The sequence below is a fragment of the Pseudomonas sp. S2_B07 genome (genome assembly GCF_054668435.1).
This window is the reverse complement of record NZ_CP162769.1, coordinates 4,501,091-4,557,313: the sequence shown is the minus strand read 5'-3', so window position 1 is coordinate 4,557,313 and position 56,223 is coordinate 4,501,091. Positions and strand designations below refer to the sequence as shown.

General features: G+C 60.3%; 54 protein-coding genes and 1 pseudogene (2 of these 55 only partly in view). 27 read left to right on the top strand and 28 right to left on the bottom strand.

All coding sequences use genetic code 11. From position 1 onward, the window contains the following. Together AB4N43_RS20935 and AB4N43_RS20930 are read right to left on the bottom strand one after the other, a co-directional pair. On the bottom strand, positions 1 to 404 hold the 5' portion of the coding sequence (locus AB4N43_RS20935; RefSeq protein WP_027924233.1) for a DJ-1 family glyoxalase III. 148 nt of this gene lie to the left of the window's left edge; only the first 404 of its 552 coding nucleotides appear in the window; it begins with the start codon at positions 402 to 404; its stop codon lies beyond the left edge, outside the window. A gap of 67 nt (positions 405 to 471) precedes the next feature. Further along, a complete protein-coding gene (locus tag AB4N43_RS20930) occupies positions 472 to 930 on the bottom strand; it encodes a DUF4879 domain-containing protein (protein ID WP_027924234.1) in 459 nt (152 codons plus the stop codon). Positions 931 to 1,144: 214 nt separating this feature from the next. Here AB4N43_RS20930 and AB4N43_RS20925 point away from each other — a divergent pair, with 214 nt between their 5' ends. Together AB4N43_RS20925 and trmA are read left to right on the top strand one after the other, a co-directional pair. Next, complete coding sequence (locus AB4N43_RS20925) at positions 1,145 to 2,440, top strand: NCS2 family permease (RefSeq protein ID WP_027924235.1); 1,296 nt, start codon at positions 1,145 to 1,147, stop codon at positions 2,438 to 2,440. Next, a complete protein-coding gene (gene trmA, locus AB4N43_RS20920; protein ID WP_460151909.1) occupies positions 2,437 to 3,516 on the top strand; it encodes a tRNA (uridine(54)-C5)-methyltransferase TrmA in 1,080 nt (359 codons plus the stop codon). Before AB4N43_RS20925 ends, trmA begins: the two co-directional genes overlap by 4 nt. Positions 3,517 to 3,570: 54 nt before the next feature. Here the strand turns inward: trmA and AB4N43_RS20915 are convergent, their stop codons facing one another. Both AB4N43_RS20915 and AB4N43_RS20910 read right to left on the bottom strand, forming a co-directional pair. Continuing rightward, positions 3,571 to 4,017, bottom strand: a complete 447-nt coding sequence (locus AB4N43_RS20915; RefSeq protein ID WP_027924237.1) for a DUF2442 domain-containing protein — start codon at positions 4,015 to 4,017, stop codon at positions 3,571 to 3,573. Continuing rightward, positions 4,014 to 4,442 (bottom strand): hypothetical protein, encoded by a 429-nt coding sequence (locus tag AB4N43_RS20910; protein WP_027924238.1) that lies wholly within the window; start codon positions 4,440 to 4,442, stop codon positions 4,014 to 4,016. The genes AB4N43_RS20915 and AB4N43_RS20910 overlap by 4 nt, the downstream gene beginning before the upstream one ends. Positions 4,443 to 4,709: 267 nt before the next feature. On the opposite strand from AB4N43_RS20910, the gene AB4N43_RS20905 reads away from it, so the two are divergent. From AB4N43_RS20905 to AB4N43_RS20895, 3 genes are all read left to right on the top strand, one after another. Next, positions 4,710 to 5,621: a LysR family transcriptional regulator gene (locus AB4N43_RS20905; RefSeq protein ID WP_027924239.1), complete on the top strand. Its 912-nt coding sequence runs from the start codon at positions 4,710 to 4,712 to the stop codon at positions 5,619 to 5,621. Positions 5,622 to 5,762: 141 nt separating this feature from the next. Continuing rightward, positions 5,763 to 6,203: a type II 3-dehydroquinate dehydratase gene (gene aroQ / locus AB4N43_RS20900; protein ID WP_140669465.1), complete on the top strand. Its 441-nt coding sequence runs from the start codon at positions 5,763 to 5,765 to the stop codon at positions 6,201 to 6,203. Between the two features lie 5 nt (positions 6,204 to 6,208). Beyond that, positions 6,209 to 7,063 (top strand): shikimate dehydrogenase, encoded by an 855-nt coding sequence (locus AB4N43_RS20895; protein WP_059182118.1) that lies wholly within the window; start codon positions 6,209 to 6,211, stop codon positions 7,061 to 7,063. A gap of 49 nt (positions 7,064 to 7,112) precedes the next feature. On the opposite strand, the gene AB4N43_RS20890 is transcribed toward AB4N43_RS20895, so the two are convergent. After that, complete coding sequence (locus AB4N43_RS20890) at positions 7,113 to 7,790, bottom strand: TetR/AcrR family transcriptional regulator (RefSeq protein ID WP_027924242.1); 678 nt, start codon at positions 7,788 to 7,790, stop codon at positions 7,113 to 7,115. A 102-nt stretch (positions 7,791 to 7,892) separates the two neighbouring features. Next, entirely contained in the window at positions 7,893 to 9,794 is a 1,902-nt protein-coding gene (quiC, locus tag AB4N43_RS20885; protein ID WP_059182116.1) for a 3-dehydroshikimate dehydratase QuiC, read from the bottom strand. A 339-nt stretch (positions 9,795 to 10,133) separates the two neighbouring features. Between quiC and AB4N43_RS20880 the strand changes: the two genes are divergently transcribed. After that, on the top strand, positions 10,134 to 11,450 hold the full coding sequence (locus AB4N43_RS20880) for an MFS transporter (protein ID WP_228758936.1): 1,317 nt from the start codon (positions 10,134 to 10,136) through the stop codon (positions 11,448 to 11,450). Between the two features lie 49 nt (positions 11,451 to 11,499). Here AB4N43_RS20880 and AB4N43_RS20875 read toward each other — a convergent pair whose 3' ends face one another. Both AB4N43_RS20875 and AB4N43_RS20870 read right to left on the bottom strand, forming a co-directional pair. Then, a complete protein-coding gene (locus tag AB4N43_RS20875; RefSeq protein WP_027924245.1) occupies positions 11,500 to 12,378 on the bottom strand; it encodes a DMT family transporter in 879 nt (292 codons plus the stop codon). A 119-nt stretch (positions 12,379 to 12,497) separates the two neighbouring features. Further along, complete coding sequence (locus AB4N43_RS20870) at positions 12,498 to 13,274, bottom strand: IclR family transcriptional regulator (RefSeq protein ID WP_027924246.1); 777 nt, start codon at positions 13,272 to 13,274, stop codon at positions 12,498 to 12,500. Between the two features lie 251 nt (positions 13,275 to 13,525). Here AB4N43_RS20870 and ypfJ point away from each other — a divergent pair, with 251 nt between their 5' ends. Continuing rightward, complete coding sequence (ypfJ, locus tag AB4N43_RS20865) at positions 13,526 to 14,419, top strand: KPN_02809 family neutral zinc metallopeptidase (RefSeq protein ID WP_460151908.1); 894 nt, start codon at positions 13,526 to 13,528, stop codon at positions 14,417 to 14,419. Further along, entirely contained in the window at positions 14,420 to 15,379 is a 960-nt protein-coding gene (locus AB4N43_RS20860) for a hypothetical protein (RefSeq protein WP_059182114.1), read from the top strand. A 125-nt stretch (positions 15,380 to 15,504) separates the two neighbouring features. Here AB4N43_RS20860 and AB4N43_RS20855 read toward each other — a convergent pair whose 3' ends face one another. The 3 genes from AB4N43_RS20855 to AB4N43_RS20845 all read right to left on the bottom strand — a co-directional run bounded on the left by AB4N43_RS20855 (position 15,505) and on the right by AB4N43_RS20845 (position 17,643). Beyond that, positions 15,505 to 16,098 carry an HAD family hydrolase gene (locus AB4N43_RS20855; RefSeq protein ID WP_027924249.1) on the bottom strand — a complete coding sequence of 198 codons (594 nt, stop codon included), beginning with the start codon at positions 16,096 to 16,098 and terminating at the stop codon, positions 15,505 to 15,507. Next, the gene (gene tesB, locus AB4N43_RS20850) at positions 16,095 to 16,964 is read right to left on the bottom strand and encodes an acyl-CoA thioesterase II (RefSeq protein WP_027924250.1); all 870 of its coding nucleotides are present in this window, start codon (positions 16,962 to 16,964) and stop codon (positions 16,095 to 16,097) included. The genes AB4N43_RS20855 and tesB overlap by 4 nt, the downstream gene beginning before the upstream one ends. 109 nt (positions 16,965 to 17,073) lie before the next feature. Beyond that, positions 17,074 to 17,643 carry a GNAT family N-acetyltransferase gene (locus tag AB4N43_RS20845; protein WP_027924251.1) on the bottom strand — a complete coding sequence of 190 codons (570 nt, stop codon included), beginning with the start codon at positions 17,641 to 17,643 and terminating at the stop codon, positions 17,074 to 17,076. Positions 17,644 to 17,717: 74 nt separating this feature from the next. On the opposite strand from AB4N43_RS20845, the gene AB4N43_RS20840 reads away from it, so the two are divergent. After that, on the top strand, positions 17,718 to 18,638 hold the full coding sequence (locus AB4N43_RS20840) for a histone deacetylase family protein (RefSeq protein WP_460151907.1): 921 nt from the start codon (positions 17,718 to 17,720) through the stop codon (positions 18,636 to 18,638). A gap of 280 nt (positions 18,639 to 18,918) precedes the next feature. After that, positions 18,919 to 20,166, top strand: a complete 1,248-nt coding sequence (locus AB4N43_RS20835) for a TIGR03862 family flavoprotein (RefSeq protein ID WP_460151906.1) — start codon at positions 18,919 to 18,921, stop codon at positions 20,164 to 20,166. A 62-nt stretch (positions 20,167 to 20,228) separates the two neighbouring features. On the opposite strand, the gene AB4N43_RS20830 is transcribed toward AB4N43_RS20835, so the two are convergent. After that, positions 20,229 to 21,563: a DEAD/DEAH box helicase gene (locus tag AB4N43_RS20830; protein WP_460151905.1), complete on the bottom strand. Its 1,335-nt coding sequence runs from the start codon at positions 21,561 to 21,563 to the stop codon at positions 20,229 to 20,231. A 78-nt stretch (positions 21,564 to 21,641) separates the two neighbouring features. Beyond that, a pseudogene (gene yedA, locus AB4N43_RS20825) lies at positions 21,642 to 22,567 on the bottom strand (drug/metabolite exporter YedA). A gap of 163 nt (positions 22,568 to 22,730) precedes the next feature. Between yedA and AB4N43_RS20820 the strand changes: the two are divergent. After that, entirely contained in the window at positions 22,731 to 23,189 is a 459-nt protein-coding gene (locus AB4N43_RS20820; RefSeq protein WP_027924256.1) for an Lrp/AsnC family transcriptional regulator, read from the top strand. 123 nt (positions 23,190 to 23,312) lie between these two features. Here the strand turns inward: AB4N43_RS20820 and AB4N43_RS20815 are convergent, their stop codons facing one another. The 3 genes from AB4N43_RS20815 to AB4N43_RS20805 all read right to left on the bottom strand — a co-directional run bounded on the left by AB4N43_RS20815 (position 23,313) and on the right by AB4N43_RS20805 (position 25,329). Next, on the bottom strand, positions 23,313 to 23,924 hold the full coding sequence (locus AB4N43_RS20815) for a 3'-5' exonuclease (protein WP_027924257.1): 612 nt from the start codon (positions 23,922 to 23,924) through the stop codon (positions 23,313 to 23,315). Between the two features lie 22 nt (positions 23,925 to 23,946). Next, entirely contained in the window at positions 23,947 to 24,426 is a 480-nt protein-coding gene (locus AB4N43_RS20810; protein WP_007990686.1) for a LabA-like NYN domain-containing protein, read from the bottom strand. Positions 24,427 to 24,564: 138 nt separating this feature from the next. Then, entirely contained in the window at positions 24,565 to 25,329 is a 765-nt protein-coding gene (locus tag AB4N43_RS20805; RefSeq protein ID WP_027924258.1) for a DUF2076 domain-containing protein, read from the bottom strand. Positions 25,330 to 25,508: 179 nt separating this feature from the next. Between AB4N43_RS20805 and AB4N43_RS20800 the strand changes: the two genes are divergently transcribed. Both AB4N43_RS20800 and AB4N43_RS20795 read left to right on the top strand, forming a co-directional pair. Continuing rightward, positions 25,509 to 26,183 carry a YciC family protein gene (locus tag AB4N43_RS20800; RefSeq protein WP_027924259.1) on the top strand — a complete coding sequence of 225 codons (675 nt, stop codon included), beginning with the start codon at positions 25,509 to 25,511 and terminating at the stop codon, positions 26,181 to 26,183. Positions 26,184 to 26,249: 66 nt separating this feature from the next. Then, entirely contained in the window at positions 26,250 to 27,326 is a 1,077-nt protein-coding gene (locus tag AB4N43_RS20795; RefSeq protein WP_460151904.1) for an endonuclease/exonuclease/phosphatase family protein, read from the top strand. A gap of 122 nt (positions 27,327 to 27,448) precedes the next feature. Here AB4N43_RS20795 and AB4N43_RS20790 read toward each other — a convergent pair whose 3' ends face one another. The 5 genes from AB4N43_RS20790 to AB4N43_RS20770 form a co-directional block, all read right to left on the bottom strand. Then, positions 27,449 to 28,285 (bottom strand): ABC transporter ATP-binding protein, encoded by an 837-nt coding sequence (locus AB4N43_RS20790; RefSeq protein ID WP_027924261.1) that lies wholly within the window; start codon positions 28,283 to 28,285, stop codon positions 27,449 to 27,451. Then, entirely contained in the window at positions 28,273 to 29,076 is an 804-nt protein-coding gene (locus AB4N43_RS20785) for an ABC transporter permease (protein ID WP_027924262.1), read from the bottom strand. Before AB4N43_RS20785 ends, AB4N43_RS20790 begins: the two co-directional genes overlap by 13 nt. 9 nt (positions 29,077 to 29,085) lie before the next feature. Then, the gene (locus tag AB4N43_RS20780; protein WP_027924263.1) at positions 29,086 to 30,072 is read right to left on the bottom strand and encodes an ABC transporter substrate-binding protein; all 987 of its coding nucleotides are present in this window, start codon (positions 30,070 to 30,072) and stop codon (positions 29,086 to 29,088) included. A gap of 394 nt (positions 30,073 to 30,466) precedes the next feature. Then, positions 30,467 to 31,837 (bottom strand): aspartate aminotransferase family protein, encoded by a 1,371-nt coding sequence (locus tag AB4N43_RS20775; protein WP_059182109.1) that lies wholly within the window; start codon positions 31,835 to 31,837, stop codon positions 30,467 to 30,469. Positions 31,838 to 31,868: 31 nt separating this feature from the next. Continuing rightward, a complete protein-coding gene (locus AB4N43_RS20770; protein WP_460151903.1) occupies positions 31,869 to 33,362 on the bottom strand; it encodes an aldehyde dehydrogenase in 1,494 nt (497 codons plus the stop codon). A gap of 225 nt (positions 33,363 to 33,587) precedes the next feature. Between AB4N43_RS20770 and AB4N43_RS20765 the strand changes: the two genes are divergently transcribed. Continuing rightward, positions 33,588 to 34,508 (top strand): LysR substrate-binding domain-containing protein, encoded by a 921-nt coding sequence (locus tag AB4N43_RS20765; RefSeq protein WP_027924266.1) that lies wholly within the window; start codon positions 33,588 to 33,590, stop codon positions 34,506 to 34,508. Positions 34,509 to 34,678: 170 nt separating this feature from the next. Here AB4N43_RS20765 and hrpB read toward each other — a convergent pair whose 3' ends face one another. Beyond that, positions 34,679 to 37,195 (bottom strand): ATP-dependent helicase HrpB, encoded by a 2,517-nt coding sequence (gene hrpB / locus AB4N43_RS20760; RefSeq protein WP_460151902.1) that lies wholly within the window; start codon positions 37,193 to 37,195, stop codon positions 34,679 to 34,681. Between the two features lie 361 nt (positions 37,196 to 37,556). Here hrpB and AB4N43_RS20755 point away from each other — a divergent pair, with 361 nt between their 5' ends. Then, a complete protein-coding gene (locus AB4N43_RS20755) occupies positions 37,557 to 37,976 on the top strand; it encodes a hypothetical protein (RefSeq protein ID WP_027924268.1) in 420 nt (139 codons plus the stop codon). A 29-nt stretch (positions 37,977 to 38,005) separates the two neighbouring features. Continuing rightward, positions 38,006 to 38,911, top strand: coding sequence for a cation diffusion facilitator family transporter (locus AB4N43_RS20750; protein ID WP_027924269.1), 906 nt, complete (start codon positions 38,006 to 38,008; stop codon positions 38,909 to 38,911). On the opposite strand, the gene AB4N43_RS20745 is transcribed toward AB4N43_RS20750, so the two are convergent. Continuing rightward, complete coding sequence (locus tag AB4N43_RS20745) at positions 38,896 to 39,960, bottom strand: DUF6515 family protein (RefSeq protein ID WP_027924270.1); 1,065 nt, start codon at positions 39,958 to 39,960, stop codon at positions 38,896 to 38,898. The genes AB4N43_RS20750 and AB4N43_RS20745 overlap by 16 nt on opposite strands. Positions 39,961 to 40,395: 435 nt before the next feature. Here AB4N43_RS20745 and AB4N43_RS20740 point away from each other — a divergent pair, with 435 nt between their 5' ends. Both AB4N43_RS20740 and AB4N43_RS20735 read left to right on the top strand, forming a co-directional pair. Then, positions 40,396 to 40,875, top strand: coding sequence for an Lrp/AsnC family transcriptional regulator (locus AB4N43_RS20740; protein ID WP_007894448.1), 480 nt, complete (start codon positions 40,396 to 40,398; stop codon positions 40,873 to 40,875). A gap of 200 nt (positions 40,876 to 41,075) precedes the next feature. Further along, positions 41,076 to 41,285: a DUF2788 domain-containing protein gene (locus tag AB4N43_RS20735; protein ID WP_027924271.1), complete on the top strand. Its 210-nt coding sequence runs from the start codon at positions 41,076 to 41,078 to the stop codon at positions 41,283 to 41,285. Here AB4N43_RS20735 and AB4N43_RS20730 read toward each other — a convergent pair. From AB4N43_RS20730 to AB4N43_RS20715, 4 genes are all read right to left on the bottom strand, one after another. Further along, complete coding sequence (locus AB4N43_RS20730; protein WP_027924272.1) at positions 41,280 to 41,915, bottom strand: pseudouridine synthase; 636 nt, start codon at positions 41,913 to 41,915, stop codon at positions 41,280 to 41,282. The genes AB4N43_RS20735 and AB4N43_RS20730 overlap by 6 nt on opposite strands. A gap of 68 nt (positions 41,916 to 41,983) precedes the next feature. Then, positions 41,984 to 43,483 (bottom strand): AMP nucleosidase, encoded by a 1,500-nt coding sequence (amn, locus tag AB4N43_RS20725; RefSeq protein ID WP_172825928.1) that lies wholly within the window; start codon positions 43,481 to 43,483, stop codon positions 41,984 to 41,986. A 104-nt stretch (positions 43,484 to 43,587) separates the two neighbouring features. Then, positions 43,588 to 45,237, bottom strand: coding sequence for an acyl-CoA dehydrogenase family protein (locus AB4N43_RS20720; RefSeq protein ID WP_027924274.1), 1,650 nt, complete (start codon positions 45,235 to 45,237; stop codon positions 43,588 to 43,590). A gap of 74 nt (positions 45,238 to 45,311) precedes the next feature. After that, the gene (locus tag AB4N43_RS20715; protein WP_027924275.1) at positions 45,312 to 47,696 is read right to left on the bottom strand and encodes a hybrid sensor histidine kinase/response regulator; all 2,385 of its coding nucleotides are present in this window, start codon (positions 47,694 to 47,696) and stop codon (positions 45,312 to 45,314) included. Positions 47,697 to 48,021: 325 nt separating this feature from the next. Here AB4N43_RS20715 and AB4N43_RS20710 point away from each other — a divergent pair, with 325 nt between their 5' ends. The 4 genes from AB4N43_RS20710 (at position 48,022) to AB4N43_RS20695 (ending at position 51,554) form a co-directional block, all read left to right on the top strand. Continuing rightward, positions 48,022 to 48,819, top strand: a complete 798-nt coding sequence (locus AB4N43_RS20710; protein ID WP_027924276.1) for a hydroxymethylpyrimidine/phosphomethylpyrimidine kinase — start codon at positions 48,022 to 48,024, stop codon at positions 48,817 to 48,819. 32 nt (positions 48,820 to 48,851) lie between these two features. Continuing rightward, positions 48,852 to 49,475 (top strand): thiamine phosphate synthase, encoded by a 624-nt coding sequence (gene thiE, locus AB4N43_RS20705; RefSeq protein WP_027924277.1) that lies wholly within the window; start codon positions 48,852 to 48,854, stop codon positions 49,473 to 49,475. 15 nt (positions 49,476 to 49,490) lie between these two features. Next, positions 49,491 to 50,774: a glutamate-1-semialdehyde 2,1-aminomutase gene (hemL, locus tag AB4N43_RS20700; RefSeq protein ID WP_027924278.1), complete on the top strand. Its 1,284-nt coding sequence runs from the start codon at positions 49,491 to 49,493 to the stop codon at positions 50,772 to 50,774. A 225-nt stretch (positions 50,775 to 50,999) separates the two neighbouring features. Continuing rightward, entirely contained in the window at positions 51,000 to 51,554 is a 555-nt protein-coding gene (locus tag AB4N43_RS20695; protein WP_027924279.1) for a tetratricopeptide repeat protein, read from the top strand. A gap of 64 nt (positions 51,555 to 51,618) precedes the next feature. Here AB4N43_RS20695 and AB4N43_RS20690 read toward each other — a convergent pair whose 3' ends face one another. Beyond that, entirely contained in the window at positions 51,619 to 51,948 is a 330-nt protein-coding gene (locus AB4N43_RS20690) for a DUF1820 family protein (protein ID WP_007894425.1), read from the bottom strand. Positions 51,949 to 52,082: 134 nt separating this feature from the next. Between AB4N43_RS20690 and miaB the strand changes: the two genes are divergently transcribed. From miaB to lnt, 5 genes are all read left to right on the top strand, one after another. Beyond that, a complete protein-coding gene (gene miaB / locus AB4N43_RS20685; protein ID WP_032833561.1) occupies positions 52,083 to 53,411 on the top strand; it encodes a tRNA (N6-isopentenyl adenosine(37)-C2)-methylthiotransferase MiaB in 1,329 nt (442 codons plus the stop codon). A gap of 143 nt (positions 53,412 to 53,554) precedes the next feature. Beyond that, a complete protein-coding gene (locus tag AB4N43_RS20680; RefSeq protein ID WP_027924281.1) occupies positions 53,555 to 54,559 on the top strand; it encodes a PhoH family protein in 1,005 nt (334 codons plus the stop codon). Further along, positions 54,552 to 55,046: an rRNA maturation RNase YbeY gene (ybeY, locus tag AB4N43_RS20675; RefSeq protein ID WP_027924282.1), complete on the top strand. Its 495-nt coding sequence runs from the start codon at positions 54,552 to 54,554 to the stop codon at positions 55,044 to 55,046. The genes AB4N43_RS20680 and ybeY overlap by 8 nt, the downstream gene beginning before the upstream one ends. A 5-nt stretch (positions 55,047 to 55,051) precedes the next feature. Then, the gene (locus tag AB4N43_RS20670) at positions 55,052 to 55,891 is read left to right on the top strand and encodes an HlyC/CorC family transporter (RefSeq protein WP_027924283.1); all 840 of its coding nucleotides are present in this window, start codon (positions 55,052 to 55,054) and stop codon (positions 55,889 to 55,891) included. Between the two features lie 8 nt (positions 55,892 to 55,899). Continuing rightward, positions 55,900 to 56,223, top strand: the start of a protein-coding gene (gene lnt, locus AB4N43_RS20665) for an apolipoprotein N-acyltransferase (protein ID WP_059182105.1). Its footprint extends 1,200 nt past the window's final position; 324 of the gene's 1,524 nt are visible here — the first part of the coding sequence; the start codon lies at positions 55,900 to 55,902; its stop codon lies beyond the right edge, outside the window.

Sequence of the window (56,223 nt, the reverse complement as noted above, 5' to 3'; positions counted from 1 at the left end):
CAACCTGACAACTGATGACTGGCGGAGGGCAGGCAGGTCATGCGTCGCTGACGCAATACGCCGAAGTGCTGCAGCGCGACCGCCGGGGCTTCAGCGATGCCGGCGAACAGGCGCCCGGCGGCGGCCTGATCCTTGATCAGTTGTTGCAGGGGTTGATGGGCCGCCAGGTGTTGCGCGCCCACGGCGCCGCCCGGAAGGGCGATCAGGTCGAACGGCTGGGCCAGCAAGTCCACCAGCATGGCATCGGCCGTCAGCCGGGTTCCACGGGCGCAGGTGAGCATGCGCCGCCCCTCGATGCTGGCCACCACCACTTCAACGTTGGCGCGGCGCAACACATCGATCAGGGTCACTGTTTGCAGGTCGTCGATGCCCTCGGCGAGGGTAATCAAAGCTCTAAAGGTCATGGGGACAGTCCACAGGGTGATCTTTAAAGCGTAGTCAGCTTTCCTGACGCTTGTTCGAGTGCAGCCGTTACTTGATGTAAAGCTGGGTCGACATCTTATCGCTCGGCGCATTAATCGAGGTGTTGCTGAACGTGAAGGTCCCGTCCTGCTTGCCCGCAAGATTGAAGATATACAGATAACCGACCGTTTTTGCCCCGGGTGTGCAATCAGTCAGGTTGCCGGTCTGAAAGGCACATACCGGCGACCGGGTGCCGTCCACTTCAAAACCATCCAGCGCGACATGTGGACTATTACTGCCGTAACCGATTTCCAGCACATAGACCTTGATGCTCGGACCACTATGATCGCAACGCGTCTCGGTCTGCCCTTCGGCAATGTTTTCAAAGCCACAGACCGGCGATTCAACCTTAACCACTTTCAACTGGCTCAATCGCGGCGCCATCGCAGCCGAGGCGTTTTGTGCCCCCAGCAACAAGGCCATCACGACGCCAATGACGGCAATCACACGCGTTTTCATGCAATACATAACGACCCCCAAAACCAGCGCGCAGTATGGCTCACTTCGCTTGACGGCAAAACATCGACGACGATCGCAGCCATCAGCAGCCATAACCCCACGCGGCTGGTATGATGCGCGGCTTTTTCCGGCCCACAGTAATTTCCCAGGCGCGTTCAGTGGTCTGTGCTTTGCTGTTGAGGTCGATACATTCACGGCGCCGGGCGCGCCACGGGGAGCAGACATGCTGGAAAGGCTGTTTCAACTCAAGGCACACAACACCAACGTGCGGACCGAGATTCTGGCGGGCGTCACGACTTTCTTGGCCATGGCCTACATTCTGTTCGTCAACCCGAGCATTCTCGGCGAAACCGGCATGGACAAGGGCGCGGTGTTCGTCGCCACCTGTCTGGCCGCGGCGATTGGTTCCACGATCATGGGCCTGATCGCCAACTACCCGATCGCGCTGGCGCCGGGCATGGGCTTGAACGCCTTCTTCACCTATACCGTGGTCCTGCACATGGGCCACACCTGGCAAGTGGCGCTGGGTGCGGTGTTTATCTCGGCGGTGTGCTTCTTCATGCTGTCGATCTTCCGTATCCGTGAATGGATCATCAACAGCATCCCGCTGCCGCTGCGCTCGGCGATTGCCGCCGGTATCGGCCTGTTCCTGGCGCTGATTGCCCTGCACAACGCCGGCATCGTGGTCAGCAACCCGGCGACCATGGTCGGCCTCGGTGATCTGAAACAACCAGCCCCGATCCTCGCGACCCTGGGTTTTGCCCTGATCGTTGCCCTCGAAGCCCTGGCCGTACGCGGCGCCGTGCTGATCGGCATTCTGGCGGTGACCATCATTTCGATCTTGATGGGCTTCACCCCTTTCGGCGGCGTGATGTCGATGCCACCGTCGCTGGCCCCAACCTTCATGCAACTGGACATCAAAGGCGCACTGGACATCGGTCTGGTCAGCGTGATTTTCGCTTTCCTGTTTGTCGATCTGTTCGACAACTCCGGCACTCTGATCGGCGTCGCCAAACGCGCCGGCCTGATGGACAAGAACGGCCACATGCCGAAAATGGGTCGCGCCCTGATCGCCGACAGCACCGCGGCCATGGCCGGTTCGCTGCTGGGCACCTCGACCACCACCAGCTACATCGAGTCCGCAGCCGGCGTGAGTGCGGGCGGCCGCACCGGCCTGACCGCCGTCGTGGTGGCGATCCTGTTCCTGCTGGCACTGTTTTTCTCGCCATTGGCGTCCAGCGTCCCGGCCTTCGCCACGGCACCGGCACTGCTGTTCGTCGCCGTACTGATGACCTCCGGCCTGGCCGAAATAGACTGGGACGACATCACCGTTGCCGCACCGGTGGTGATCACCGCGCTGGCCATGCCGTTCACTTATTCGATCGCTAATGGCATCGCCTTCGGTTTCATTTCCTGGACCGCCATCAAGCTGATGTCCGGTCGTGGCCGTGAGCTGAACCCGGCGCTGGTGATCCTGTCGATTCTGTTCGTGATCAAGTTGGGTTGGTTCAACGCATGACTTTTGATACCCAGGCCTACGCCGTTCAGCTCGAAGAAAAGGTCACGCGCCTGCGTGACCTCCTGGCCCCGTTCGATGCGCCAGAACCTGCGGTGTACGACTCTCCGCTGCAAAACTTCCGCCTGCGCGCTGAATTCCGCCTGTGGCGTGAAGGTGGTGAGCGGCACTACGCGATGTTTTCCCAGGAAGACAAACGTACGCCGATCCTGATCGAAGAGTTTCCGATCGCCAGCCTGCGCATCAACGAACTGATGCCGAAGCTCAAAGCCGCCTGGAAAGCCAGTGCGGCCCTGAGCCACAAGTTGTTCCAGGTGGAGTTCCTGACCACCCTGTCCGGCGATGCGATGATCACCCTGTGCTATCACCGCCCGCTGGACGAGCACTGGCATGCGGCGGCCACGAAACTGGCCACGGACCTGAACGTGAGCATCATCGGTCGCTCAAAAGGCAAACGCGAAGTGATCGGTCACGATTACGTGGTTGAGCAGCTCGAAGTCGGCGGCCGTACTTTCAGCTATCGCCAGCCGGAAGGCGCATTCACCCAGCCCAACGGCACCGTGAACCGGAAGATGCTCAACTGGGCTTACGACGCGTTGGGTGATCGCCCGGACGACTTGCTCGAACTGTACTGCGGCAACGGCAACTTCACCCTGCCGCTCGCGACCCGCGTACGCAAAGTGCTGGCCACCGAAATCAGCAAGACCTCGGTCAATGCAGCGCTGAGCAACCTCAGCGAAAACGCGGTGGATAACGTCACCCTGGTGCGACTCTCCGCCGAAGAGCTGACCGAAGCGCTGAACGAAGTCCGCCCGTTCCGCCGCCTGCATGGTATCGACCTCAAGAGCTACGAGTTCGGTAGCGTGTTCGTCGACCCGCCCCGCGCCGGCATGGACCCGGACACCTGCGAGCTGACCCGACGTTTCGACAACATCCTCTACATTTCCTGCAACCCGGAAACACTGGCGGCGAACATCGCCCAGTTGCACGACACGCATCGCATCACTCAGTGCGCGATGTTTGACCAGTTCCCGTGGACCCATCACATGGAATCCGGGGTGTTGTTGACCCGTCGTTGAGAGCTGTTGCCGATACAAATGAGCCGTCATGACGACGGCTTTTTTGTAGGCGAATCAAAGTGCCGCATCTACCTTGCGCGGTCGCCCGCCCTTTTTGCCATTGGCCCGCGCAGCCTCGGCCTTGGCGACGCTGCTCTGGCGCCCATTGCGTGAGGCGATGACTGAAGACGCCATGTCCATCAATGGCTTGCTCGCTGAAATCAGGCCGGCGATGGACACCTGCAAATCACTGCCTTCATGGCAGAGCGCGGTTCCCGCAAAGCCAACCCTCAAGTCGGCGAAATCCTCATCGTCAAAGCCATCAAACTCCGGGTAGTTCTTCGCCGGCAGGAGCACGCCACTACCGTCCTCAAAACTGATGACCAGGCAATGTCCGGTCCAGCTCACGGCTCTCGCATTCAAACCGCTGCGACGGCTCAACTCGCCTCGCTCAATGGCCTGTTCCAATGTTTCTTCGGTGACGGGGCGATCCGCCTGAATGCTCGCCTGTATGGTTTTCATAATTCGATTTCCACTCCCTCGGCAGCCCCCGTCAGGGATAACAGCGTCTTGTTAACTTCGGGCTCGTAACTGGCCGAGCCAATCAGGTAAGTCGTGCTGGCGAGTCGTTTCATCACGACCACTTCATTGCTCTCCCAATCCCACAACTGATTATCGAGGCAGGCGGTACACAATTTTCGCCACCAGAGGCCACGCGCTCGCTGTAAATGCGCCGGTTGCCGCAGCGCCTGGCGCAATCCTTCCAGCACTGCTGAAGGGGGGCGCTGCGGATGAGGAACGACGTCCCAAAGCTCCACGCCGTTGTGCCAGAAACTGAATTTGAAGCGTGCGCTCCATGTCTGTGCATCGACATGGACATGCGGCGGGCAATGTTGATCGCGCAACATGATGACCAATGAAAAGTCCTTAAAGCGACATACGTTCATGCAACCCATCCGTTAGGTTATAGAGTGCAAAGATTCTCCATTCCTTGAAGAACCCGGCAATTGGCGATTGATCCGTTTGACGATCGACTCGGTTTTGAGCCTAGCCCTTGAACGTTTTTTGACTCGCCTATGACGGCGGCAAAATAGTAAGCAATCCTTTCACTGCTCTCACAAAAAAAAGCCGCCTACGCCGGTCAAGCACTGCCACGGCGATTTCATCTACAGTGACGCCATTCAGTCCTCATTTGATCCCCGGTGTAATCAATCATGCAGCGTGTCTTCGATGATCTTCAGTTGGGCAGCATCGAGCTGTTTTGCCTCGCCGCCGAGGCCGGCAGCTTTACGGCCGCCGCACTGGTGGCGGGCGTGACACCAGCCGCGGTCAGCCGCTCGGTATCGCGCATGGAAGAGCGTCTGGGCGTGCGGCTGTTTGCGCGTACCACCCGCAGTGTGAAGTTGACCGACAGCGGTCGTCGTTACTACGAAGAATGTCGTCAGGCTCTGGCGCAGCTGGTCGAGGCTCAGCGCGAGGTCATGGGCCAGCAGCAGCAACCGTCTGGCACCTTGCGCATCAGCATTCCCACGACTTATGCGCACCACCGGATCTTGCCGTTGCTGCCAGCCTTTCGGGCGCGTTTTCCCGACGTGAAGGTCGAGTCGCACATCAGCAATCGCAATATTGATTTCGTCGGCGAAGGTTACGACATGGCGATTCGCGTACGGGCCATTCCGGACTCCGGCCTGATCGCCCGGCATCTGGAGGACGCCGCGCTTGTGATGATTGCCAGTCCCGATTACCTCAAGCGTGCAGGTGTCCCCCAAACACTCGAAGACTTGGCGCAGCACGAATGCATCCAATACGAACTGCCCAGCAGCGGTCGGCGGATCGCCTGGCTGTTCAATGACAACGGCACACCTCGGGAGATTCTGGCCGAGGGCAGTCTCAGTTGCTCTGACGATGTGCTGGGTGGCGTGACCCTGGCCAAACACGGGGCGGGGTTGTTTCAGACGTACCGGTTTATCGTCGAAAACGAACTGGCCGATGGCTCGCTGGTGGAAGTATTGAAGCCTTACAGCGGCCGCTCGCGACCGTTCACGTTGCTGTATCCGCAAAGCCGTCATGTGCCCCTGAGGTTGCGCGCCTTTATCGATTTCCTGGTGGAGCATCTGCCGCGATAAACAGCGAAATCGTCCGATCACCGCACACAAATCCCCTTCGAGACGTCTCTTCAATTGACCTAATTAACCAGCTAGTACAATTTGTCTCCACAGGCTGAAACCTAGAGCCGATTCCAAAAATAATAAGTGGAGAGACCCTTGATGCCCCCTATCGTTCTGGTGCTCAACGGCCCGAACCTGAACCTGCTCGGCACCCGTGAACCGGCGACTTATGGCCACGAAACCCTGGCAGACATTTCGGCGCTGTGCGCACGCGCTGCTGAAGAATTCGGCCTGGCCGTGGAGTTCCGCCAGACCAACCACGAAGGTGAATTGCTCGACTGGATTCACGCCGCTCGCGGTCGTTGCGCCGGGATTGTCATCAATCCAGCCGCGTGGACCCACACCTCGGTGGCGATTCGCGACGCCCTCGTCGCCAGCGAACTGCCCGTGATCGAAGTCCACCTGTCGAACGTCCATGCTCGCGAGCCTTTCCGGCATCACTCGTTTGTCTCGGCCATCGCCACCGCGGTGATGGCCGGTTTCGGCAGCCACGGCTATCGCCTGGCGCTGGAACATTTCAGTCTGAAATTGAAGGGGTGAACACGATGGCTCAGCACAACACTGTATTGGCCGGGCTGATCGGCGCCGGGATTCAAGCCTCGCGCACACCGGCGCTGCACGAGCACGAAGGCGAAGCGCAGGGCATGCGCTACCTCTATCGCCTGATCGACCTGGATCAATTGAAGCTCGACAGCAGTGCCCTGCCCGACCTGTTGATGGCGGCCGAACGAATGAACTTCACCGGGCTGAACATCACCTTCCCGTGCAAGCAGGCGATCATCCCGTTGCTTGACGAACTGTCGCCGGAAGCCCGCGGCATCGGCGCGGTGAACACGGTGGTGTTGAAGGACGGTAAACGCATCGGCCATAACACCGATTGCCTGGGTTTTGCCGAAGGATTTCGCCGTGGCTTGAAGGACGCTGCCCGTGAGCGCGTCGTACAAATGGGCGCTGGTGGCGCCGGCGCGGCAGTGGCCCACGCGTTGTTGAGCGAAGGCGTACAACTGCTGAGTATTTTTGACGTGGAGCCAAGCCGCGCGCAGGCGCTGGCAGACAATCTCAATCAACACTTCGGGGCTGGCCGGGCGGTGGCCGGGCACGATCTGCCGAGCACGTTGAGCCTGGCTGATGGTTTGGTAAACACCACGCCCATGGGCATGAAAAAACTGCCGGGCATGCCAGTGCCGGTCGAGTTGCTTCGCTCAGCCTTGTGGGTGGCGGAGATCGTTTACTTCCCGCTGGAAACCGAACTGCTGCGCAACGCCCGCGCGCTCGGTTGCCGCACGCTGGACGGCGGCAACATGGCGGTGTTTCAGGCGGTGAAGGCGTTTGAATTGTTCAGCAACGTGGTGCCGGATGCGCAGCGAATGCTCGCGCACTTTCAGAGCATGAACGACTGAGGGGATGCGGTGAGGGGCTGCAGTGAAGGGAAAGCCCCCTCACCTGATATCAGGCTTGCAAGTAACGCAACACCGACTCGCAAATCATCGCCCGATGCCGCTGCTTGATGGCTTCGTCCGGCAAATCGATCTGGAAGATCTCCCCGAAGGTATGACGGTTCGACACGCGATAGAAGCAGAACGAACTGATCAGCAGATGCACATCCAGCGCCACTAGCCCTGCACGGAACAAACCCTCCTCGGCACCGCGACGCAGAATTTCGCCCAGTGCGTCGAGAATCGTATTGTTCATGGCCTTGATCGCATCGGAGCGCTTCACGTATTCGGCATTGTGAATGTTCTCGATGCTGACGATACGCACGAAATCGACGTTGTGATCGTGGTGGTCGAAGGTGAACTCCACCAGGCGACGAATCGCCTCCACCGGCCCCAGTTCGGTCAGGTGCAAGCGGTTTTCAGTGTTGCGAATATCACCGTAGAGCTTTTCCAGCACCTCGACGTAGAGCTGTTCCTTACTGCCGAAGTAGTAATAGATCATGCGTTTGGAGGTGTGGATACGCTCGGCGATTGCATCGACCCGAGCACCGGAAAGCCCCTGTTGGACGAACTCGACAATCGCCTCTTGAAGGATATTCTCGCGGGTCTTTTCCGGGTTGTTTTTGCGGCTCTTGCGGGGCTCGGCGATCAGTTCGGCGGGCACTGCGGAGCGTTCTGAAGTCATTGTCATTGCGGGCTCACGGCCATCACTGCACAAGCTGGCGATTATGGGCCGCTGCGCACAGTGAAGGAAGCCGCGCGGCAGCGGTTTGTCCCGGCGTTTACGATTTTGCTACAACTTGGCTTGACGAATGGCACCGCTGCGGGATTTGGCCATCGCTGCCAGTCGAACCGCGACGTTGGCCGCGCCATAACCGGCATAGCCGTTTTTGCGCTGAATGATTTCAAAGAAAAACCGCCCTTCGAACGGCTCGGTGTACACATGAAACAGTTCGCCACCCAGCGCATCGCGGTCGTACAGCACGTTGAAATACGCCAGCTCGCTGAGGAACTCGTCATCGAAGTCGAACCGCGCGGCGAGGTCATCGTAGTAATTGAGCGGGATGTCCAGCAACGGCACGCCCGCCTCTTTCGCACGGCTGACTTGCGCAAAGATGTCATCGCAATCAAACGCGATGTGATGCACACCGGAGCCGCGATAACTCGACAGCGCGTGTGAGATCGCGGTGTTGCGGTTCTCGGAAATGTTCAACGGCAAGCGAATAGAACTGTCGCGGCTGCGCAGTGCGCGGCTTTTTACCAGGCCATACGGGTCGGGCAGAACCACTTCGTCATCGGCTTCGAAATCCAGCAGGCTCTTATAGAACAGCACCCAACTGTCGAGGCTGTCGGCCGGCAATGCCATGGCCATGTGGTCGATACGCTTGAGGCCACCGCTGGCCACCGCCGCTGGGTTCAGATTGAAGTCGGTGCCGTAGACGTCGGCCTGCTGATCCACCAAATAGATCAGGCTACCGTCCGGTGCGCGCACCGCCGCCAATTCCAGTTCATTGGGCCCGACCAGCCCACGATACGGCTGGCCTTTATAAGCCACAGCTCGGGCTAGCGCGCTGCTGCTGTCCTTGACCCGCACGGCGGTGGCGCACAGCGAGGGGCCATGCGCTTCGAAAAAACTGTGGGCAAACGAATACGGTTCGGAGTTGAGGATCAGGTTGATATCGCCCTGACGCAGCAGGCTTACGCTCTTGGAGCGATGCTGCCCGGCCTTGACGAAACCCAGCCGCTCAAGCCAATGGGAGAGCTTGGCGCCGAGGCTTTCATCCACGGCAAATTCGAGAAATTCGACGCCGTTGTATTCGCTGGCCGTGGGTGTCTCGAACAGGATGTCGAGGTTGGGTGCCGGTTGAGCTTCCTGCGCCAGGCGTTGGCGGGTTTTCTCTTCCAGGTACAGCAACGAACGCAAACCGTCGGCGGCGTTGGCCCGGGGTGGCGCGGCACGGAAACCGTCGTTGAAGATTTCCAGCGACAGCGGGCCGGTGTAGCCACTCTTTATAATCGGCGCGAGGAACCCCGGCAGATCAAATTCGCCCTGGCCCGGGAAGCAGCGGAAATGCCGGCTCCACTCCAGCACGTCCATGGCGAGGATCGGTGCGTCGGCCATTTGCACGAAGAAGATCTTGTCGCCCGGAATCTCGGCGATGGCGCTCGGATCGCCCTTGAGCGACAGGGTGTGAAAGCTATCGAGCAAGACACCGAGGCTCGGATGATCGGCTTGGCGGACGATGTTCCACACCTGTTGATAAGTGTTCACATGCCGGCCCCAGGCCAGCGCTTCATAACCGATTCGCAGACCGCGCGCACCGGCGTTTTCGGCCAGCAGGCGCAGGTCATCGACGAGGATTTGTTCATCACCGATGGAATCGGCAGATGCATTGCTGCAGACCAGCACCAGGTCAGTGCCCAGTTCCTGCATCAAGTCAAATTTGCGCTCGGCGCGTTCCAGATTGCGCGAAAGCCGCTCACGGCGGCATCCCTCAAAATCCCGGAAGGGTTGGAACAGCGTGATCGCGATCCCGAGATCGGCGCACATCTGTTTGATTTCCCGTGGGCTACCGTCGTAGTAGAGAAGGTCGTTCTCGAAAATCTCCACCCCGTCAAAACCGGCGGCGGCAATGGCTTCGAGTTTTTCCGGCAGGGTACCGCTCAAGGACACGGTGGCAATGGAACGCTGCATGTTTCGACTCCCGGTGGTGGAGACAGTCTTGTTATCGAGATCGCACGCTTCGCTTTATGTCGCCGCAGGCTTCGCCAGCTGCTACAGGGTCTGCGTTTAGCTTGTGGGGAATTATTGGCTGGACGAACTCGCACAGCAATTTAAAGTGTACTACCCGGTTAGTTTTGTGTTCGATTATCGAACACAATGGCCATTGGTGAATTGACGATTTTTTGTCCACTGCGCAACATCGACTCCACATTGAGACCGGTCATGCATCGTCGGGCTCGGTTACCAAAGACACAGAACACCACATAAAAATAATCGGTGGACTACATGACTCCTTCTCAAAGTTCTCCCATGGAGCACGCCTCCATGACTCCTGCCAGCGGCGGCATCGGCGACAAGATCCGCGGCGCCATGGCGGTCGGCAAAACCCGTTGGGGCATGCTGGCGCTGGTGTTTTTCGCGACAACCCTGAACTACATCGATCGCGCCGCCCTCGGCGTCATGCAGCCCATCCTCGCCAAGGAAATGAGCTGGACGGCGATGGACTACGCCAACATCAACTTCTGGTTTCAGGTCGGCTACGCGATCGGTTTCGTGCTGCAAGGCCGGTTGATCGACCGGGTCGGCGTCAAGCGCGTGTTCTTCTGCGCCGTGCTGCTCTGGAGCATCGCTACCGGTGCCCACGGCCTCGCGACGTCGGCGGTAGGCTTCATGGTCTGCCGATTCATCCTTGGATTGACCGAAGCCGCCAACTACCCGGCCTGCGTGAAGACCACGCGGCTGTGGTTCCCGGCCGGCGAACGCGCCGTGGCCACCGGCATCTTCAACGCCGGGACCAACGTCGGCGCGATGTTCACCCCGATGTTGCTGCCACTGATCCTGCACGTATGGGGCTGGCAGGCCGCGTTCCTGTGCATGTCGGCACTGGGCGGGATCTGGTTGCTGTTCTGGGGTTTGAAATACTTCAACCCGGAAGATCATCCGAGCGTCAAACAATCGGAACTGGACTACATCCAGAACGAAGTCGAACCGGAACAAGCCCGCGTGCCGTTCTCGAAAATCCTGCGCATGCGCGGCACCTGGGCCTTCGCCCTCGCCTACTCAATGACCGCGCCGGTGTTCTGGTTCTACTTGTACTGGTTGCCGCCATTCCTCAATCAGCAATACAACCTGGGGATCAACGTGACCCAGATGGGGATTCCGCTGATCATCATCTACCTGACCGCCGACTTCGGCAGCGTCGGTGGCGGGATCCTCTCCTCGTTCCTGATCGGTCGCGGGGTCAATCCGATCAAGGCGCGGCTGATGTCGATGTTCCTGTTTGCCTGCTGCATCGTCGGCGTGATCATGGCGGCGGGTTCGAGCAGTCTGTGGGTCGCGGTGTTCGCCATCTCCCTGGCCATCGGCGCGCACCAGGCCTGGACCGCGAACATCTGGAGCCTGGTCATGGACTACACGCCTAAACACATGATGAGCACAGTGTTCGGTTTTGGCGGCATGTGCGCAGCCATCGGCGGGATGTTCATGACGCAGTTGGTCGGCCACATCCTGACCGTCACCCACAACAACTACACCGTGCTGTTCACCCTGATTCCGGCGATGTACTTCATTGCCCTGACCTGGATGTACTTCATGGCACCGCGCAAGATTCCTGCCGTCACCGAGTAATTGCCCTTCCCCCGGCAGGCCTGATTCCAGGCCTGCCTTTTTGTTTGTCCTACCGACGACTCTGTTGCCACGCCGCCGCCAACCCGCTGCAGCAAATCACCGCGATCCCGACCACCGTGGTCAGGGTCGGCGTGTGGGCAAACAGCAGCCAGCCCAGCAGACCGGCAAACACAATCTGGCAATAACCGAACGGCGCCAGCAACGCCGGCGCGGCGTAGCGAAACGCCTGAGTCAGAAACAAGTGAGCCGTCATCCCGCACGCGCCCAGCGCCACCATCATCAGTCCATGCCCAAGGCTCGGCACTTGCCAGAAGAACGGCACCAGCGCGCTCATCACCAGGGTGTTGCACAGGCCGGCGAAAAAGTTGCTGGTGGTCGGGCTGTCGATGTTGCTGAGCTTGCGGGTGAGCAATTGATAGAAGCAGAAAAACAACGCTGAGCAGAGCGGCAGCAGCACCGCGGGTGTGAACAGATCACCGCCGGGGTGGACGATGATCAACACGCCGGCGAATCCGCAAATCACCGCGATCCATTGGCCACGGGTGACGTGTTCCTTCAGCAACGGCACCGACAGCGCCGTGACCAGCACCGGCGCAAGAAAGTTGACCGCCGTGGCTTCAGCCAAGGGGATGTATTGCAAACCGGTGGTGAAAAACAGACTGGTGCCCAACAGGCACAACGCCCGCATCACTTGCAGCCATGGCCGTTTGGTTCGCAGCACGCGCAATCCGGATTGCGGCAGGAAAATTCCCGCCATCAACAAGGTGTGAACCACATAGCGAGCCCAGACCACCATGACGATCGGATAGAAACCGGAGAGGTATTTGGACAGGGCATCGTGACTGGAGAAAAGAAAGGTGGCGACGACGATCAGCAAAATCCCTTTGAAGGGCTGGTTTACGCCGGAGAGCGGAGTGCTGACGGTCATGGGGTTCCCTTGTGCCTGGCGAATTCCAATAATTTAGAACCTGGTTCCAGATTCCTATACAAGCATAGGCCGAAAGTGTTCGAACATCGCACGGTTTCCGGACGAACAGACATCCCAAATCAGCTGAACAACTCTGAAGCAAGGCTCGCCGCCGACAACTCTTCGGCATACCTCAACAACAGCGGCGCCAATTCATGCAACCGTGCGCCCGGCATACGCGCACTGGGCCCGGCGATGCTCAGCACCCCCATCACCCGCCCCTCGCTCGGGTGCCGCACCACGGCAGCGATCGCCGAGGTGCCCACCGCCGAACTCTCTTCAACCCAGGCATAACCCTGCTCGCGCGCCAGACGCAAACGCTCCAGCAGTTCAATGTTGGATCGCGGCGCATTCGGCCCCAGGTCTTTGGGCCGCTCACCGCCCTGGCGTTCGACCAGCGACAACGCCTCGGCATCGCTCATGCACGCCAGCCACGCGTGGCCCGACGCGGTGTAGAACAAGGGCGCATCGCGGCCCATGTCCGGGTCGTAACGCAGGCCGGACCGGGCACCTTGCGACTTGGCGATCCAGACCTGCCGCTCGCCTTCAATGACGCCCAGGCGCACCAGTTCGCCGGTCTCCTGCGCGAGGCGATCCAGCACTGGCTGCACGATATCGGCGCCGCTGCCCGAGAGATAACGAAACCCCATCGCCACCAGTTTGGTGGTCAGGTGATAGCGCAGGTTCTCTGGATTCTGTCGCACATAGCCCAGCCGTATCAGCTCGGCAAGCAAGCGGTGGGTCGCGCTTTTCGGGATGTCCAGTTGTTCCGCCAGCGCCTGCATCGGCACACCGCGAGGGTCACTGGTAAGGCTTTCCAGCACACTGAAAACACGTTCGATCTGACTGCCGGCCATGGGAGGTTCCACATACAATTTGCCTGATTCTAGAAGACGAACCCGGTAATGCGAAATCTGGAACTCGACGATCGACAGGTTGATTCGATAAAAACCCGGCGCCTGACGGAATTCGATAGGGAGTCCACGTTCATACAAGTCTGGAATACGGCTGGCGATTGCCGGCAATAGCCGAAACCCGGACGATCGGACTGGCGCCGCTCCGCCACACCAGCAACACTCATCCCCACGGACAATCAGAGGATTCCCACATGCTATGGAAAAAAGGCCGACGCAGCGACAACGTGGTGGACGCCCGTGGTGATGATGTCGGCGGCGGCGGTGGCGGGATGCGTTTTGGTGGCGGCAAGGGCCTGAGCCTGACCGCGATCATCCTGATTGTCGGGATTGGCTGGATCACCGGCCAGGATCCGTTGCAGATCCTCGGACAACTCACCGGCCAAATGAGCGAGCAGTCGGCGCCCGCCACCAATCAAACGCGCAAGGCGCCACCGGCCAATGATGAAGGTGCCGAATTCGTGCGCTCGATCCTCGGCGATACCGAAGACACCTGGGGCCAGATTTTCCAGCAGGCCGGTAAGCAATATAAGAACCAGACCCTGGTGCTGTTCAGCAATCGCGTCAATTCCGCCTGCGGTCTGGCAACGTCGGCGACCGGTCCGTTCTATTGCCCGGCCGACCAGAAAGTCTACCTGGACATGGCATTCTTCCAGGAAATGTCACAACGTTTCTCCGCCGCCGGTGACTTCGCCCAGGCCTACGTGATCGCTCACGAAGTCGGACACCACGTTCAGACTTTACTCGGCGTATCGGCGAAAATTCAGACCGCTCGCGCCCAAGGCCGCCAAATGGAAGGCGACGGGGGGTTACTCGTGCGTCAGGAACTTCAGGCCGATTGCCTGGCCGGAGTCTGGGCCAACAATGCACAAAAGCGTCTGAACTGGCTGGAACCAGGCGACATCGAAGAAGCCCTGAACGCCGCCAATGCCATCGGCGACGACCGCTTGCAACAGCAAGGTCAGGGGCGCGTGGTACCGGACTCGTTTACCCATGGAACGTCAGCGCAAAGGGTGCGCTGGTTTAAAACCGGATTTGCACAAGGCCAGGTGGGCCAGTGCGATACCTTTGCGGCGAAAAACCTGTAAATGAAAAAGTGGCTGTTAGCTGTACTGTTTACCTGCGCAAGTACCCAAGCCGCCGAACATGCGGTCAAAGAACTCAGCCCCGGCCGGCTGTTGCTCAAAGAAGGCGAGATGGCGGTGAGCCTCGGCGCCGCGCCGGCCAAAATCGAACGCGTGCTGATCATCATCCACGGCCGTCTGCGCAACGCTGGAACCTACCGCCAGAGCGCCGAGCAGGCGGCTGAACTGGCAGGACAAAGCCAGACCACGCTGGTCATCGCCCCACAGTTTCTCAATGAAACCGATGTCGCCCTGCACCCCGTGGCGGACAGCGTCCTGCGCTGGCAGGGCGACGACTGGATGGCCGGCGGTTTATCCACAGCCCCGTTTGCACTGAGTTCCTTTGGGGCGCTGGATCAGATCATTGCGAGAGTCAGCGACCGCCAACAGTTTCCGGACGTGAAACAAATCGTCATCGCCGGTCACTCCGGGGGGGCCCAGGTGGTTCAACGCTATGCCTTGCTGGCTCACGATCAACCCGCGCTTAGCGCTGCCGGCGTGAAAGTCCTTTATGTGGTCGCCAACCCCTCCTCGTACGCGTATTTCGATGAGCGACGGCCCGTGGCGTTCGATCACGCGAAATGCCCTGGTTTCAACCGCTGGAAATATGGCCTGACGGATTTGCCCCTTTATGCCAGTGGGCAAACGGCACCACAGATTGAAGGCAACTACGTCAAACGTGACGTGACGTATCTGCTCGGGCAGCAAGACACCGACCCGCAGCAACCGGCGCTGGACAAGGGATGCGAGGCTGAAGCCCAGGGCACTAACCGGCTGGCTCGCGGGCATTTTTACTTTGATTATTTGCTGCGTCGTAATCCGCGAGGGGTGAACCAGCGGCTGGTGGAAGTGCCGGGGGTTGGCCATAACGGGCAGGGGATGTTGACGTCGCCGGAGGGGCAGAAGGCTTTGTTTGGGCAGTGAGTTTTTTGATGCCTGAACGGACGCTTTCGCGAGCAGGCTAACTCCTACAGTAGATCTCTAGCGGACGCAGTTTTTGTATTCCATAGCGATCCCCTGTGGGAGTGAGCCTGCTCGCGAAGAGGCCCTCAAGCCAACAACATTTCCCGCAATGCCACACAGTCCGCCGCATGCCAATCCGTCAGTTCCGGCCACGGGTTATCCGGCAAATTCACCAACACCGTTCGCGCCCCCGCCGCGCGACCACAATCCAGATCAAAGCGGTAATCACCGACCATCACCATCTCGCTCGCCGGCACGTTCCAGGCCTCTGCCAATTTCAGCAAGCCACCGGGATGCGGCTTGGGCGGTGCTTCATCACGCCCCAGCACATCCTCCACGGCGAAACAGTCGGCCAGGCCGATGGCCTCCAGCGTCACATGCGCCAGCTCCCGGGCATTGCGCGTGAGAATGCCCAGGCGATAACCGCGCCCGGCCAACTCACGCACCAGCTCTACCGCACCGGGTGCCGGTTTCGACCCCAGTGCCAGATCACGTTCGTGCTCCAGCAGCCACGCATGTTTAGCCGCCGCTTCATCGGCCGGCAATGCGGCGAGGTGGGTCAGGATGTCGTCTTCGGCCGGGATCGCCAATGCCACGCGAATCGCCGCAAAGTCGTGCACAGCCACCGTCAGGGTGCCGTCCATGTCGAACACCCAATGACGCACCTCGGCCAGGCTCATGCCCAATCCTTGCGATGACGAATCAGGCCTTCCTGAGTGACCGAGGCCACCAGTTGTCCAGCACGGTTGAACACGCTGCCACGGTTAAAACCACGGGAATTACCGGCCCAAGGGCTGTCCATCGCATAGAGCAACCAGTCATCGGCGCGCAGATCCTGATGGAACCACAGCGCGTGATCGAGGCTGGCGACCTGCATGTCCTTGTTCCAGACCGTTTTGCCATGGGGCTGCATCGAAGTCACCAGCAGACCGAAGTCGGACGCATAGGCCAGCAAGTATTTGTGCAGCGCCGGCGAGTCGGCCAGGGCACCGTCGGCACGAAACCAGACGTACTTGACTGGGTCAGAGGGTAGCGGGTTGTAGGGATCTTTTTCGGTCACCGGGCGGAATTCGATCGGTTTCGGGCACAGCAGTTTTTCGCGCATGTGCTCAGGGATCAGGTGCGCATGCTGCTGGGTGAGTTCCAGTTCCGAAGGCAGGTTTTCCGGTCCGACCACAACCGGCATTTGGGCCTGGTGCTCAAAGCCTTTTTCGTCGTACTGGAACGAGGCGCTGCAGGTAAAAATCGGATTGCCCTTCTGGATCGCCGTCACCCGTCGCGTGCTGAAACTGCCGCCGTCGCGCACCCGATCCACCTGATAAACCACAGGCAATGCTGAATCGCCCGGACGCAGGAAATACCCGTGCATGGAATGCACATGCCGCGCTTCTTCTACCGTCTGACTGGCTGCCGACAGCGACTGACCGATCACCTGACCGCCGAACAACTGGCGAAAACCCAGGTCCTGGCTGCGGCCACGGAACAGGTTTTCTTCGATCGGTTCCAGGGTCAACAGGTCGACCAGATCATCCAACACTTGGCTCATTCAGGCTCTCCTCACGCAAAACATTGCCGCGCAGTCTTGGCTGCGACGGTCGATTCAGTTTCTGGCCAGGGCCAATAAGATGGGGGCCATTGTAAACGTCCGCGGCGGCTTATCCATGCAAGGTTTGCAGCCATTGTTCACGGGTGATGCGGTACAGCACATGGTGACGCAGGGGATGGCCGGCGGCGAGCTTCGGATGCTCGAAGTCATCGGCTGAATCATGGTGCATGCCGATCGCCTGCATGACTTTCTCGGAAGGCGTGTTGGATTGCGTGGTGAAGGACACGACTTCGGTCAGCCCCAACCGGTCAAACCCGCAACGCAGAGCGGTCCACGCGGCTTCACTGGCATACCCCAGGCCCCAATGCTCGCGGGCCAGGCGCCAGCCGATTTCGGTCGCCGGGGTGAATGGCGCATCGAAGCCCACCACACCCAGCCCGGTAAACCCGATGAACTGGCCGGTGTCCTTGCGTTGCAGCGCCCAGAGGCCGAAACCATGCTCGGCAAAATGCCCGCGAATGCGCCCGATCAGCGAGGCACTTTCCAGACGACTCAACGGCGCCGGAAAATAACGCATCACCTGTGGATCGGCACACATCGCCGCAAATTCCGGCAAATCCTCGTCGCGCCACTGCCGCAACAGCAGTCGCGCACTTTCGAGTTGCAGTATTGGCTCCATTGCGTTCCCCCGTTTCCATGCCGCAAGTCTACATCGCTGGTAGGATCCTTCTCTCATTCCTACATGAAATCATCATGCCGCTGCCGCTGATTTATCACGAAGACTACAGCCCCGAGTTTCCGGCGGACCACCGCTTCCCCATGGACAAGTTTCGCCTGTTGCGCGATCACCTGGTGGACAGCGGCCTGACCCGGGACGCCGATCTGCTGCGCCCGGAGCTCTGCCCCCCGGAGATTCTCGCCCTCGCCCATGACGCTGCCTATATCGAACGTTATATAAGTGGCGAGTTGTCCCGTGAAGACCAGCGGCGTCTCGGCCTGCCCTGGAGCGAAGCCCTGGCCCGGCGCACGGTGCGCGCGGTCGGAGGGTCGTTGCTGGCTGCGGAGCAGGCGCTGCAACACGGTTTGGCCTGTCACCTGGCCGGCGGCACCCATCACGCGCATTACGACTACCCGGCGGGCTTCTGCATCTTCAATGACCTGGCCGTGATCAGCCATTACCTGCTGGAAAGTGGCCGGGTGAATCGGGTGTTGATCTTCGATTGCGACGTGCATCAGGGCGACGGGACTGCGCGGATCCTGCACAACACCCCGGACGCGGTGACCGTTTCCCTGCACTGCGAAAAGAATTTTCCTGCACGCAAAGCCGAAAGTGACTGGGACATCCCGTTGCCCAAGGGCATGGGCGACACCGACTACCTGAAAGTGGTCGACGATGCGCTCAACTATTTGCTGCCGCTCTATCAACCGGACCTGGTGTTGTATGACGCCGGGGTCGATGTGCACAAGGACGACGCCCTGGGTTACTTGAAACTGACGGACGAAGGCGTGGCGGCGCGTGATGAAAGCGTGATGCGCCATTGCCTGGGCCGGGATATTCCAGTGGTCGGGGTGATTGGCGGCGGTTACAGCAAGGACCGCAAGGCGTTGGCGCGGCGGCACGGGATTCTGCATCACAGCGCGCAACGGGTGTGGCAGTCATCAGGTTGTCATTGAACCGTGAGTGTTTACCCACAATGCCTGTGGAACTGCCTGTGGATAACCTGAGTGAAACGGCCTACAGCCCTTACGGCGCATAGCCTACACTGCGGTGGTTGTTTTTTAACCAGGTCCTGAACACATAACAAATCCCCTCTGGGAGCGAGCTTGCTCGCGATAGCGGATTATCAGTAAACACTACGCTGACTGACCCACCGCTATCGCGAGCAAGCTCGCTCCCACAGGGATCTGTGCTGGTAGAATGCGCCGCTTATCCCGCCAAACCGCAGCGCACTCCATGACCCGATCCTCCACCGCCCTCCCCCCTCACGTCGCCATCATCGGTGGTGGCCCCGCCGGCCTGATGGCGGCTGAAGTGTTGAGCCAGGCCGGGATCAAGGTCGACCTGTACGACGGCATGCCCTCGGTGGGCCGCAAATTCCTGCTGGCCGGGGTTGGCGGCATGAACATCACCCACTCCGAAGCCTACCCGGCGTTTCTCTCGCGTTACGCCGAGCGCGCGCCACAGATTGCACCGCTACTGCGCGCCTTTGGCGCCGACGCGCTGTGCCAGTGGATTCATGACCTGGGCATCGAAACTTTTGTCGGCAGTTCCGGCCGGGTGTTCCCGACCGACATGAAAGCCGCGCCCTTGCTGCGTGCCTGGCTCAAACGCCTGCGCGACGCTGGCGTAGTTATCCACACCCGCCACCGCTGGCTCGGCTGGAATGCCGACGGCAGCCTGAAACTGTCGAGCCCCGACGGTGAAAAAAGCCTGACACCGGACGCCACCCTGCTGGCCCTCGGCGGCGGCAGTTGGTCGCGGCTCGGTTCGGATGGCGCGTGGAGGCTGCCGCTGGAACAACGCGGTGTAGGACTTGCGCCGTTGCAACCGAGTAATTGCGGCTTCGAGGTGCAGGCCTGGAGCGAATTGATGGTCAGTAAATTCGCCGGCGCGCCGCTGAAAAACATCGCTATCGGCCTCAATGACGACGTGCCGCGGCTCGGGGAATGCGTGATCACCGCGACCGGGATTGAAGGCAGTCTGATTTACGCCTTGTCGGCTCCGATCCGTGAGGCGATCAACCTCAACGGTTCCGCGACCATTCATCTGGACCTGCTGCCGGGCAAGCCTGTGGATAAAGTGCAGGCCGCGCTGAGCAAACCTCGCGGTTCACGCTCGATGTCCAAACACCTGCACAGTCAGCTGGGCCTTGATGGCGTGAAAGCCGCGTTGCTGCGCGAGCTGACACCGGCCGATTGCTTCAGCGACCCGGCGTTGCTGGCCAAAGCGATCAAGGCACTGCCGCTGACGCTGGTGAAAACCCGCCCGCTGGACGAAGCCATCAGCAGCGCCGGTGGTGTGACGTTCGAGTCGATGGATGAACGCTTGATGCTCAAGCAATTGCCTGGCGTGTTTTGCGCGGGGGAGATGCTGGATTGGGAAGCGCCGACGGGCGGCTATCTGCTGACCGCGTGTTTCGCCAGTGGGCGTGCGGCGGGGATGGGGATGGTGGAATGGCTCAGAAGCAGCGCCAAGTTTTAGCTACAAGCTGCAAGTTAATGGCTTTTAACTTGCAGCTTGTAGCTTGCAACTTATAGCTGCTGTTAAGGCTTACGCTTGCGCGGTCCAGTGTTGAACACCGGCACTTTACGCACTGGCTTGATCGAAGGCTCCGGCGCCGAAGCATCCCCGCTCTCGACCCACTTGCCCAAATTGCGTTTACCGCCACTGGAAGTCTTCGGTTTCTTCGGCTTTTTCGGTTTTTTCACCACCTGACCGCTGGCATCGGTGTCCGGCACGCGGTGCTCAGGTTCGAAGTCATGCTCCATCTGCCGAGGCAAAGTCTGACGGGTCAACGTCTCGATGGCCGACAGCAGATTCACTTCATCGGCGCACACCAGCGAAATCGCCTGCCCGGTGTTACCCGCACGGCCGGTACGCCCGATGCGGTGGATGTAATCCTCGGCCACGATCGGCAGGTCGAAGTTGACCACCAGCGGCAAATCTTCGATGTCCAGACCACGGGCCGCGACGTCAGTGGCGACCAGGATCTGCACTTCACTGGCCTTGAAACGGTCCAGTGCGCGCTGACGCGTCGCCTGCGGTTTGTCGCCGTGGATGCCGTCGGCATTGATGCCCAGGCCCTGGAGTTTTTCCACCAGCGCGTCGACACCGTTGCGGGTCTTGGCGAACACCAGCACCTGCTTCCATTTGCTTTTACGCAGCAAGTGAACGAACAGTTCCGGCTTGCGCTTCTTGTCGACCGTCACTACCCACTGCTTAACCGTGTTGGCCGCCACGTTACGCGGGCTGACTTCGATGCTCAGCGGATCGTTGAGCATCTGCCCGGCCAGGGTGCGGATCGCATCGGAGAACGTCGCCGAGAACAACAGCGTCTGGCGCTTCTTCGGCAGCGCCTTGTAAATGTTGCCCAGTTCCTCGGAAAAGCCCAGATCGAGCATACGATCGGCTTCGTCGAGCACCAGGGTTTGCAGCTGATTGAACTTGAGCGCGTTCTGGCGAAACAGGTCGAGCAAACGGCCCGGCGTGGCCACCAGCAGGTCGACGCCTTTGCGCAGCTTCATCATTTGCGGGTTGATGCTGACGCCGCCGTACACCGCATAAGTGCTCAGTGGCAGGTTCTCGGCGTACTGACGCACGGCTTCGTGGACTTGCTCCGCCAGTTCGCGGGTCGGCACCAGAATCAGTGCGCGCACCGAGTTGGCGGTGACTTTCGGCCCTTCCATGGCCAGCAATTGCAGGAGCGGCAACGCGAAACCGGCGGTCTTGCCAGTGCCGGTCTGGGCCGCAGCCATCAGGTCGCGACCGGCCAGCACCGCCGGAATGGCTTGCGCCTGAACCGGCGTCGGGGTCTGGTAGCCGAGCGTCTCGAGAGAGTGCAGCAAGGGTTCGATCAGGCCAAGGGTGGCGAAAGTCATGGGATTACCGTAGGAAAATTCAGCGCGGGTTTTTCAAAACAAGTGTGCAAAACAAGATGCAATGGCGCGCAGTTTACCCTAATTCACACGGGATTCTGTCGGCGCGACTACAGCCGTCTGCACAGGCGCCCGACGCCACTGTGGCAATCCGATCAACACCACAGCGCTGATGATCACCAGCATCGCCAGCCCTTCTTCGATTCCTATGGTCTCGCCCACAAACACAATCCCCAGCAATACCGCGACGGCCGGGTTGACGTAGGCATAACTGGTCGCCGCCGCGGGACGCACGTTTTTCAACAGGTACATGTAAGCGTTGAACGCGATGATCGAGCCGAAGAACGTCAGATACGCCAGGGCAGCCCAGCCTTCAATCGGCGGCATGGCTTGCAGATGCTCGCCGCTCACGACACTGCCGATCAGCAGCGCCACGCCGCCGACCAGCATTTCCACTGCGCTGGCCATCGCCCCCGCTGGCAACGGCACGTGTTTGCTCCAGACCGAACCGAACGCCCAGGAGGCCGCCGCGAACACCAGCAACAGCGCGCCCAACGGGCTCGACTGCAGGTTCGAACCGAGATTCAACATGGCAATGCCGATCAGCCCGAGCGCAATCCCGGCCCATTCGAGACGGGTATTTCGCGCCCCCAGAAATAGCCGAACAACAAAGTAAACAAGGGCACCGTCGCCACCGCCAATGCCGCCACACCGGAGGCCACCCCCATGTGTTCGGCGACACTGACGCCGCCGTTACCGCAGGCGAGCAACAAGATCCCGATCATGCCGGCCGCTTTCCACTGCGCCCACGTCGGTGCCGGCGCCCCACGCCAGCGCAGGAAGGCGTACATCAACGTCCCGGCGAGCACAAAACGGATTCCGGCGAGCAGCAACGGCGGCCAGTACTCAACGCCGATGCGGATCACCAGATAGGTCGAGCCCCAAATCACGTACAACGCGAAAAAGGCAGCGATCAAGGGTAAGGGAAAACGACGTAAGCCAGGCATGGGCAGCTCGATGACAGAACAATGTGAACAGCTATTCTAGAAAGGCCAAACGCTAAAAATAAGTTACAAAACCTGTTTATAGCGCCGGTACACTTTTCAAAACACGGAGATCAGCGCTATAAACCATGCTTTCGAAAGTCAGTCATTTTCAAGGTGTACGCCGATGGATAAATACGACCGCATGCTCCTCAGCGCCCTGCTGGAAAACGGTCGTGCGTCCTACGCCGACCTCGCGCGCAAGGTCAACCTGTCCGCCCCGGCCGTGGCCGAACGCGTGGCCAAGCTGGAAGCCAGCGGCGTGATTACCGGTTACCAGGCGAAAGTCGACATGGCCAAGCTCGGTTTGCCAATCCAGTGCGTGATCGAACTGCGCCTGAACCAGCACGGCAATCAAAAGGCCTACGACGACTTGATCAAAATCCCGCAATTGACCGAATGCCACCGGGTGACCGGCGATCCGTGCGTGATCATGCAAGCGGCAGTGGGCTCGATGCCGGAGCTGGAGGAGTTGATCAACCGGATTGCCAAGTTCGGGTTCAGCAAGACGTCGATTGTGCTGTCGAGTGCGATAGAGAAGCGCGTGCCGTTGGGGCACATCGAAGGCAATGGCAAAACAATCTAAAGCTGCAGGAGATCCCTTCCAGGAGCGAGCCTGCTCGCGATGGCGTCGTGTCAGCCGACATCAATGTAGCTGGAACACCGCAATCGGGAGCAGGCTCATTCCTACAGAGGGTTTGCGGTGGTATTAGAAGCCGCGATGGCGCTTGAGGTGTTCGTTGATCTTCGCCGCCGGCACTTTCTGCAAGCCGCACAGCAAATCATGGGACAACTCGCGCAAGCCATGCTTGCGCCGCAACTCTTCCATCAAATGCGTCGTCAGATTCGCCGCCATCTCCGCGTCAGCCATCGCCCGGTGAGCCTTGCCGGTATCGGGCAAGTTGGCGAACGTGGTGAGGGTGCCGAGCTTGTGATTGGGCGCTGCCGGCATCAGCCGACGGGCCAATAGCAGCGAGCAGGCAAAGTTCTGCAAACGCGTGCGCTTGATCCGCCCCAGCTCAAAGTCCCAGAACTTCTGGTCGAACGCCGCGTTGTGCGCCAGCAACGGCGTGATGCCGACGAACTCATTAACCTCGTTCATCACCTGCTCGGCCGACGGCGCGGTGCGCAGCATGGCATTGCTGATGCCGGTGAGTTGCTCGATGAAAGCCGGCACGCGCACGCCGGCGTTCATCAGGCTTTGGTAACGCTCGACGATGCGCCCCTGTTCAAGAATCACCACGGCAATTTCCGTGGCCCGGCAGCTGCTGCTCGGGGAGATCCCGGTGGTTTCAAAGTCGATGACTGCTATGCGTTCCAAACCTGTTTCAACTCCGTAAAAATCAATTCTTGAGCAGCAACGCGCCTTCGATCGGCACGTAGCGGCTGGCGGCGCGGATCAGCGAGTTGGCCGTGAGGCCCGGCACGCCGTAAGCCACCGCTTGCACCCCGTGCTTGCTGATGATGCGTTCCAGCAACATGTCGAAATCACCGTCACCGGAGGCCAGCACGATTTCGTCGACGTGATCGGCGGCGTCCATGATGTCGAGGGTGATGCCCACGTCCCAGTCGCCCTTGGCCGAACCGTCGCTGCGCTGGATGTAGGGCTTGAGCTTCACGGTGAAGCCGAGGTTGCGCAGGATCTGCTGAAACTGCTGCTGTTTGCTGTCGCCACGATCGATCGCATAGGCGTAGGCCTCGACGATCTCGCCCTGTTTGCTGATGTCAGCCCACAGCGCGGCGTAGTTGAAGTGGCAACCATAGGCCTGACGCACGGTGTAATAGAGGTTTTGGACATCGGCGAACACTGCGATTTTTTTCACCGCGGGTTTCCTCTTGGCGCACAGGCGCGCAGGCGAGATCAGGCACCTGGCCCGAAAAGTCGCCCAGTATGCCAGCCCGAAGGATTGTTCCGCGAATAATCGCCCCGGGGCACGGTCGCGCCCCGGACGAATGGCGTCTTAGACGAAGGAATCGTCGTCATCGCCGCCGAAAAATGACGAGCTGTCATCGCTGTAATCAGTGTCGGCAAAACCGCCCTGATCATTGGTGCTGTTGTCAGCCATACGCTGGTCATCGCCCCAACCGCCGTTGCTCTGGTCATTGACCTGCGCCGGCTCTTCCTTGATCACTTCAACCACTTCCGGCTGTTGATTGTGATGGAACAGGCTGCTGATGCCTTGTGCCAGCATCACGCCACCCGCGACACCGGCCGCGGTCTTCAACGCGCCACCGAGAAAACTGCTGCCCGCCGCCGGAGCTTGTTGCTGCGGGGCGTAGTTTTGTTGGGGCGGCGCGGCACCAAAATTCTGCTGCGGTGGCTGTGAATTGAACGATGGCCGTGCCGGTTCACGCCAGCCGCCCGTGGACGATGGGGCGCTCTGGGTCGGTGCGGGCTGTGGATCGCGGGCACTGCCACCGAAGATGCTCGACAAAAAGCCACCACCGCTTGGCGCCGGGGCCGCTGTCTGTGCCTTGGCCGCTTGCAGTTCGGCCTGCAATTGCTGCACTTGCTGGGTCAGTTGCTTGTTCTGTTCGTCAAGGCTCTTGATGGCAGCTTCCTGAACCAGGATCGCCTGGGTCATGAAATAGCCGGCCGCAGGCTGGCGAGTCAGGTGTTCCTTGATCCGCGCCTCAGCCAGGGCATCGCGCGGGGCTGAGTCCGTTTCGGCCTGTTGCAGCCGGGAAAACAGTCCATCGATCAGGGTTTGTTCTTCGCTGTTCATGGCGACCTCGTAGATTGCCGGGGAAAATCGTTGTCCTTTTCCAAAGAGGATAAGGTGCTCGACCTTAATGGAGGCTGAAACAAGTTGTTTCAATGAGCTTTACCTAACGTTTACGTTTGCGCCCCCAAGGGTTTGATCGGTTAAAGTGGACCACTGCTTCCAACCTGCGATACCGACTGATGAATCCGTTCGATGTACTGCGTGACTCCTTGTATTTCTTCAAACGCAATCTGGGGCAGATCGTGCAACTGTGCCTGCCGCTGGTGATCTTCGAGGCGCTGCTGCAACAAATTGTCGACCACTCCACCGAGCCGGACAGTTTTCCCGGCGTCAGTGTCATCGTCGGCTTGCTGGTTTATCCGCTGTACACCGCGGCCCTGATCCTGTTTCTCGACGCCCGCAGCCGCGGTGAATCGCCGCGCAACCGTGACCTGCTGACACGTTCGGCGTACCTGTGGCCGCGCTTCGCCCTGCTCACGGCACTTAACACCCTGTTGATCCTGCTCGGTCTGTCGCTGTACTTCCTGCCCGGTATCTATCTGATGGTGACCCTGGCCTTCGGCGAGTACCTGCTGGTGTTGCGTGGCATGGCCCCATTGGCGGCCATGAAAGAAAGCCTGCGCCTGACCCGCGGCCATTTCATGCGCATTCTGGTGTGCATCCTGTGTGTGATGGGTCCGCTTTGGGTGCTCAAGGGCGCCACCCTCGCGGTGTACCCGGACCCGCAAAACCCGGTGATTTCCCTGCTGATCGACAGCGCCCACAGCTTCCTGCAACTGTTCACCAGCGTGGTGTTGTTCCGCTTGTTCATGCTGATCGGCGATACGCCCGAGAAGATTGAGGGGCCGCTCTGACCGTGGGCTTCGGCTCCGGTCTCGGTTATGCTCGGGGCCACCTTTTGTAACGCTATAAGCCGAGCCATGACCCGTCTACTGCGCTACACCCTGCTGAGCCTGTTGATCGTGACCGGCGTGATCGCATTGCTGATTTACAACCTGACCTGGCGCCCCGACCCCAAGGAAGTGCTGCCGGTCAGTTGCACGACTCAAGCGCCCACCCTGGTACCCGGTCAGGCATTAAAAGTGATGACCTGGAACGTTCAGTACCTGGCGGGTAAACGCTATGTGTTCTGGAACGACCTCGCGCAGGGCGCCGATGAAAACCCCACCCCCGAAGACATGGCCTTCAGCCTCGACGAAGTGGCGCGGGTGATACGCGACGAAAACCCCGACATCGTGTTGTTGCAGGAGCTCGATGACAACGCCAAGACCAGCGATTACCAACACCAGTTCAAACTGCTGCAAGAGCGGGTCGCCGACCTGTATCCGTGCAGCGCTTACGCCTTCGACTGGAAGGCAGACTTCGTGCCGGATCCGCATATCTTCGGTAGCGTCGGCCGGCAACTAGCGACGCTCAGCCGCTACCAGATCGAACATGCCGAACGCCTGCAACTGCCGGTCGCATCAGCCAACCTGATCAGCCGCCAGTTCAAACCGAAAAACGCCTTGTTGGTGTCTTACCTGCCGTTCAACGACGGCGGTCAGATGGCGGTACTCAACACCCACCTGGACCGCCTCATCCAGCCCGACGAAACCCTGCAAGCCCAAGTAACGGCTGTTGCCAAGGTCCTCGACAAATTCGAAGGCCGTGGCACGCCGTGGTTGATCGGTGGCGATTTCAATCTGTTGCCGCTCGGGCAGTTTCGCCGACTGCCCGAGGAACAACGCACGCCCTACTCGGCCGACAGCGCGCTGCATGTGCTGTGGGACAAGTACCCGATGATCCCGACCAACAACGAAGCCAGCGGCGCTGATCGGGCCCAGTGGTTGACGCATTACCCGAATGACCCCGGCTTGAGCGGCCCGGACCGCACGGTTGATTACCTGTTCTACAGCCCGCGCCTCAAGCGGGTCGAGGCGATGGTGAGGCAGGACGATACGTTGCGCATCTCTGATCACTTGCCGGTGATTGCGCGGTTCCTGCTACCTGCCAACTGACAATACAAAACCTGTGGGAGCGAGCTTGCTCGCGATGACGTCGTGTCAGTCGAGATCAATGTAGCTGGAACACCGCAATCGCGAGCAGGCTCACTCCTACAGGGATGGGTGCAGGGCCGGCGTTAATGCACCTCTTCCAGGTCGTCATGCAATAGCCCGAAGATCTTGCGCTTCATGTCGATGAACGAGCGCTCCATGACCATGTCCAGGGTCCGTGGGCGTTCGATCGGCACATCCAGAATCTGCTTGATCCGCCCAGGCCTGGCGCCCATCACGTAGACCCGATCGCCGAGCAAAACCGCCTCGTCGATATCGTGGGTCACGAACAACACGGTCTTCTTGCTGTTGCCCCAGACCCGCAACAACAGCTGTTGCATTTGCAGGCGCGTCTGGCTGTCGAGCGCACCGAAAGGTTCGTCCATCAGCAGGATCTGCGGATCATTGGCCAGCGCGCGGGCAATCGCCACACGCTGCATCATGCCGCCGGACAGCTGCTTGGCGTAGTTATCGGCAAACCCGCTCAGGCCCACTTCATTGACGTAGTAGTCAACGATCTCCTTGCGCTGGGCAGCCGCCATGCCGCGACGCTTGAGGCCGAATTCGACGTTCTGGCGCACGGTCAGCCACGGGAACAGCGTATAGCTCTGGAACACCATGCCGCGGTCAGCACCCGGCCCCTGCACTTGCTGGCCACCGACGTAGATCTCGCCCTCGGTGGGTTCGTTGAGGCCGGCGGTGAGGTACAGCAAACTCGACTTGCCGCACCCCGAAGGTCCGACCAGCACGGCGAATTGTTGGTCCGGCACCTCGAACGATACCTGCTCCAGCGCAGTGAACATGCCGCCGTCAGGTTTCTGATAGCGCAGGCTGACCTTGTCCACTTGCAGCCTTGGAGCGGCCTGCACCGGGGCGGCCGAGGGTGTGACGAAGCGAGGGTTGACGGCGCTTACTGAGCCCATGCGGCGATCCTCAGACGTAGGAAACGGAACAGCTGATCGGTGACCAGGCCCAACAGGCCGATGATCGCGATTGCCAGGAAAATCACATCCACTTGAAAGCCACGCATGGCTTTAAGGCTCAAGTAACCCAGGCCACTGGAAGCGGCGACCAGTTCGGCAACCACCAGGTAGGTCCAGGCCCAGCCCATGGTTACGCGCAAGGTGTCGAGCACACCCGGTAAAGAGGCCGGGGCGATCACATGCAGCACCGCGTCGCGACGGGTCGAGCCCAAGGTGTAGGACGCGTTGATCAAATCCTTGGAGATGCCTTTGGACACGTCCGCGATCATCACCAGTTGCTGGAAGAACACACCGAAGATGATCACCGAGACCCGCTGCTCCAGGCCGATCCCGATCCACAGAATGAACAGCGGCACGAACGAGGTGACCGGCAGGTAGCGGATGAAATTGACCATCGGCTCAAGGAACGCCTGGACGATACGGAAGCTGCCCATCAGCAACCCCAGCGGCACCGCCACCAGCGACGAGACAATGAAACCGACCATCACCACTTCGAGACTGGCCCACACATGCAGGCCAAGGGTGCCGTCGCGGCCCAGGCGTACGGCGGCTTCGGCCACCGCACCCGGTGTCGGCAGGAACATGCCCGGTACCACACCGCCATAGGACAATCCCGCCCACAGGCCGATCAACAATACCCAGGCCAAGCCGCTTGCGCTCCAGATCACCTGCACCGGCAGGCCGGTCTTGGGCGTGATGCAGCGGCTCAGCCATGAATTGCGCTTGAACATGCAAACCTCCTACAGCGGGGTGACGAAACGGTTGTCGATCAAATCGTCATTGCTGACGTTGTAGGGTTTGCCCTGCAATTCACTGGCGGTTTCATTGGCCAGTTTGATCAGCGGTTCGCTGTCGCCCGGCTTGCCTGGCGAGCCGAGGAGTTTTTCGCTCATGGCCTGATCGTAGAAGCGCACGCCTTGCGCGGCGGCGGCCAGTTCCTTCGGATCGGCGAGGTAACCACCAACGCCTTTGGCCATGATTTTGTAGGCTTCCTGCGGATGGTCCTTGGTGTACTGGACCGCTTTGTACAGACCGGCGACCAGGGCCTTGACGTCTTCCGGCTGCTTTTCGATGACGGCGCAGTTGAGTGCGACCACATCGACAATCACGCCCGGCGTGCTGCTACTGTCGATCAGCACCTTGCCCTGTTTCTTGTCACGCACCATCGACAGATGCGGCTCCCATGTCACGGCGGCCGGCACCCGACCGGCGATGAACGCGGTAGCCGCATCGTCGGCTGTCATGTTCTGCACGGTGATGTCGCTCATGGTCATGCCGTGTTTCTTCAGCAAATACGACAACCAGAACTGCGAGGTCGACCCTTCGTTCACCGCCACCGCTTTGCCTTTGAGCTCCTGCAGACTCTTGACGTCCTTGCCCACCAGCACGCCGTCGCCACCATGGCTGTCATCCAGCGCGGCCACAGCCTTGAAGCAGAATTGCGGACGGTATTTCAGCACTTCGTCGATGGTCGACGCCGAGCCCGACAACTCGCCCGAGGCCTGCGCGGCCATGTACATCGAAGCCTCTTCGACGACGGGCAATTCGACGGTCAAGCCGTTTTCCTTGAAGTAGCCCAGGTCCTGAGCCAGGTAGAGGGTGCCGTAGCCGACCCAGGTGGTGTGACCGATAGAGAGGGTGCCGGCCTGGGCGCTGGTGGCGACCGTGGCGGCGATGGCGGTGATCGCCAATGGATGAGCGATGCGGGTTAGCAAGGACTTGATCATGGAGCACTCCCAAAGCTGTTGATTTAGTTTTGATGGGCAGTACGGCCAGCGGCCCTGGACATCAGCTGTCACCTCAGGTCTCTGATGGACCTTGTGGCGGGCAGCATCGGGCTGACTGGCGAAGTCGATGTTGGCCCAGTGCGGGGAGAAGGAAAATTAGGAAATATGTCGAGGCGAATGATGAAAAAGCTGTGTAGCGCGCACCGCGAAAGAGCGCTGTGGGCGGGGACGCCCGAGGTGGGTGCACGATTGGAAAACGGTAGTGAATGGACGATAGCTATCGCGGGCAAGCCCGCGCCCACAGGTCCCGTGTCATGCCCGGATTACGAGGCCGACACAATTCCTGTGGGAACGGGCTTGCCCGCGATAAGGTCCGAAGGACCTTCCGACACTCTTAGAGTCGGCCGTATTCCTGAGCAGTACGATCCACTGCTTTCAGGGTCTTGCCCACCAGCTCATCAATCTCCTCACGACTGGCAATCAACGCCGGCGCCATGATCATCCGCCCCAGCGTCGAACGAATAATCACCCCCTCTTCAAAGCCAATCGTGCGGCAACGCCACGCAATGTCGTTCTCGTTGGCAAAGCGCTTGCGGCTGGTTTTGTCCTCGGCCAATTGCAGCGCCGCGACCATGCCGACACCCTGAATATCCCCCACCAACGGGTGATTGCCGAACACCTCGCGCAAGCACTGTTGCAGGTACGGGCCGATGTCATCCTTGACCCGCGTCACCACGCCCTCATCACGCAACGCCTTGAGGTTGGCAATCGCCACCGCCGCCGCTACCGGGTGCCCGGAATACGTCAGGCCGTGGGCAAACACCCCACCTTGTTCCACCAGCACGGTGGCCATTTTCTTCGACAGAATCAGCCCGCCCATCGGGATGTAACCGGAGGTCAAACCCTTGGCAATCGACAGCGTGTCCGGCTCGAAACCGAAGTATTCGTGGGCGAACCATTCGCCAGTGCGACCGAAGCCGCCGATCACTTCATCAGCGCACAGCAGCACGTCGTACTTGCGGCAGATGCGCTGGATTTGCGGCCAGTAACTCTCTGGCGGAAAGATCATCCCGCCCGCCCCCTGGAACGGTTCGGCAATGAAGCCGGCGACCTTGTCCGCGCCCAGTTCGAGAATCTTTGCTTCCAGTTGCTGCGCTGCCCGCAGGCCAAATTCGGCCGGGGTCAGGTCGCCTTCGTGGGCGAAAAAGTACGGCTCGTCGATGTGCTCGATATCGGGAATCATGCCGCCCATTTCGTGCATGAACTTCATGCCACCGAGCGCCGTCGCGGCCAGGGTCGAGCCGTGGTAACCGTTCCAGCGACCGATCATGATTTTCTTCTCGGGCTTGCCGAGAATCGTCCAGTAACGCCGCACGGTGCGGATCAGCACCTCATTGGCCTCAGACCCGGAGTTGGTGTAGATCGCGTGGCTGTAGTGCCCCGGCAGCAGGCTGAACAACAGCTCCGACAGCTCAATCACCTGCGGGTGAGTGGTGTGGAAAAACATGTTGTAGTACGGCAGTTGCTCAAGTTGCCGAGTCGCTGCCGCCGCCAGGTCTTTGCGACCGTAACCGAGGTTGGTGCACCACAACCCGGACATGCCGTCGAGGTAGCGCCGACCGTCGTTGTCCCACAGATGCAGGCGTTCGCCACGAACCATCACCCGGGGTCCTTCGTCATTGAGTGCCTTCTGATCGACGAATGCATGGATGTGGTGCGCAGCGTCGGCGGCCTGGTAGTCGCGGGTTTCACGTGGTGTGGTCATCGCCAGTTCTCCGTTTTGTTGTTAGCGGCTGTTATGAGCGCAGCTGAAACCAGGTGGTCTTCAACTGGGTGTATTTATCGAATGAATGCAGCGACAAGTCACGGCCGAAACCGGACTGTTTGCCGCCGCCGAAAGGCACGGTCACGTCGAGTGCATCAACGCTGTTGACCGATACGGTCCCCGCTCGCAATTGCCGCGCCACACGGTGGGCGCGATTGAGGTCATCGGTCCACAGCGACGCAGCCAAACCGTAGACGCTGTCGTTGGCCAGTTGCAAAGCGTTGGCCTCGTCATCGAATGCGGTAACCGCCAGCACCGGGCCGAATACTTCGTCGCGAAACAGCGGCATGTCCGGGGTCACGCCGGTGAAAATCGTCGGCTGAATGAAGTTGTCAGAGCCGTTGAAAATCGACTGCCGGCCACCGCACACTTTTGTCGCGCCCTGGCGTTCCGCTTGCTGGATGAACTTCATGATGCGCGCGGTCTGGCGGCTGTCGACAATCGCCCCGGCGCCGCTCGACGGGTCCAGTGGATCGCCCGGCAGCCAGCGTTCCGCGTGCGCCATGAGGCGTTCGACGAACTCGTCATGAATCGAGCGTTGCACTAGCAATCGCGAATTCGCCGAGCAGACTTCGCCCTGATTGAAGAAGATCCCGAACGCGGCTTTTTCAGCGGCCAGATCGAGGTCCTGACAATCGGCGAACACCAGGTTCGCGCTCTTGCCGCCGCACTCCAGCCATACCTGCTTGAGGTTCGACTGCGCAGAATATTGCATGAAGTATTTGCCGACTTCGGTAGAGCCGGTGAACACCAGACAATCCACATCCGGGTGCAAACCGAGGGCTTTGCCGGTCTGCTCGCCGAGGCCCGGCAGCACGTTCAATACACCTGCTGGCAAACCCGCTTCCAGCGCCAGTTCAGCCAGACGCAGGGCGGAAAACGGTGATTGTTCGGCGGGCTTCAGAATCACCGAGTTGCCGGCGGCCAGGGCCGGTGCGAGTTTCCACGCGGCCATGTCCAGCGGGAAATTCCACGGCACCACGGCCGCGACCACACCGAGGGCTTCACGGGTGATGGTCGCCAGTACGTTTTGCGCGCTGGGGGCGATCTGGTCGTAGAGTTTGTCGAGGCTTTCGGCGTACCAGCGAAACACCCCGGCCGCGCCCGGCACGTCGATGTTGTAGGCGTCCATCACCGGTTTGCCCATGTTCAGCGAATCAAGCAGAGCCAGTTCTTCGCAATTGACCATGATCAGGTCAGCCAGGCGCAGCAGCACCTGTTTGCGCTCACCGGGCGAACGCGCCGACCAGGTGCCGGCTTCAAATACCTGCCGCGCATTGCTGACGGCAGCGTTGACCTCTTCATCGCCACACGCAGTCACGTTGGCCAGGCATTGCCCGGTGGCCGGGTTGATCGCGACGAATGTCTGGCCGGACTGCGCCGAACGGCGTTTACCGTCGATCACGGCCTGGTCGGGAAACTGCAGCGCTGCGGCTTTGTTTTGCCAATATGCAAGCTCGAACACGTTCAGATGCTCCAAGGGCTTTTCTTGTGATTGGATGGTGGCCCAGCCCCGTGTCCACGAAAAATAGTAAAAATGTTTTCGCAGACCATGAAAAAACTGGGCAGCCAACCTCCCCCGTGGCGCGGTATGTGGTTATTGTTCAAGCACAACAACACCGTCGTCAGAACGGACGCAGTCGGCGCGAATATTGCCTGGATGTCTGGATCATCCACCCCGAGGTTTGCCGTGGCTGCCTACAACTTGCGTCAACTGAAATACTTCATCACCACCGTCGAATGCGGCAGCGTCGCCGAGGCTTCGCGCAAGCTGTACATCGCCCAGCCGGCGATTTCCACGGCGATCAAAGGCCTGGAAGACAGCTTCGGCGTGCAACTGCTGATCCGTCATCACGCCCAAGGCGTGTCCTTGACGCCGAGCGGCGCGCGCTTCTACCGCAAGGCCCAGGAGCTGTTGCGCATGGCCAAGGAGTTCGAACAGAACGCCTTGGCCGACAATGACGTGGTATCGGGACAGATCGACATCGGCTGCTTCGAAACGGTCGCGCCGCTGTACTTGCCGCAATTGATTGCCGGATTCTCGGCGCTGTATCCGGGGGTGAAAATCCGCATTCGCGACGGCGAGCAACAAGAGCTGGTGCAAGGCCTGACGTCGGGCACCTTCGACCTGGCGATCCTGTACGAACACGACCTCGACGCCACCATCCAGACCGAACCGTTGATGCCGGCGCAGCGACCCTATGCGTTGCTGCCGGCAGACCATCGCTTTGCCCAACTCAAGCAGGTATCGCTGCGCGACCTGTGCCTGGAGCCGATGATTCTGCTGGACGTGCAACCGAGCCGGACGTACTTCGTCAGCCTGTTCGAGGAATTGAACCTGTCGCCGAACATTGCCTTCAGCTCACCCTCGATCGAGATGGTCCGGGGCATGGTCGGGCAAGGGTTCGGCTTTTCGATCCTGGTGACGCGGCCGCATTCGGAATGCACTTACGACGGGCAGAAAGTGGTGTGCGTGGACATCGTCGAAGAGGTCACTGGTTCGGGATTGGTGGCGGCATGGTTGAAGCGCGGGCAACTGACCAAACCCGCGCAGTTGTTTGCCGACTATTGCCGGGAGCAACTCACTGCCAAGGCCGGCGCAAGCACATGAGCCAAGTGAAATCCTGTGGCGAGGGAGCTGGCTCCCGTTCGACTGCGCAGCAGTCGCATCTCCATTGCATGCGGTGTATCTGACACATTCAGGCGGCCGACTATGGGGCCGCTTCGTGGCCCAACGGGAGCAAGCTCCCTCGCCACAGTTTTTGTGTTCTACCCCAAGAGTTACTTGCGGGGTTTGATCCGAGCGGTGGCTTCGGCCACCAATGGATCATCCGGCCAGTAATGCTTCGGGTACCGCCCCTTCAAATCCTTCTTCACCTCGGCATAGGTGCTGCGCCAGAAGCTCGCCAGGTCCTGAGTTACCTGTACCGGCCGCCGCGCAGGTGACAGCAGATGCAGCTTGATCACTTGCCGGCCACCGGCAATGCGCGGGGTCTCGGCCAGGCCGAACAGTTCCTGCAAACGCACCGCCAGAATCGGCGGCTGCTCGCTGTAATCCAGACGAATCGACGACCCCGACGGCACGCTCAGATGATGCGGCGCCAGCTCATCGAGCCGTTGCGGCAGCGGCCACGGCAGCAAGTTATGGACGATGCTCGACAGGTCCAGGTTGGCAAAGTGGCTGAGCCGCGAGACTTTGCCCAGATACGGCATCAGCCAATGTTCAAGGCTTTTGAGCAGCGCAGCATCGCTGACGTCCGGCCATTCACTTTCGCCCTTCCCGGCCATATCCAACTGACGCAACAAGGCCACCCGCGCCTGCCACTGACGCAGCTCCGGAGTCCACGGCAACAGCTCCAGCCCTTTGCGCCGGACCAGATTGACCAACGCCTGACTGCGCGCAGTTTCATCGAGACCGGTCAACGGTTCGCGGCTCAGGATCAGTTCACCGACCTTGCGCTGACGTTCGGCGCGCAACACACCTTCGCGCTCATCCCAATCCAGTTGATCGACGATGCGCACTTGCTCGGCGAGCACCGAGTCGAACAGCGCCGGATCGAAATCCGCCGCCAGATAAATCCTTTCCTCCCGCTGGCCCTGACGACTGCCGAGATCGGCAATCACCAGCCATGCCTGTTTCATCAGGCTGTCAGCCTCGGCGAACAACGCGGCGCGGCCGTTGGCCAAGCGGTATTCCGCCCCCCCGGCACGGCGCTGCTGGGCAACACGGTCGGGATAAGCCAGCGCCAGCAGTGCGCCGAGCCAGCGCGGATGATCCGGATCGCTGACCGGCTCCGAGGCTTTGCCACGCAGATAACCACGATATTGCCGCGCCAGTTGCCGGGCCCGTTGAACGCCACCTTGAGCACCGCGCGCGGCACGTTCTTCGCCGGACAACAGCACCAAGCGACTGTGCAGATCGGCACCCGCGCCGCGCAAGATATCGCGTTCACCCAGCAATGCCGCGACATCGCAGGCCATGTCGGCCAAGCCGAGCGCCTGGCCGCGTAACAACAAATGCGCGATACGCGGATGCGCCGGCAGTTCGGCCATGGCCTGACCGTGTCGGGTCAGCGCTTCACCGTCCAATGCGCCCAGTCGATCCAGCAAGTCCTGAGCCTGGGCATAGGCGGCGGCCGGCGGGACATCCAGCCAAACCAACTGACCCGGCGTCACGCCCCAGCGACCGAGTTGCAACGCCAGGCCGGCGAGGTCCGCCGAGAGAATTTCCGCACTGGCGTAGGCCGCCAGTTGTTCATGCTGATCCTGTGACCACAAGCGATAACACACCCCCGGCTCCAAGCGCCCTGCCCGGCCCGCGCGTTGCGTGGCGCTGGCCTTGGAGATGCGTTGGGTGTCGAGGCGGGTCATGCCGCTGCCGGGGTCGAAACGCGGTACCCGCGCCAACCCCGCGTCGATCACCACGCGCACGCCATCGATGGTCAGGCTGGTCTCGGCGATGTTGGTTGCCAGCACCACTTTGCGAAAGCCTGCCGGCGCTGGATCAATCGCCGCGCGTTGGGCATTCAGGTCCAGTTCGCCGTGCAGCGGGCACAGCAGCACCTGCGGGCTATCGCCCAAGGCATCAGCCAATTGTTGATGGACCCGACGGATTTCCGCTTGTCCCGGCAGGAACACCAGAAGGCTGCCGGTTTCATCGTTCAAGGCCTCAAGGATGGTCTGCACCACTCGCGGCTCGATGAACTCACCGGGCTGGAACGGCCGCCCCCAACGCATCGCCACCGGGTACATGCGACCTTCGCTGCGCAGAATTGGCGCATCGTCGAGCAACCCGGCCAGGCGTTCGCCCTCCAGGGTTGCCGACATCAGCAGGATTTTCAGCGGCTGATCGTCGCGAAACAGCTCCCGGCCATTCAGGCTCAGGGCCAACGCCAGGTCGGCGTCGAGGCTGCGCTCGTGGAATTCATCGAAGATCAGCAGGCCAACGCCTTCCAGCGCCGGGTCGTCCTGCAAGCGCCGCGTGAGGATGCCTTCGGTGACCACTTCGATACGGGTCTTGGGCCCGACTTTGCTGTCGAGGCGAATGCGATACCCGACCGTTTCGCCAACCTTCTCACCCATTTCACTGGCCAGCCGCTCCGCCGCCGCCCGTGCTGCCAACCGGCGCGGTTCAAGCATCAGAATGGTCTGCCCGGCCAGCCAGGCCTCGTTGAGCAAGGCCAATGGAACACGGGTGGTCTTACCGGCGCCGGGCGGTGCTTCGAGCACGGCTTCGTGGCGTATCGCCAAGGCGTCACGCAGCGCGGGTAAAACTTCATCAATCGGCAAAGAAATCATGCTGGCTCCCCAGGGCATGCCCACAGTAAATTGTGAGTCACGTTGAAGCTGTGGACGTTCCAGGCAAGGCGCGGGACGCAGGTAAGGGTCGTTTCCTTGCCAAGTCCCGCAACGCAGCATGGCGCGTCCACAGCTTCAGCCCGGAGGGCCGAACCCCGAAAAACTTCATCAGCCGTTGCGCGTTGCCGATCTGAAAAAAACAACATCAATCCTCAACTATCCCAATGGGGGTGAGACGCGGCCGCAATTTACTGTGGGCACGCCCTGCCGGCGCGAGTATAACGGCGAACTGCCAGGCGTTCGTAAGGGTCCTAATTCATACCGACGCCTTTTCGTTTTGAAATTACCCAGGAGATTTCATATGCGTGTTCCCTTTCGCCTGATTGGCGGTGTGTTGGTTGCAACCCTGCTCACCCAAGTGACCGCTTGCGGCTCGATTTTCTACCCCGACCGCCGTGGGCAAATCGACGGCAAGATTGACCCGGCCATCGCCGCGCTGGATGCCGTGGGCCTGTTGTTCTACATCATCCCCGGCCTGATCGCGTTTGCGGTCGACTTCGCCACCGGCGCGATTTACTTCGAGCCTGGCAAGACGGCTCAGGTCGATCCGGAGAAGCTCAAGGAAGCGATCGGAGCGGACGGCAAGGTCGATAACCACAAGTTGCAGACTATTCTCGAAACTGAACTGGGCCGCAGCTTCCCGCTGGACGACCCACGCCTGATCCAACACAAAGGCAGCACCCAGCAACTGGCCCTGCTCGGCCTGCAACCCGCCGCGTAATCGGTGCACCAAAAGGAAAAGCTGCCCCTATGATTTCCAGCTCCGAACATGCCCGCCTGCTGCGGCTGGCGACCCGTGCCTCGGTGGCGGTGGCGTGTACGCTGATCGTCGCCAAGGCCATCGCCTGGTGGTTGAGCGGCTCGGTGAGCATGCTCGCCGGGTTGACCGACTCGACGCTCGACGGCGTCACGTCGCTGCTCAACCTGCTGGCAGTGCATTACGCCTTGCGCCCGGCCGATGACGACCATCGTTACGGGCATGGCAAGGCCGAGTCGCTGGCGGGCATGGCCCAGGCGTTGTTCATTGGCGGCAGTGCGGTGTTGATTTCCATGCAGGCGATTGACCGGCTGCAACACCCGGAGCCGGTCGGCGCGCCGTGGATCAGCATCGGGGTGATCGTGTTTTCCCTGGTGCTGACACTGGCGTTGCTGATGGTGCAGCATCGCGTGGTCAAGGCCACCGGCTCCAACGCGGTGCGTGCAGACTCGCTGCATTACCGCTCGGACCTGCTGCTCAATGGCAGCATTCTGGTGGCGCTGGTGCTGGCCGGGTTTGGCTGGCATCAGGTCGACCCGTGGTTCGGTCTGGGGATTGCCGCGTACATTCTCTGGAGCGCGATTCAGATCGCTCGGGAAAGCTTCACGGTGTTGATGGATGCAGAACTGCCACCGGATGTCAGTCAGCACATGCTGGAACTGGCGTGCAGCGTGCCGGGTGTTCTGGGGGCGCATGATTTGCGTACACGGATTTCCGGTAACCAGTGGTTCGTGCAACTGCACCTGGAATTGCCGGGGGATTTGACGCTTTCAGTTGCCCACGGCATCAGCGATCAAGCCGCCGATGCCATCCACGCCGCCTACCCGCGAGCCGAAGTGCTGGTGCACGCCGACCCGCAGGAAGTGGCGTTGGCCACCAGGACTCAGAAAGAAACCTGATAGCCGCGACTACTGAGGCAATTGCCCTGGGCCTGGCGGTAGGCTTGCACCACCGAAGGATCCGGTTGGTAGGTGGCGGTTCTTGGATCGAAGCCGCTTTGCTGCACCGCGTATTGATAGCACTCGTAGCCGTCCTGACTGACTTGCTCCGGTGACTGACCGTTGGCGGGATAGGCCGTGACGTCATAACCATTGCTCGTCGGCTGAGGCTGCGCTTGCACGGGCGGTTCGACCACGACGTAGTCCTGAGTGCTTTCCTGATAGGCGTAATACGAGCCTGCGGCCAGGAACAACAACGCTCCGCCAATCCATACTTCACGGGCGTAATCGGGCAAGTAACTCACACGAATCCCGCGCGGCGGCTGCACCACCACGTAACGCGGGCCTTGCGGGCGATACCAGTAGCCGCCGGAATAGAAGTAATCCCGACCGCCGTAAGGCACGCGGTAATCGCGATCCGGGAAACGATCGATCACCTGACCGGGCCGATACTGCGGACCGGGTCCCCAACCGTTGCCGTGACCATTCGGGCGCCCTGCCCAGTAATGATCATTGGGGTGTGCGCCCATACCGCCGGTTTGCCACTGCTGGTTGTATCCGTTGTTGCGCGGATTGTCCTGATAGTACCCACGCTGCGGCTGCTGGGTCTGGCGCACGGTATCGGGCCGGCCCTGAATCGGCAGGTCATTGGCGGGTAATTGCGGCGGCGGTGGCGGCGAGCGAACCGGGTTGTTGTAGTCGTGCTGCGGTCGTGGCTGGTTCTGGTTCTGCCATTGACCGTTGTTTTGGTTTTGGCCGTTATGTTCAAACTGGCGGCTGTTTTCGCCACGAATGATCTCGTTGTTCTGCGGACGGGGCTGATTATTCTGCTCATTGTTCTGCGGGCGTTGCTGATTGTTGCCATGCCCCTGACCGTTGCCCTGATGGCCATCCGGCCCATGCTGCCCGCCATCGTTTCCACGGTTTTGCTGATCATCGGCCAGCGATTGTGCAGCGACACCAACACACAGCAAACCAACACCGGCCAAACGCCAGATGCGCGACTTCATGCTTTTCCTCACTGCGGGTTAGGGCCTGTACGTAAGACTGGAAAAGCACAGACCGGTTCTGCAACAGGTTATCAGTCGCGAAACTTATTTATTGAGGGCAGAAGAGAAATCGCGGGCAAAAGAAAAGGGAGACCCGTCGGCCTCCCTTTGAGAACTTCGTCCGTGCTCGACGCTTATGACGCCGGCTCACCTCACGCCGTCTTCTGGACAGTGTGTAGCTCGGGGGCCGGCACATCCCCGGTGGGGGTGGCGGCCGCGACTGGCCTGATTGGGCGAGTCGCTGTGGACTGTTTGTCCGAGCAGTGATTCTGGTGATAAGGATAGGCCTGAGGCGCCGGCAGAGGATTGCTAAGATTGCTCAAATAAACATCACTTGCGCAATTTTTAACCCTGGATAGATAATCTGCCGCAATAGTTACGACAAAGGCCTGATTGATGAGCAAACTCGACCGATACGACCTGAGCATTTTGGCGGAATTGCAGCGTGACGCGCGCATCTCCAACCAGGAACTGGCCGAACGCATTGGCCTGTCGCCTTCGCCATGCTCGCGCCGGGTCAAGCAGCTGGAAGACGACGGCTACATCACCCGTCAGGTCGCCCTGCTCGACCGCAAAATGCTCGGTTTGAGCCTGACGGCCTACGTGCTGATCGGCATGGACCGACACACACCCGAGCGGTTCGAAAACTTTGAAGCGGCGATTCGTACCTTGCCGCAGGTGCTGGAATGCAGCCTGGTGACGGGGATGGATGCGGATTATCAGTTGAAGGTGGTGGTGCCCGATATGGATCACTATCAGAAACTGCTGCTGGGGCACCTGACCCGGATTGAAGGGGTGACGAGTGTGCGGTCGAGTTTTGTATTGAATCAGGTGCTCAATAGCACTGAATTACCGCTGACTCATTTGCGCAGCTGAGGACGCCATCGCGAGCAAGCTCGCTCCCACACTGGATCTTCTGAGCACCAAAGATCCCCTGTGGGAGCGAGCTTGCTCGCGATAGGGCCGGCACAAGCGACGAATGACTGCGACACACCGACGCAGGTCAATACATCGCCAATCCCCCGTGGCGTATACTCGCCGCGCCCTTTTAGCCGCGCCTGCGCTGGAGATGTTCGATGGATCCTGCAGTATTTGAAGAGTGGATGATGACGGGCCTTGTCAGCATCCTGATCATTTTCATGGGTTTCATCGTCTGGGATCTGGCGAAGAAGTCCAAGGCCGGGCGCTTTGGCTCGATGATTCTGTTCTTTGTGCTGGGTCTGGGCGTGGCCGCGTTCGTGATCAAAAGCGTGGTGATCGGCCTGATCGAATCCGGCACGTTATAAACGCGCCGGTACTTCTTTCCACTGGCCCTGATCGAGCCCTTCGATCGTCCAGTCGCCGATTCTGACCCGCACCAGCCGCAATGTCGGCAAGCCGACCGCCGCCGTCATGCGCCGCACCTGACGGTTTCGCCCCTCACGAATCACCAATTCCAGCCAACTCGTGGGTACGCTTTTGCGAAAGCGCACCGGCGGGTTGCGTGGCCACAGCTCCGGTTCTTCAAGCTGCCGCGCCTCGGCCGGCAGCGTCATGCCGTCGTTCAGTTCAACGCCATCACGCAAACGCTGCAATTGCTCGGCACTCGGCTCGCCTTCCACCTGCACCCAATAGGTCTTGGCCAGTTTGTGTTTCGGGTCGGCGATCCGCGCCTGGAGCTGGCCATCGTTGGTCAGCAGCAGCAAGCCTTCACTGTCGCGGTCCAGCCGTCCTGCCGGGTAGATTCCGGGAATCTCGATGTAATCCTTGAGCGTCGCCCGCCCTTCGCCGTCGCTGAATTGGGTCAACACGTCGAACGGTTTGTTGAACAGGATCAGCTTCGGCTCGGCCGGCGGCGCCTTGGCGACACGGCGCGGGGCTGAGGATGGTGTATTCGCGCCAGGACGGCGAGGAGCGGGACGTGGTGGACGGGGCATGGGGAAAGAAACATCTAACGGTCAGGGCTGCTAATGCTAGTGCTCTGACCGTTAAATGACCATGACTGTTAGCGGAACGGTGGCTCGTCGAAGCTGCGCAGTTTGCGCGAATGCAGCGAGTTGAGTTCGGTGCGCAACAGGTCCACCGCTTCGATGCCGATCTTCAAGTGCTGGCTGACCGCGCGCTCATAGAAGGCGTTGGCCGAGCCCGGCAGCTTGATTTCGCTGTGCAACGGTTTGTCCGAGACACACAGCAACGTGCCGTAAGGCACCCGCAAACGATAGCCCTGGGCGGCGATAGTGCCGCTTTCCATGTCCACTGCGACAGCGCGCGACAGGTTGATCAACGGACGCTCCTGCGCCCAGCGCAATTCCCAGTTACGGTCGTCATACGTCAATACCGTGCCGGTACGCAGGCGTTTCTTCAGCTCGTCGCCTTTTTCGCCGGTGATGTTGGCCGCCGCTTGCTGCAACGCCATCTGCACTTCAGCCAGGGCCGGAATCGGAATGTTCGGCGGCACGACCCGGTCGAGAATCCCGTCGCGGCGCATATAAGCGTGCGCCAGCACGTAGTCGCCAATGGTCTGGGACTGACGCAAGCCACCGCAGTGGCCGATCATCAGCCAGCAATGCGGACGCAACACCGCCAGGTGGTCGGTGATGTTCTTGGCGTTGGACGGGCCGACGCCGATGTTCACCAGCGTCACGCCGTGGCCATCGCTGGCGATCAGGTGATAGGCCGGCATTTGGTAACGGTGCCAGACCACGCCCGCAGCAATCGCCGAGGCTTCGCCGTGGTCCATGCTTTTTTCGATGATGACGTTGCCGGGCAAGATCATGCGCACAAAACGCGGGTCGCTGCGCAATTGCTCCAGGCCATGGACGATGAACTGGTCAACGTAGCGGTGGTAGTTGGTCAGCAGGATCCACGGCTGCACATGACGCCAGTCACTGCCGGTGTAATGCACCAGTCGACGCAGGGAAAAGTCCACCCGCGCGGCGTCGAACAGCGCCAGCGGCAGCGGGTCGGTGTTTTCCCAATCGTACAAACCATCGGCAATGCCATCGGTGGCGGCCGACAAATCGGTGCTCGGGAACACCCGCGCCAGCACCGCAGCGGTCACGCCGGAGCCGGCCAGTTCATCGCCCTGCTCGACCACGTACGGATAAGGAATGTTTTGCTGGCTGACGCCGACTTCGACGGTCACGGTGAAGTCGTGCATCAATGGCACGAGTTGTTCCAGCAGGTATTTACGGAAAGCGGCCGGATGGGTGACGGTGACGCTGTAGGTCCCCGGCAGTTGAACCTTGGCGTAGGCACGCGTGGTCTGCGGGACTTCGCCTTGGCAGTGATAGGTCAGACGCAGTTCAGGATAACGAAACATCGCACGCTGTTCGGCGTCCGGCTCGACACGATCCTTGAGGTAACGCTTGAGCGCCTGGTTCAGCGCGGTGGTTGCACGATTGTGCAAGAGCGCAAGCCGGTCCACGGCTTGCTCGGCGGTTTGAACGACAATAAAAGCTTCGGTCACGATCAGCATCCTGTGTTCTGACTTGCAGACCTTCATCTTGCCTGCATCGTCGCTTCACGGGAACAGTGGAATGTTGCCAGTACAGCAATTCTCAGACACCACTGAACCTGTGGGAGCGGGCTCAGTGGTGTTCATCGCGCTCAGAAACCTTGCGGGGTTGCGCGGGCGACAATCGCTTCCACTTCCAGCCCTCGCGGCAACGCGCCATACACCCGCCCGGCCGAGCCTAGCCGACTGGCAATAAACGCATCACTGACCGCCGAATTGCCGGCCTCCAGCAACAGTTTGGCCTGGAGCCCCAATGCAATATCTTCGGTGAGTTGCCGCGCGCGGTACTGAATGTCGCTGGTGTCCTTGAATGCCGCCTGCAACTGGCTGATGTGCGCGGCCAGGCGTTTGTCGCCATGACCATCGCCCAGTTCGCTGAACAACACATCCAGCACACCCGGTTCCTTCGACAAAGCGCGCAACACATCCAGGCACTGCACGTTGCCGGAACCTTCCCACGTCGAATTGACCGGCGCCTCTCTATACAGGCGCGGCAGGATGCTTTCTTCGACATACCCGGCGCCGCCCATGCATTCGGCGGCTTCATTGATCATCGCGGGCGCTCGTTTGCAGATCCAGTATTTACCCACTGCCGTTACCAGTCGGGCGAATTTCGCTTCATGGCTGTCGTCCAGATGATCCAGCGCCTTGCCCATGCGCAGGCTCAACGCGAGGGCGGCTTCGCTTTCCAGCGCCAGATCGGCGAGCACGTTTTGCATCAACGGTTGTTCGCTGAGCCGCTTGCCGCCAACGCTGCGGTGCGCGCAGTGATGGCTGGCCTGGGTCAGCGCCTGACGCATCAGCGCGCTGGAACCGACCATGCAATCGAAGCGGGTCATGGCAACCATCTCGATGATGGTCGGCACGCCACGTCCTTCTTCGCCGATCATCCACGCCAGTGCCCCACGGAATTCCACTTCGCTGGAGGCGTTCGAGCAATTGCCCAGTTTGTTTTTCAGGCGCTGGATGTAGAACTGATTGCGCGTGTCGTCGGGGCGATGGCGCGGCAGCAGGAAACAGGTCAAACCCTTATCGGTCTGCGCCAGGGTCAGGAACGCATCGCACATCGGCGCCGAACAGAACCACTTGTGTCCCACCAGTTCGTAAGCCTGGCCCGGGCCGCTGGCGCCGACCGGATAGGCCTTGGTGGTGTTAGCGCGCACATCGGTGCCGCCCTGCTTCTCAGTCATGGCCATGCCGATGGTCACACCGGCCTTGTGGGCCATGCCGACATTGCGCGGGTCGTATTCGGTCGAGAGGATTTTCGGCAGCCACTGCTCGGCCAGATCCGGTTGCAGGCGCATCGCCGGGACGCTGGCGAAGGTCATGGTCAATGGGCAACCGCTGCCGGCCTCGGCCTGGCTGTGCAAGTAACTCATGGACGCGCGGGCCACATGGGCACCGGACTGTGGATGCGCCCAGGGCAACGACGTCAGCCCGTGCTCGACGGCAGTGCGCATCAATTGGTGATAGGCCGGGTGGAATTCCACCAGATCGATGCGATGGCCATAACGGTCATGGCTGACGAATACCGGTTTGTTCTGATTGGCGAGGAACCCGGCCTCCATCAGCGACCCGCCGGCCAGTGCGCCATAGGCGTCGATCCGCGACTCGGCCCAACCGGCCCCGAACCGTCGCGACCACTCCTGCAACGGCAGGTCGATGCGGTAGAGGTTAGTGCCGTCCAGCGACGGTGGCTGGTTGGTGACTTCGTGGGTTTCGGCGAACTGATGCAGGTTCATGACGGGGCTCCTTTGGGTCAGCCAAGGGATTCAGTTAAGCACTGCCCCGAGGCTGAACAAAGTGGCATATCCGCCTAACTGTCGGCGCTTTCGCCTTGCCTTGGGCACAACACCCGCCGATACAGGGCGGCCTGCAAATCTTCGAATTTCACCGGTTTGTTCAGGTAATCGATCATGTCGCCGGTCGGGCAGCGTTCGCGATCGACGCTGAGTGCGACCACAAACACCGGCAACTCGGCGCAACCCGGCAAGTCGCGGATCTGGCAGCACAACGAGAGGCCATTCAGAGACGGCAGCTGGCAGTCGAGCAGCACCGCGTCAAAGGTTTCACGCTGCAACTGATCGAGCGCGGCCGCGCCGTTGTCCGCAGAACGCACCCGAAACCCGAGCTTGAGCAACATGCCGCGCATCACCAACTGGTTGACGCTGTTGTCGTCGACCAGCAGCACGCTGCAATCCTGAGGCAGGCGCAAACGCGCTGGATCACCACTCATCAACGGCACGTGCGGGCGCTCTACCACGGGCACTTCAAAGTCGACATCCAGCTGGAACCGGCTGCCACTGCCCGGCTCCGAACGGTGTGTCAGGCGGCCACCGAGCAATTCGACCAGTTGCCGGCAAATCGCCAGGCCTACGCCCAGGCCGCCGTACTCGCGAGTCATCGAACCGTCGAGCTGGAAGAAACGCTGATACATCGTCGCCTCCCCCAGATCGGTGAAGCCGATGCCGGTGTCGATCACCGCAAACGACAACGACAGCCGCCCGTTTTCCACCGGTTTGCCGGTCACCCGCAGCGCAAGCCCGCCGACCCGGGTGAACTTGATCGCGTTGTCCAGCAGGCATTCCAGGCACTGCGCCAGCTTGGTGCTGTCGCCGTGCAAGCGGTCCGGCAGCCCCGACGTGACGTCGACTTTGAAGTCCAGCGACTTGCTCGAGGCATTGCCCTCGAACTGCGCCCGCAAGGCATCGACCACACCGCGCAAGCTGAACGTTGCCGGCGTGGCCTTGAGCTTGCCGGCCTGCAATTCGGTCAGGGTCAGGATGCCGTTGACCATGCGCATCATGTCCCGCGCGGAACCGGCGGCGGTCTGCTGGTATTGCTCCAGTTCCGGGTCCATCTCGACGGTCTGCATCAACTCCAAAGAACCGATCACACCGTTCATGGGGGTGCGCAATTCGTGGGTCAGGGTGGCGAGGAATTCGTCCTTGAGCTTGTTACTGTGGGCCAGTTGCTGGTTCAGCACTTCAAGCTTTTGGCCGGCATCAAACAACGTTTGCGCCTGCTGCTCGCGCATGGCGTTGATGCGGTCGGCCAGGGCCAGCGACAGCAAGGCGACTTCAATCGCCGAACCGATCTGGCTCGAATACATGGTCAGGAACACGTTGGGCAGGTAACCCAGCACCATCAGCGTGTTGACGATGCCGCCGAGCAAAAACGCCGACCAGGCAATGATGAAGTAGCGCGCCACCCGCAGGCCGCGAAGCCAGGCGCACAACCCGGCGGCGAAAATCACCACGGTGAAGGTCAAGGCCAACGCTGTGGCCAGGCGCAGGGCCAGGGCGTAACTGGCCATCAATGACAACCCGATCACCACCGCGCCGAATGCAATCAATGCCAGCAACAAGCGGTCGAGCCAGCGACCGTAGGACCCGGTCTGCAGGAAGCTGCGGGCGAACTGGCTGCCGAACAGCCCGGCACAGCCGATGAAGAACGGCGTGGCCGCGTTGGCCCACCAGGGATTATTCGGCCAGAAATACTCCACGGCCGCGCCGTTGACTGACAGCTGATACAGGCCAAACGAGGCAATGTAGAAGATGTAATAGAGGTAACTGGTGTCTCGCACGCTGAGGTAGATGAACAGGTTGTACACCAACATCCCCAACAAGACGCCGTAGATCAGCCCCAAAACGTAGAGGCGCACCGGTTGTTCTTCAAGAAACGCGGTGCTCGACCACAAGGTCACCGGCGCCTGAATCGAGCCTTCACTTTGCAGGCGCAAGTAGACGGTTTGCGCCTGGTCTGGGGTGAAATTCAAATCGAACAGGTAGTTGTTCTGGCGGATCTCGCGAGTGGCAAACGGCAAGGCATCACCGGTCTGCCGCACCAATTGATAGCTGCCGGTTGCATCGGGCAAGTACAGATCAAGGTGATCGAGGGGCGGATAGGCCAGCTCGAGCAACCAGGTGCGCTGCGCCGCGGGGTTGGTCGGGCGGTAATGCAGATCGATTTTTAGCCAGAACACCGAACGCGAGTACCCGGCGTTGAGCGTGGCTTTGTCGTGGGGTTTGAAGTTTCCGGCCGCAGCCTGCGCACGAACATCAGCGATGGTCGCCTGACCACCCGCGTCTTCGTACACCTGCATGACTCGGCCCAGGGGAAGGCTCTGGGTGAATTCGTCGAACTCGACGGCGCTCGCCATGAGGGGCAAGCAAAGCAGCAACATCAGCAAATAGCGCATTTAAGCCCCAGCGTGGCCTGTCCGGTTATCTCAGGAAGCCCCTCATTCCCTTTGAGTAGACGTAAAACCGGCATTACCTGTTATTGGTTTGGATCCACTCTAGCATAGCCGCTGGTGGCCATTGAACACCATTGAAAAATTTACTGCAGAGGCTCTAGTACGGGCGTTCCAGCGACAAATTTTGCGCAAAATCAGCGTGGTTGGTCAGGTTCTATCAATGCATCGGCCGTTTTACATATCCCTGTAGCAGCCGGACGCAGGCTTCGCCAGCCGCTACAAGTCCGTCTCATGACTCGCTGGTCGACTGGTGGTAAGCTCGCGCACCATGAATATCTACAGCTCTCGCCCCGTTGTCCTCTGTCTCTCCGGCCACGACCCAAGTGGTGGCGCCGGCTTGCAGGCAGATATCGAAGCCCTGCTCGCCCAGGGTTGCCATGCGGCTCCGGCCGTCACTGCCCTGACCGTGCAAGACACGGTCAACGTCACTGACTTTCGCGTCCTCGACCGTGAGTGGGTGTTGGCCCAGGCCAATGCCGTGCTCAACGATTCCGAAGTCGCTGCGGTCAAACTGGGCATGCTCGGTTCCCTGGAGATGGTCGACACCGTTGTCGAACTGCTCTCGGCGCACCCGCATTTGCCGGTGGTCTGCGACCCGGTGCTGCGCGCCGGCGGTGGCGGACGACTGGGCAAGGACGAAGTCGGCTACGCCATGCGCGAACGCCTGCTGCCCCTGTCCATCATCGCCACCCCTAACCTTCCCGAAGCGCGCATCCTCGCCGAACTGCCAGAAGGCACGGCCGACGAATGCGCCGAAAAACTGTTGCCGTTCGTCAAACACCTGCTGATCACTGGCGGCCATGGCGACGAACACGAAATCCACAACCGCCTCTACAGCCGCGACGGTCGCCGCGAAACCTTTACCTGCCAGCGCTTGCCCGGCAGCTATCACGGTTCCGGTTGCACGCTGGCCAGCGCCTTGGCCGGTCGTCTGGCCCAGGGTGAAAACCTCGCCAGTGCGGTACAGACCGCGCTTAACTACACATGGCGAACCCTGCGTGATGCAGAGCAGCTGGGCAAAGGCCAGTTCGTGCCGCGCCGTCTGCCCCTGGATTTCTGCTCGTAACTATTGAAGCGTAAAGCGCCGAGGCTTGTCCGATGAAACTACGTGGCCTGTACGCCATTACCGATAGCCAGTTGCTGGCCGGTAAATTTCTTTCGTACGTGGAGGCGGCGCTGGAAGGCGGCGTCACCCTGCTGCAATACCGCGACAAGAGCAGCGACGAGGCACGGCGTCTGCGTGAGGCTGAGGCGCTGCGTGATTTGTGCGAACGCTACAAGACTCACCTGATCATCAACGACGATGCCGAGCTCGCTGCGCGCCTGAACGTTGGCGTGCACCTGGGCCAGACCGACGGCCCACTGACCCCGGCCCGCGCCCTGCTCGGTCGCCAAGCCATCATCGGTTCGACTTGCCACGCGCAACTCGAACTCGCCGAACAGGCTGCAAAAGAAGGCGCCAGTTACGTCGCCTTCGGCCGTTTCTTCAACTCCAACACCAAACCCGGCGCACCGACCTGCAGCCTCGACTTGCTCGATCAGGCCCGCAGCACACTGCACCTGCCAATCTGCGCGATTGGGGGCATCACCCTGGAAAATGCCGCGCCATTGGTGGCCCACGGAGTTGATCTGCTGGCGGTTGTCCACGGTCTGTTTGGCGCCGAGAGCGCAGCCGAAGTGACCCGCCGCGCTCGCGCGTTTAACGAATTACTTAAAGTCTGATTTGAGAGCCCGACCATGTCTCGTTCCGAAACCCTGTTTGCCAATGCCCAGAAACACATTCCCGGTGGCGTGAATTCGCCTGTGCGCGCGTTCAAAAGCGTCGGCGGCACCCCGTTGTTTTTCAAACACGCTGAAGGCGCCTACGTCACCGACGAAGACGACAAGCGTTATGTGGATTACGTCGGTTCCTGGGGCCCGATGATCCTGGGCCACAGCCATCCGGACGTGCTGGACGCGGTGCGTAAACAGCTGGAACACGGTTTGTCCTACGGCGCCCCGACCGCGATGGAAACCGAAATGGCGGACCTGGTTTGCTCGATCGTGCCGTCGATGGAAATGGTGCGCATGGTCAGCTCCGGCACCGAAGCGACCATGAGCGCGATCCGTCTGGCCCGTGGTTTCACCGGCCGCGACAGCATCATCAAGTTCGAAGGCTGCTACCACGGTCATTCCGACAGTCTGCTGGTCAAGGCTGGCTCCGGCGCGCTGACCCAGGGCGTACCGAGCTCGGCCGGCGTGCCGGCGGACTTCGCCAAACACACCCTGACCCTGCCATTCAATGACATCGACGCGGTGGAAACCATGCTCGCCGAAGTCGGCCAGGACGTGGCGTGCATCATCGTCGAGCCCGTGGCTGGCAACATGAACTGCGTACCGCCGGCGCCAGGTTTCCTCGAAGGCCTGCGGACCTTGTGCGACAAGCACGGTGTGGTGCTGATTTTCGACGAAGTGATGACCGGTTTCCGCGTCGCCCTCGGCGGCGCACAAGCGCATTTCGGCGTAACGCCGGACCTGAGCACCTTCGGCAAGATTATCGGCGGTGGCATGCCGGTCGGCTGCTTCGGCGGTAAACGCGAAATCATGTCGCACATCGCGCCACTGGGTCCGGTATACCAGGCAGGCACGTTGTCGGGTAACCCGCTGGCCATGGCCGCTGGCCTGACCACCCTGCGCCTGATCAGCCGTCCAGGCTTCCATGCCGAACTGAGCGACTACACCAGTCGCCTGCTCGATGGCCTGCAACAACGCGCCGATGCGGCGGGTATTCCGTTCGTGACCACGCAGGCGGGCGGCATGTTCGGCCTGTATTTCAGTGGCGCCGACGACATCGTGACCTTCGATGACGTAATGGCCAGCGACGCGGCGCTGTTCGGTCGCTTCTTCCATCTGATGCTTGAAGGTGGCGTTTACCTGGCGCCGAGCGCATTCGAAGCCGGCTTTACCTCGATCGCCCATGGCGACGCCGAGTTGAAACTGACGCTGGATGCCGCTGAGCGTGCATTCGCCGCATTGAAATAATCGCTCTGCCGCTGACGTTGGCGACTGCCAGCGTCAGCTTTTACCTGCATTCACACCCTTATTCCTACGCTTCTGCCAATAATCTCCCGCAAATTGGGCGATATATTCCCCGCGCAGCAGAAAAACGAGTAAAGACTTTGTAAGGTTGGCCCTGCTTATTTCATAATGCGCGCTTATTGGATCCCTCGATGGGTCCGCGCGCCCTTCAGAGGTAAGTCGATTCTCATGAACCGCACCGGCCGCGCCCTTGCACTGGGCTGCCTGTTGCTCCTTCAGCCCCTGCTCGCGCACGCACAAGCAGGCGGCAACTCGTTGTTAATCCCAGCGATGGGTCGCTGCACCCTCAATACTCAGCCGCAAGACCTGACGCAAGCGCTCGCCGCCTGCCAGAAAGCGTCGGATGAAGGGGATGCACAAGCGCAATACGAGTTGGGTGAGTTCTACTACGAAGGCAAAAACGCGCCTCGCGACCTCAATCAAGCCCTCAGCTATTTCGAAAAAGCCTCGCTGCAAGGCCACGCCCAGGCGCAATTCAAACTGGGCACCATGTTCTTCCATGGCGAAGGTGTTCAGGCCAATAACGTTCAGGCTTACATTCTGCTGAAAATGGCTGCGGTCAACGGTGCTGAAGATGCGCTGGACACCGCCGACGAAGTCACCGAGAAAATGCCGCGCGAAGAGCTGGAAGTGGCGACTCAGGTGCTGGGGCAAATCTTTCGTAAATACCTGATGGAATTGCAGAATGCGGATGGGCGAACGCCTTTTGCACCGCTACCCTGATTTCTGCGGCGAAATGACAGGCCCCTTCGCGAGCAAGTCGAATGGGGCGACTCGGTTTTAAGGCTTACTTTTCAGGCATCGGCATCGGAAACGGCATGACATTGCCGACCGCGCCACGGGCTTCGCTGATTTTCGGCGTACCCAGGCGCTCGACCTCGTCGATGCGCACAATCGAATGCATCGGCACAAAACTGCGTACCACGCCTTCGAACTGAGCCTTGAGCTTCTCTTCGCTCGGATCGACGACCACTTGCGTGCGCTCGCCAAAGACGAACTCTTCCACTTCCAGAAAGCCCCACAGATCACTTTGATAGATCTGCTTGGCATACATTTCGTACACCTGGCCCTGGTTGAGGAAAATCACCTTGTAGATTGGAGCTTCACGTTTGGTCATGGTGGGCGAGCAACACATTTGGGATAAAAATGAGGGCGCGAACTATAGCATAGCCACCGGACGCACAGCGGTAGGAACCTTGGGACATGTTCCCTATAATGCGCGGTTCTTTGAATCACGTGATGACTCTGTCCATGGCCAAGAAGCTTTACATCGAAACCCACGGTTGTCAGATGAACGAGTACGACAGCTCGCGCATGGTCGACTTGCTGGGCGAACACCAGGCCCTGGAAGTCACCGCCCGCGCTGAAGACGCCGACGTGATCCTGCTCAACACCTGCTCCATTCGCGAGCGCGCCCAGGACCGGGTGTATTCCCAGTTAGGCCGCTGGCGTGAACTGAAACTCGCCAACCCGGACATGGTGATCGCCGTCGGCGGTTGCGTGGCCAGTCAGGAAGGCGCAGCCATTCGTGATCGCGCGCCGTATGTCGACGTGGTCTTCGGCCCGCAAACCTTGCACCGCCTGCCGGAAATGATCGACGCCGCACGCGCCACCAAGCTGCCGCAAGTTGACGTCTCGTTCCCTGAAATTGAAAAGTTCGACCATTTGCCCGAACCGCGCATCGATGGCCCAAGCGCTTATGTGTCGGTGATGGAAGGCTGCAGCAAGTACTGCACCTTCTGCGTGGTGCCGTACACCCGTGGCGAAGAAGTCAGCCGGCCGTTCGACGATGTGATTGCCGAGATCATCCACCTGGCTGAAAACGGCGTGCGCGAAGTGACACTGCTGGGTCAGAACGTCAACGGTTATCGCGGCACCACGCATGACGGTCGCCTCGCCGATCTGGCCGAGCTGATTCGTGTCGTGGCCGCCGTCGATGGCATCGACCGGATTCGCTACACCACGTCGCACCCGCTGGAGTTCTCCGACAGCCTGATCCAGGCCCACGCCGATGTGCCGGAACTGGTCAAACACCTGCATTTGCCGGTGCAGTCGGGTTCGGACCGAATTCTCTCGGCGATGAAGCGCAACCACACCGCGCTGGAATACAAATCCAAACTGCGCAAGCTGCGGGCCGCCGTGCCGGGCATTTGCATCAGTTCGGACTTCATCGTCGGCTTCCCGGGCGAGACCGAAAAAGACTTCGAACAAACCATGAAGCTGATCGAAGACGTCGGTTTCGACTTCTCCTACTCGTTCGTCTACAGCCAGCGCCCGGGCACCCCGGCGGCCGACCTGGTCGACGAGACGCCGGAAGCGTTGAAGAAAGAGCGCCTGAACGCCCTGCAACATCGCCTGAACCAGCAAGGTTTCGAAATCAGCCGACAAATGGTCGGTTCGATCCAGCGGATCCTGGTCACCGATTACTCGAAAAAAGACCCCGGCGAACTGCAAGGCCGGACCGAGAATAACCGTATCGTCAACTTCCGCTGCGACACGCCAACCTTGATTGGCCAATTCGCCGACGTGCACATCGATGCCGCACAACCGCACTCGCTGCGGGGCTCGCTGATCCAGTAACACTGAGTAACCCTGTGGTAGCGAGCCTGCTCGCTCCCATAGGGGTCCGTGTTTGAGGCTGGAATATTAAGAGCTTTCGCACCCAGCCCACTGGCGTTATCCTTGATTTCATCTTAATTGCCCCAGGGCGGCTAAATACGACCTTGAACGCACCCATAGAACCGCATCGTTTCATCCTCGAGCCCTTTGAGGCTCGCCGCTTCGCCAATCTGTGCGGGCAATTCGACGAGCATTTACGCTTGATCGAACAGCGCCTGACGATCGAGATCCGCAACCGCGGAAACCAGTTCGAATTGATCGGCGAGCCTAAACACACCACCTCCGCGGAAAACCTCCTGCGCCGTCTGTACCGGGAAACCAAGGGTACCGAGCTGTCGCCGGACATGGTTCACCTGTTCCTGCAGGAATCGGCCGTCGAGGAACTGGACAACGTCTCCCCCTCCGAACCTTCCGTCGCATTGCGCACCAAGAAAGGCATGATTCGCCCTCGAGGCTTGAATCAGCTGCGCTATGTGAAAGAAATTCTCGGTAATGACATCAACTTCGGCATCGGCCCTGCCGGTACCGGCAAGACGTATCTGGCCGTGGCTTGCGCCGTAGACGCGCTGGAACGCGAGCAGATTCGTCGCATCCTGCTGGTTCGTCCAGCGGTTGAAGCCGGCGAGAAGCTCGGCTTCCTGCCCGGCGATTTGTCGCAGAAGATCGACCCGTACCTGCGCCCGCTCTATGACGCGCTCTACGAAATGCTCGGCTTCGAACACGTCGCCAAGCTGATCGAGCGCCAGGTCATCGAAGTGGCACCGCTGGCTTACATGCGCGGTCGCACGCTGAACAACAGCTTCATTATTCTCGACGAGAGCCAGAACACCACCGTCGAGCAAATGAAGATGTTCCTGACCCGTATCGGCTTTGGCTCCACCGCGGTCATCACCGGTGACATTACCCAGGTCGACCTGCCGAAAGGCACCAAGTCCGGGCTGCACCATGTGATCGAGGTGCTCAAGGACGTGCCGGGCATCAGCTTCACCCATTTCATGCCCAAGGACGTTGTGCGCCATCCACTGGTGCAGCGCATTGTCGAAGCCTACGAGCGCTTCGAAAATCGCGTGACCGAAGAAGCACCCAAGGACAACCGCCGCGATGCTTGAGCTTGATCTGCAATTGGCTACACAAGCGTCCGCCCCCAGCGAAGCCGAGTTCCGCCAATGGTGCGAACTCGCCCTGCGCCAGCGCACTGCCGACTCCGAAATGACCATCCGCCTGGTCGACGAAGCAGAAGGCCGCGAGCTGAATCACACCTGGCGGCAAAAGGATTACGCCACTAACGTTTTGTCGTTCCCCGCCGACGTGCCCGACGAGTTCCTTGATATCCCGCTGCTGGGCGATCTGGTGATCTGCGTGGCCGTGGTCGAGCGTGAAGCCGCCGAACAAGGCAAGGAATTGAAGGCGCACTGGGCTCATCTGGTCATTCACGGCTGCTTGCATCTGTTGGGTTACGACCATATAGATGACGACGAAGCCGAAGAAATGGAAGCACTGGAACGAACGTTGCTTGCAGAGTTGGGTTATCCCGACCCGTATGCGGACGACGAAACCGAAACATCCCCTATCGTTACAACAAAGGATTCAGAGTAATCGCTATGAGCGAAGATCGATCGAGCAACGGGCAGAAGTCTTGGCTGGGTAAGCTCACCCAGGCTTTTGCCCACGAGCCGAAAAACCGTCAGGAGCTGCTGGAGCTTCTGCGCGATGCACACCAGAACAAACTGTTGGACAGCGAAGCGCTGGCCATCGTCGAAGGCGCCATCCAGGTTGCAGACCTGCAAGTACGGGACATCATGGTCCCGCGCTCGCAAATGGTCAGCATCAAGGCGACCCAGACCCCTCGCGAGTTTCTGCCCGCCGTGGTTGACTCGGCCCACTCCCGCTACCCGGTGATCGGCGAAAGCCACGATGACGTGATGGGCGTGTTGCTGGCCAAGGACTTGCTGCCGTTGATCCTCAAGGAGAACGGCGACAGCTTCAACATCAAGGACCTGCTGCGCCCGGCCACGTTCGTGCCCGAGTCCAAGCGCCTGAATGTGCTGCTGCGCGAATTTCGCGCCAACCACAACCACATGGCCATCGTCATTGACGAATACGGCGGCGTGGCTGGCCTGGTGACCATCGAAGACGTGCTGGAACAAATCGTCGGCGACATCGAAGACGAGCACGACGTAGAGGAAGACAGCTACATCAAGCCGTTGCCCAGCGGTGACTTCCTGATCAAGGCCCTGACACCGATCGAAAACTTCAATGAGTTTTTCGACAGCGAATTCTCCGACGATGAGTTCGATACCGTCGGCGGCCTGGTGATGAGCGCGTTCGGGCACTTGCCCAAACGCAACGAGATCACTGAAATCGGCCCTTATCGCTTCCGCATCCTGAACGCCGACAGCCGTCGGATTCATCTGCTGCGCCTGACTCCAATTGCCCGTTAAGGACTGACATGCACCGTCTCACCCGTCCCGGCTGGCCCGGTAATCTGCTGGCCGTGGCGGCCGGTGCACTCACCACCCTGGCGCTGGCGCCGTTCGATATCTGGCCACTGGCATTGCTGGCGGTCGGCTTCTTTTACGCCGGTTTGCGCGAACTGAGCCCACGTCAGGCCCTGGGCCGTGGCTGGTGTTTCGGTTTTGGCCTGTTCGGCGCCGGCACCAGCTGGATCTACTACAGCATTCACAACTTCGGTGGTGCCTCGGTGTTGTTGGCGGGCTTGCTGATGCTGGCGTTCACCGCAGCGATTGCCTGGTTCTTTGCCCTGCCGGCCTGG

Excerpts from the sequence above, each read along its gene's own strand:
- AB4N43_RS20930 (WP_027924234.1), bottom strand. The coding sequence starts at position 930 with ATGTATTGCATGAAAACGCGTGTGATTGCCGTCATTGGCGTCGTGATG.
- AB4N43_RS20925 (WP_027924235.1), top strand. The coding sequence starts at position 1,145 with ATGCTGGAAAGGCTGTTTCAACTCAAGGCACACAACACCAACGTGCGG.
- trmA (WP_460151909.1), top strand. The coding sequence starts at position 2,437 with ATGACTTTTGATACCCAGGCCTACGCCGTTCAGCTCGAAGAAAAGGTC.
- AB4N43_RS20915 (WP_027924237.1), bottom strand. The coding sequence starts at position 4,017 with ATGAAAACCATACAGGCGAGCATTCAGGCGGATCGCCCCGTCACCGAA.
- AB4N43_RS20910 (WP_027924238.1), bottom strand. The coding sequence starts at position 4,442 with ATGAACGTATGTCGCTTTAAGGACTTTTCATTGGTCATCATGTTGCGC.
- AB4N43_RS20905 (WP_027924239.1), top strand. The coding sequence starts at position 4,710 with ATGCAGCGTGTCTTCGATGATCTTCAGTTGGGCAGCATCGAGCTGTTT.
- aroQ (WP_140669465.1), top strand. The coding sequence starts at position 5,763 with ATGCCCCCTATCGTTCTGGTGCTCAACGGCCCGAACCTGAACCTGCTC.
- AB4N43_RS20895 (WP_059182118.1), top strand. The coding sequence starts at position 6,209 with ATGGCTCAGCACAACACTGTATTGGCCGGGCTGATCGGCGCCGGGATT.
- AB4N43_RS20890 (WP_027924242.1), bottom strand. The coding sequence starts at position 7,790 with ATGACAATGACTTCAGAACGCTCCGCAGTGCCCGCCGAACTGATCGCC.
- quiC (WP_059182116.1), bottom strand. The coding sequence starts at position 9,794 with ATGCAGCGTTCCATTGCCACCGTGTCCTTGAGCGGTACCCTGCCGGAA.
- AB4N43_RS20880 (WP_228758936.1), top strand. The coding sequence starts at position 10,134 with ATGGAGCACGCCTCCATGACTCCTGCCAGCGGCGGCATCGGCGACAAG.
- AB4N43_RS20875 (WP_027924245.1), bottom strand. The coding sequence starts at position 12,378 with ATGACCGTCAGCACTCCGCTCTCCGGCGTAAACCAGCCCTTCAAAGGG.
- AB4N43_RS20870 (WP_027924246.1), bottom strand. The coding sequence starts at position 13,274 with ATGGCCGGCAGTCAGATCGAACGTGTTTTCAGTGTGCTGGAAAGCCTT.
- ypfJ (WP_460151908.1), top strand. The coding sequence starts at position 13,526 with ATGCTATGGAAAAAAGGCCGACGCAGCGACAACGTGGTGGACGCCCGT.
- AB4N43_RS20860 (WP_059182114.1), top strand. The coding sequence starts at position 14,420 with ATGAAAAAGTGGCTGTTAGCTGTACTGTTTACCTGCGCAAGTACCCAA.
- AB4N43_RS20855 (WP_027924249.1), bottom strand. The coding sequence starts at position 16,098 with ATGAGCCTGGCCGAGGTGCGTCATTGGGTGTTCGACATGGACGGCACC.
- tesB (WP_027924250.1), bottom strand. The coding sequence starts at position 16,964 with ATGAGCCAAGTGTTGGATGATCTGGTCGACCTGTTGACCCTGGAACCG.
- AB4N43_RS20845 (WP_027924251.1), bottom strand. The coding sequence starts at position 17,643 with ATGGAGCCAATACTGCAACTCGAAAGTGCGCGACTGCTGTTGCGGCAG.
- AB4N43_RS20840 (WP_460151907.1), top strand. The coding sequence starts at position 17,718 with ATGCCGCTGCCGCTGATTTATCACGAAGACTACAGCCCCGAGTTTCCG.
- AB4N43_RS20835 (WP_460151906.1), top strand. The coding sequence starts at position 18,919 with ATGACCCGATCCTCCACCGCCCTCCCCCCTCACGTCGCCATCATCGGT.
- AB4N43_RS20830 (WP_460151905.1), bottom strand. The coding sequence starts at position 21,563 with ATGACTTTCGCCACCCTTGGCCTGATCGAACCCTTGCTGCACTCTCTC.
- AB4N43_RS20820 (WP_027924256.1), top strand. The coding sequence starts at position 22,731 with ATGGATAAATACGACCGCATGCTCCTCAGCGCCCTGCTGGAAAACGGT.
- AB4N43_RS20805 (WP_027924258.1), bottom strand. The coding sequence starts at position 25,329 with ATGAACAGCGAAGAACAAACCCTGATCGATGGACTGTTTTCCCGGCTG.
- AB4N43_RS20800 (WP_027924259.1), top strand. The coding sequence starts at position 25,509 with ATGAATCCGTTCGATGTACTGCGTGACTCCTTGTATTTCTTCAAACGC.
- AB4N43_RS20795 (WP_460151904.1), top strand. The coding sequence starts at position 26,250 with ATGACCCGTCTACTGCGCTACACCCTGCTGAGCCTGTTGATCGTGACC.
- AB4N43_RS20790 (WP_027924261.1), bottom strand. The coding sequence starts at position 28,285 with ATGGGCTCAGTAAGCGCCGTCAACCCTCGCTTCGTCACACCCTCGGCC.
- AB4N43_RS20785 (WP_027924262.1), bottom strand. The coding sequence starts at position 29,076 with ATGTTCAAGCGCAATTCATGGCTGAGCCGCTGCATCACGCCCAAGACC.
- AB4N43_RS20780 (WP_027924263.1), bottom strand. The coding sequence starts at position 30,072 with ATGATCAAGTCCTTGCTAACCCGCATCGCTCATCCATTGGCGATCACC.
- AB4N43_RS20775 (WP_059182109.1), bottom strand. The coding sequence starts at position 31,837 with ATGACCACACCACGTGAAACCCGCGACTACCAGGCCGCCGACGCTGCG.
- hrpB (WP_460151902.1), bottom strand. The coding sequence starts at position 37,195 with ATGATTTCTTTGCCGATTGATGAAGTTTTACCCGCGCTGCGTGACGCC.
- AB4N43_RS20755 (WP_027924268.1), top strand. The coding sequence starts at position 37,557 with ATGCGTGTTCCCTTTCGCCTGATTGGCGGTGTGTTGGTTGCAACCCTG.
- AB4N43_RS20750 (WP_027924269.1), top strand. The coding sequence starts at position 38,006 with ATGATTTCCAGCTCCGAACATGCCCGCCTGCTGCGGCTGGCGACCCGT.
- AB4N43_RS20745 (WP_027924270.1), bottom strand. The coding sequence starts at position 39,960 with ATGAAGTCGCGCATCTGGCGTTTGGCCGGTGTTGGTTTGCTGTGTGTT.
- AB4N43_RS20740 (WP_007894448.1), top strand. The coding sequence starts at position 40,396 with ATGAGCAAACTCGACCGATACGACCTGAGCATTTTGGCGGAATTGCAG.
- AB4N43_RS20735 (WP_027924271.1), top strand. The coding sequence starts at position 41,076 with ATGGATCCTGCAGTATTTGAAGAGTGGATGATGACGGGCCTTGTCAGC.
- AB4N43_RS20730 (WP_027924272.1), bottom strand. The coding sequence starts at position 41,915 with ATGCCCCGTCCACCACGTCCCGCTCCTCGCCGTCCTGGCGCGAATACA.
- amn (WP_172825928.1), bottom strand. The coding sequence starts at position 43,483 with ATGAAGGTCTGCAAGTCAGAACACAGGATGCTGATCGTGACCGAAGCT.
- AB4N43_RS20720 (WP_027924274.1), bottom strand. The coding sequence starts at position 45,237 with ATGAACCTGCATCAGTTCGCCGAAACCCACGAAGTCACCAACCAGCCA.
- AB4N43_RS20715 (WP_027924275.1), bottom strand. The coding sequence starts at position 47,696 with ATGCGCTATTTGCTGATGTTGCTGCTTTGCTTGCCCCTCATGGCGAGC.
- AB4N43_RS20710 (WP_027924276.1), top strand. The coding sequence starts at position 48,022 with ATGAATATCTACAGCTCTCGCCCCGTTGTCCTCTGTCTCTCCGGCCAC.
- thiE (WP_027924277.1), top strand. The coding sequence starts at position 48,852 with ATGAAACTACGTGGCCTGTACGCCATTACCGATAGCCAGTTGCTGGCC.
- hemL (WP_027924278.1), top strand. The coding sequence starts at position 49,491 with ATGTCTCGTTCCGAAACCCTGTTTGCCAATGCCCAGAAACACATTCCC.
- AB4N43_RS20695 (WP_027924279.1), top strand. The coding sequence starts at position 51,000 with ATGAACCGCACCGGCCGCGCCCTTGCACTGGGCTGCCTGTTGCTCCTT.
- AB4N43_RS20690 (WP_007894425.1), bottom strand. The coding sequence starts at position 51,948 with ATGACCAAACGTGAAGCTCCAATCTACAAGGTGATTTTCCTCAACCAG.
- miaB (WP_032833561.1), top strand. The coding sequence starts at position 52,083 with ATGGCCAAGAAGCTTTACATCGAAACCCACGGTTGTCAGATGAACGAG.
- ybeY (WP_027924282.1), top strand. The coding sequence starts at position 54,552 with ATGCTTGAGCTTGATCTGCAATTGGCTACACAAGCGTCCGCCCCCAGC.
- AB4N43_RS20670 (WP_027924283.1), top strand. The coding sequence starts at position 55,052 with ATGAGCGAAGATCGATCGAGCAACGGGCAGAAGTCTTGGCTGGGTAAG.